Origin of the sequence: Lachnospira rogosae (ex Hitch et al. 2025) (assembly GCF_040096455.1) — a bacterium.
In the GTDB taxonomy this organism is placed as follows: Bacteria; Bacillota; Clostridia; order Lachnospirales; family Lachnospiraceae; genus Lachnospira; species Lachnospira rogosae.
In genome coordinates this window covers 57,672-113,679 of sequence record NZ_JBBMER010000008.1, presented here as the reverse complement: position 1 = coordinate 113,679, position 56,008 = coordinate 57,672, and the positions used below count along the sequence as shown (strand labels likewise).

General features: G+C 37.0%; 58 protein-coding genes, 13 tRNA genes and 4 pseudogenes (1 of these 75 running past the window's edge). 69 read left to right on the top strand and 6 right to left on the bottom strand.

The window, feature by feature from the left end; translation table 11 throughout:
• Positions 1 to 126: 126 nt before the first annotated feature.
• The 20 genes from WMO14_RS11240 to WMO14_RS11145 all read left to right on the top strand — a co-directional run bounded on the left by WMO14_RS11240 (position 127) and on the right by WMO14_RS11145 (position 6,183).
• Positions 127 to 198, top strand: a tRNA-Glu gene (locus tag WMO14_RS11240).
• A gap of 26 nt (positions 199 to 224) precedes the next feature.
• A tRNA-Thr gene (locus tag WMO14_RS11235) sits at positions 225 to 296 on the top strand.
• Positions 297 to 300: 4 nt separating this feature from the next.
• Positions 301 to 374, top strand: a tRNA-Ile gene (locus tag WMO14_RS11230).
• A gap of 23 nt (positions 375 to 397) precedes the next feature.
• Positions 398 to 471: transfer RNA gene (locus WMO14_RS11225), tRNA-Asp, on the top strand.
• 27 nt (positions 472 to 498) lie between these two features.
• Positions 499 to 571: transfer RNA gene (locus tag WMO14_RS11220), tRNA-Val, on the top strand.
• Positions 572 to 602: 31 nt separating this feature from the next.
• Positions 603 to 689: transfer RNA gene (locus WMO14_RS11215), tRNA-Leu, on the top strand.
• Positions 690 to 706: 17 nt separating this feature from the next.
• A tRNA-Arg gene (locus tag WMO14_RS11210) sits at positions 707 to 780 on the top strand.
• Positions 781 to 1,031: 251 nt separating this feature from the next.
• Positions 1,032 to 1,268 (top strand): hypothetical protein, encoded by a 237-nt coding sequence (locus WMO14_RS11205; protein ID WP_022501616.1) that lies wholly within the window; start codon positions 1,032 to 1,034, stop codon positions 1,266 to 1,268.
• A 121-nt stretch (positions 1,269 to 1,389) separates the two neighbouring features.
• A complete protein-coding gene (locus WMO14_RS11200; protein ID WP_082421639.1) occupies positions 1,390 to 1,731 on the top strand; it encodes a rhodanese-like domain-containing protein in 342 nt (113 codons plus the stop codon).
• 204 nt (positions 1,732 to 1,935) lie between these two features.
• On the top strand, positions 1,936 to 3,084 hold the full coding sequence (locus tag WMO14_RS11195; RefSeq protein ID WP_022501618.1) for a THUMP domain-containing class I SAM-dependent RNA methyltransferase: 1,149 nt from the start codon (positions 1,936 to 1,938) through the stop codon (positions 3,082 to 3,084).
• Positions 3,085 to 3,086: 2 nt separating this feature from the next.
• Positions 3,087 to 3,704 carry an XTP/dITP diphosphatase gene (locus WMO14_RS11190; RefSeq protein WP_349153847.1) on the top strand — a complete coding sequence of 206 codons (618 nt, stop codon included), beginning with the start codon at positions 3,087 to 3,089 and terminating at the stop codon, positions 3,702 to 3,704.
• On the top strand, positions 3,679 to 4,161 hold the full coding sequence (locus WMO14_RS11185) for a metallophosphoesterase family protein (protein WP_022501620.1): 483 nt from the start codon (positions 3,679 to 3,681) through the stop codon (positions 4,159 to 4,161). Before WMO14_RS11190 ends, WMO14_RS11185 begins: the two co-directional genes overlap by 26 nt.
• A gap of 169 nt (positions 4,162 to 4,330) precedes the next feature.
• Positions 4,331 to 4,405 (top strand) — tRNA-Pro (locus WMO14_RS11180).
• A gap of 20 nt (positions 4,406 to 4,425) precedes the next feature.
• Positions 4,426 to 4,496: transfer RNA gene (locus tag WMO14_RS11175), tRNA-Gly, on the top strand.
• A 4-nt stretch (positions 4,497 to 4,500) separates the two neighbouring features.
• Positions 4,501 to 4,574, top strand: a tRNA-Arg gene (locus WMO14_RS11170).
• 99 nt (positions 4,575 to 4,673) lie between these two features.
• Positions 4,674 to 4,747 (top strand) — tRNA-His (locus WMO14_RS11165).
• Positions 4,748 to 4,757: 10 nt separating this feature from the next.
• Positions 4,758 to 4,830: transfer RNA gene (locus tag WMO14_RS11160), tRNA-Gln, on the top strand.
• 44 nt (positions 4,831 to 4,874) lie between these two features.
• Positions 4,875 to 4,947: transfer RNA gene (locus WMO14_RS11155), tRNA-Lys, on the top strand.
• A 314-nt stretch (positions 4,948 to 5,261) separates the two neighbouring features.
• Positions 5,262 to 5,645 (top strand): DUF7225 domain-containing protein, encoded by a 384-nt coding sequence (locus tag WMO14_RS11150; protein ID WP_349153846.1) that lies wholly within the window; start codon positions 5,262 to 5,264, stop codon positions 5,643 to 5,645.
• A 181-nt stretch (positions 5,646 to 5,826) separates the two neighbouring features.
• Complete coding sequence (locus WMO14_RS11145) at positions 5,827 to 6,183, top strand: DUF5688 family protein (protein ID WP_349153845.1); 357 nt, start codon at positions 5,827 to 5,829, stop codon at positions 6,181 to 6,183.
• Between the two features lie 167 nt (positions 6,184 to 6,350).
• Here the strand turns inward: WMO14_RS11145 and WMO14_RS11140 are convergent, their stop codons facing one another.
• A complete protein-coding gene (locus WMO14_RS11140; protein WP_349153844.1) occupies positions 6,351 to 7,247 on the bottom strand; it encodes a helix-turn-helix domain-containing protein in 897 nt (298 codons plus the stop codon).
• Positions 7,248 to 7,362: 115 nt separating this feature from the next.
• On the opposite strand from WMO14_RS11140, the gene WMO14_RS11135 reads away from it, so the two are divergent.
• Together WMO14_RS11135 and WMO14_RS11130 are read left to right on the top strand one after the other, a co-directional pair.
• Positions 7,363 to 8,574 carry an MFS transporter gene (locus WMO14_RS11135; RefSeq protein WP_349153843.1) on the top strand — a complete coding sequence of 404 codons (1,212 nt, stop codon included), beginning with the start codon at positions 7,363 to 7,365 and terminating at the stop codon, positions 8,572 to 8,574.
• A 42-nt stretch (positions 8,575 to 8,616) separates the two neighbouring features.
• Positions 8,617 to 9,216: a DUF1349 domain-containing protein gene (locus WMO14_RS11130; RefSeq protein WP_349153842.1), complete on the top strand. Its 600-nt coding sequence runs from the start codon at positions 8,617 to 8,619 to the stop codon at positions 9,214 to 9,216.
• Between the two features lie 117 nt (positions 9,217 to 9,333).
• On the opposite strand, the pseudogene WMO14_RS11125 reads toward WMO14_RS11130, so the two are convergent.
• A pseudogene (locus WMO14_RS11125) lies at positions 9,334 to 9,444 on the bottom strand (DUF6061 family protein); the annotation flags it as partial.
• A gap of 135 nt (positions 9,445 to 9,579) precedes the next feature.
• Here WMO14_RS11125 and WMO14_RS11120 point away from each other — a divergent pair.
• Positions 9,580 to 9,702, top strand: a complete 123-nt coding sequence (locus WMO14_RS11120) for a hypothetical protein (protein ID WP_278320356.1) — start codon at positions 9,580 to 9,582, stop codon at positions 9,700 to 9,702.
• 423 nt (positions 9,703 to 10,125) lie between these two features.
• Here WMO14_RS11120 and WMO14_RS11115 read toward each other — a convergent pair whose 3' ends face one another.
• Complete coding sequence (locus WMO14_RS11115) at positions 10,126 to 11,421, bottom strand: tyrosine-type recombinase/integrase (RefSeq protein ID WP_054703075.1); 1,296 nt, start codon at positions 11,419 to 11,421, stop codon at positions 10,126 to 10,128.
• 86 nt (positions 11,422 to 11,507) lie between these two features.
• Positions 11,508 to 12,137: a helix-turn-helix domain-containing protein gene (locus tag WMO14_RS11110; RefSeq protein WP_054703076.1), complete on the bottom strand. Its 630-nt coding sequence runs from the start codon at positions 12,135 to 12,137 to the stop codon at positions 11,508 to 11,510.
• A gap of 175 nt (positions 12,138 to 12,312) precedes the next feature.
• Here WMO14_RS11110 and WMO14_RS11105 point away from each other — a divergent pair, with 175 nt between their 5' ends.
• From WMO14_RS11105 to WMO14_RS11055, 10 genes and pseudogenes are all read left to right on the top strand, one after another.
• A complete protein-coding gene (locus WMO14_RS11105) occupies positions 12,313 to 12,543 on the top strand; it encodes a helix-turn-helix domain-containing protein (RefSeq protein WP_002578307.1) in 231 nt (76 codons plus the stop codon).
• Positions 12,544 to 12,689: 146 nt separating this feature from the next.
• Entirely contained in the window at positions 12,690 to 13,004 is a 315-nt protein-coding gene (locus WMO14_RS11100) for a hypothetical protein (RefSeq protein ID WP_055219036.1), read from the top strand.
• Positions 13,005 to 13,284: 280 nt separating this feature from the next.
• Positions 13,285 to 15,006, top strand: a complete 1,722-nt coding sequence (locus tag WMO14_RS11090) for a MobA/MobL family protein (RefSeq protein ID WP_147567930.1) — start codon at positions 13,285 to 13,287, stop codon at positions 15,004 to 15,006.
• On the top strand, positions 14,945 to 15,694 hold the full coding sequence (locus WMO14_RS11085) for a DUF6040 family protein (protein WP_242915125.1): 750 nt from the start codon (positions 14,945 to 14,947) through the stop codon (positions 15,692 to 15,694). Before WMO14_RS11090 ends, WMO14_RS11085 begins: the two co-directional genes overlap by 62 nt.
• Positions 15,695 to 16,055: 361 nt before the next feature.
• A pseudogene (locus WMO14_RS11080) lies at positions 16,056 to 16,337 on the top strand (TnpV protein); the annotation flags it as partial.
• Positions 16,336 to 16,686, top strand: a pseudogene (locus WMO14_RS11075) (MGMT family protein); the annotation flags it as partial. The pseudogenes WMO14_RS11080 and WMO14_RS11075, both read left to right, overlap by 2 nt.
• A 176-nt stretch (positions 16,687 to 16,862) precedes the next feature.
• A complete protein-coding gene (locus WMO14_RS11070) occupies positions 16,863 to 17,318 on the top strand; it encodes a MarR family winged helix-turn-helix transcriptional regulator (RefSeq protein ID WP_022046904.1) in 456 nt (151 codons plus the stop codon).
• Positions 17,308 to 18,654, top strand: coding sequence for an MATE family efflux transporter (locus WMO14_RS11065; RefSeq protein WP_349153841.1), 1,347 nt, complete (start codon positions 17,308 to 17,310; stop codon positions 18,652 to 18,654). The genes WMO14_RS11070 and WMO14_RS11065 overlap by 11 nt, the downstream gene beginning before the upstream one ends.
• Before the next feature lie 81 nt (positions 18,655 to 18,735).
• Positions 18,736 to 18,939 (top strand): annotated as a pseudogene (locus WMO14_RS11060) (cytidylate kinase-like family protein); the annotation flags it as partial.
• A gap of 177 nt (positions 18,940 to 19,116) precedes the next feature.
• The gene (locus tag WMO14_RS11055; RefSeq protein WP_242849410.1) at positions 19,117 to 19,581 is read left to right on the top strand and encodes a hypothetical protein; all 465 of its coding nucleotides are present in this window, start codon (positions 19,117 to 19,119) and stop codon (positions 19,579 to 19,581) included.
• Between the two features lie 373 nt (positions 19,582 to 19,954).
• Here the strand turns inward: WMO14_RS11055 and WMO14_RS11050 are convergent, their stop codons facing one another.
• The gene (locus WMO14_RS11050) at positions 19,955 to 20,191 is read right to left on the bottom strand and encodes a DUF6061 family protein (RefSeq protein ID WP_054703081.1); all 237 of its coding nucleotides are present in this window, start codon (positions 20,189 to 20,191) and stop codon (positions 19,955 to 19,957) included.
• Between the two features lie 444 nt (positions 20,192 to 20,635).
• On the opposite strand from WMO14_RS11050, the gene WMO14_RS11045 reads away from it, so the two are divergent.
• From WMO14_RS11045 to WMO14_RS10990, 12 genes are all read left to right on the top strand, one after another.
• The gene (locus WMO14_RS11045) at positions 20,636 to 20,995 is read left to right on the top strand and encodes a helix-turn-helix transcriptional regulator (RefSeq protein ID WP_014078281.1); all 360 of its coding nucleotides are present in this window, start codon (positions 20,636 to 20,638) and stop codon (positions 20,993 to 20,995) included.
• Between the two features lie 56 nt (positions 20,996 to 21,051).
• Positions 21,052 to 22,305 carry an erythromycin esterase family protein gene (locus tag WMO14_RS11040; protein WP_055307218.1) on the top strand — a complete coding sequence of 418 codons (1,254 nt, stop codon included), beginning with the start codon at positions 21,052 to 21,054 and terminating at the stop codon, positions 22,303 to 22,305.
• A 58-nt stretch (positions 22,306 to 22,363) separates the two neighbouring features.
• Positions 22,364 to 22,882: a ClbS/DfsB family four-helix bundle protein gene (locus WMO14_RS11035; protein WP_024729655.1), complete on the top strand. Its 519-nt coding sequence runs from the start codon at positions 22,364 to 22,366 to the stop codon at positions 22,880 to 22,882.
• 178 nt (positions 22,883 to 23,060) lie between these two features.
• Positions 23,061 to 23,207 (top strand): nucleoside triphosphate pyrophosphohydrolase family protein, encoded by a 147-nt coding sequence (locus tag WMO14_RS11030; RefSeq protein WP_242858678.1) that lies wholly within the window; start codon positions 23,061 to 23,063, stop codon positions 23,205 to 23,207.
• A gap of 242 nt (positions 23,208 to 23,449) precedes the next feature.
• The gene (locus WMO14_RS11025; RefSeq protein ID WP_022501370.1) at positions 23,450 to 24,496 is read left to right on the top strand and encodes a FecCD family ABC transporter permease; all 1,047 of its coding nucleotides are present in this window, start codon (positions 23,450 to 23,452) and stop codon (positions 24,494 to 24,496) included.
• A gap of 2 nt (positions 24,497 to 24,498) precedes the next feature.
• A complete protein-coding gene (locus WMO14_RS11020; RefSeq protein ID WP_022501369.1) occupies positions 24,499 to 25,254 on the top strand; it encodes an ABC transporter ATP-binding protein in 756 nt (251 codons plus the stop codon).
• A gap of 121 nt (positions 25,255 to 25,375) precedes the next feature.
• Positions 25,376 to 26,386, top strand: a complete 1,011-nt coding sequence (locus WMO14_RS11015) for an ABC transporter substrate-binding protein (protein WP_349153840.1) — start codon at positions 25,376 to 25,378, stop codon at positions 26,384 to 26,386.
• A 27-nt stretch (positions 26,387 to 26,413) separates the two neighbouring features.
• Positions 26,414 to 27,073, top strand: a complete 660-nt coding sequence (locus WMO14_RS11010) for an alpha/beta hydrolase-fold protein (protein ID WP_349153839.1) — start codon at positions 26,414 to 26,416, stop codon at positions 27,071 to 27,073.
• A 364-nt stretch (positions 27,074 to 27,437) separates the two neighbouring features.
• A complete protein-coding gene (locus tag WMO14_RS11005) occupies positions 27,438 to 28,829 on the top strand; it encodes an MATE family efflux transporter (protein ID WP_022501366.1) in 1,392 nt (463 codons plus the stop codon).
• A gap of 291 nt (positions 28,830 to 29,120) precedes the next feature.
• Positions 29,121 to 29,561 carry a MarR family winged helix-turn-helix transcriptional regulator gene (locus WMO14_RS11000; RefSeq protein ID WP_055176584.1) on the top strand — a complete coding sequence of 147 codons (441 nt, stop codon included), beginning with the start codon at positions 29,121 to 29,123 and terminating at the stop codon, positions 29,559 to 29,561.
• Between the two features lie 2 nt (positions 29,562 to 29,563).
• Positions 29,564 to 30,244 carry a hypothetical protein gene (locus tag WMO14_RS10995; RefSeq protein ID WP_055307216.1) on the top strand — a complete coding sequence of 227 codons (681 nt, stop codon included), beginning with the start codon at positions 29,564 to 29,566 and terminating at the stop codon, positions 30,242 to 30,244.
• A gap of 111 nt (positions 30,245 to 30,355) precedes the next feature.
• Positions 30,356 to 30,904, top strand: coding sequence for a hypothetical protein (locus tag WMO14_RS10990; protein WP_349153838.1), 549 nt, complete (start codon positions 30,356 to 30,358; stop codon positions 30,902 to 30,904).
• 162 nt (positions 30,905 to 31,066) lie between these two features.
• On the opposite strand, the gene WMO14_RS10985 is transcribed toward WMO14_RS10990, so the two are convergent.
• Complete coding sequence (locus tag WMO14_RS10985; RefSeq protein ID WP_349153837.1) at positions 31,067 to 32,149, bottom strand: NAD(P)H-dependent flavin oxidoreductase; 1,083 nt, start codon at positions 32,147 to 32,149, stop codon at positions 31,067 to 31,069.
• A gap of 194 nt (positions 32,150 to 32,343) precedes the next feature.
• On the opposite strand from WMO14_RS10985, the gene WMO14_RS12925 reads away from it, so the two are divergent.
• The 24 genes from WMO14_RS12925 to WMO14_RS10870 all read left to right on the top strand — a co-directional run.
• Positions 32,344 to 32,538 (top strand): DUF3021 family protein, encoded by a 195-nt coding sequence (locus tag WMO14_RS12925; protein WP_156333762.1) that lies wholly within the window; start codon positions 32,344 to 32,346, stop codon positions 32,536 to 32,538.
• A 197-nt stretch (positions 32,539 to 32,735) separates the two neighbouring features.
• Positions 32,736 to 34,202 carry a phospholipase D-like domain-containing protein gene (locus WMO14_RS10980; RefSeq protein ID WP_349153836.1) on the top strand — a complete coding sequence of 489 codons (1,467 nt, stop codon included), beginning with the start codon at positions 32,736 to 32,738 and terminating at the stop codon, positions 34,200 to 34,202.
• A gap of 40 nt (positions 34,203 to 34,242) precedes the next feature.
• Positions 34,243 to 34,704 carry an NUDIX hydrolase gene (locus WMO14_RS10975; protein ID WP_055176574.1) on the top strand — a complete coding sequence of 154 codons (462 nt, stop codon included), beginning with the start codon at positions 34,243 to 34,245 and terminating at the stop codon, positions 34,702 to 34,704.
• A 174-nt stretch (positions 34,705 to 34,878) separates the two neighbouring features.
• Positions 34,879 to 35,625, top strand: a complete 747-nt coding sequence (locus WMO14_RS10970) for a hypothetical protein (RefSeq protein ID WP_055176571.1) — start codon at positions 34,879 to 34,881, stop codon at positions 35,623 to 35,625.
• Between the two features lies 1 nt (position 35,626).
• Complete coding sequence (locus WMO14_RS10965; RefSeq protein WP_349153835.1) at positions 35,627 to 36,523, top strand: LysR family transcriptional regulator; 897 nt, start codon at positions 35,627 to 35,629, stop codon at positions 36,521 to 36,523.
• Positions 36,524 to 36,685: 162 nt separating this feature from the next.
• Complete coding sequence (gene nikB / locus WMO14_RS10960; RefSeq protein ID WP_022501357.1) at positions 36,686 to 37,633, top strand: nickel ABC transporter permease; 948 nt, start codon at positions 36,686 to 36,688, stop codon at positions 37,631 to 37,633.
• Complete coding sequence (nikC, locus tag WMO14_RS10955) at positions 37,623 to 38,492, top strand: nickel transporter permease (RefSeq protein WP_022501356.1); 870 nt, start codon at positions 37,623 to 37,625, stop codon at positions 38,490 to 38,492. The genes nikB and nikC overlap by 11 nt, the downstream gene beginning before the upstream one ends.
• Positions 38,470 to 39,348: an ABC transporter ATP-binding protein gene (locus WMO14_RS10950; protein WP_022501355.1), complete on the top strand. Its 879-nt coding sequence runs from the start codon at positions 38,470 to 38,472 to the stop codon at positions 39,346 to 39,348. The genes nikC and WMO14_RS10950 overlap by 23 nt, the downstream gene beginning before the upstream one ends.
• Complete coding sequence (locus WMO14_RS10945) at positions 39,326 to 40,054, top strand: ABC transporter ATP-binding protein (RefSeq protein ID WP_055307212.1); 729 nt, start codon at positions 39,326 to 39,328, stop codon at positions 40,052 to 40,054. Before WMO14_RS10950 ends, WMO14_RS10945 begins: the two co-directional genes overlap by 23 nt.
• Before the next feature lie 34 nt (positions 40,055 to 40,088).
• Positions 40,089 to 41,762 carry an ABC transporter substrate-binding protein gene (locus tag WMO14_RS10940; RefSeq protein ID WP_318255887.1) on the top strand — a complete coding sequence of 558 codons (1,674 nt, stop codon included), beginning with the start codon at positions 40,089 to 40,091 and terminating at the stop codon, positions 41,760 to 41,762.
• A gap of 45 nt (positions 41,763 to 41,807) precedes the next feature.
• Complete coding sequence (locus WMO14_RS10935; RefSeq protein ID WP_090140763.1) at positions 41,808 to 42,563, top strand: class I SAM-dependent methyltransferase; 756 nt, start codon at positions 41,808 to 41,810, stop codon at positions 42,561 to 42,563.
• Positions 42,564 to 42,759: 196 nt separating this feature from the next.
• Positions 42,760 to 43,617, top strand: coding sequence for a transporter substrate-binding domain-containing protein (locus WMO14_RS10930; protein ID WP_349153834.1), 858 nt, complete (start codon positions 42,760 to 42,762; stop codon positions 43,615 to 43,617).
• Between the two features lie 299 nt (positions 43,618 to 43,916).
• Entirely contained in the window at positions 43,917 to 44,702 is a 786-nt protein-coding gene (locus tag WMO14_RS10925; RefSeq protein WP_022501350.1) for an amino acid ABC transporter permease, read from the top strand.
• Between the two features lie 22 nt (positions 44,703 to 44,724).
• Positions 44,725 to 45,486, top strand: a complete 762-nt coding sequence (locus tag WMO14_RS10920; protein WP_349153849.1) for an amino acid ABC transporter ATP-binding protein — start codon at positions 44,725 to 44,727, stop codon at positions 45,484 to 45,486.
• Between the two features lie 112 nt (positions 45,487 to 45,598).
• A complete protein-coding gene (locus tag WMO14_RS10915; protein WP_090140766.1) occupies positions 45,599 to 46,270 on the top strand; it encodes a cytidylate kinase-like family protein in 672 nt (223 codons plus the stop codon).
• A gap of 44 nt (positions 46,271 to 46,314) precedes the next feature.
• Positions 46,315 to 47,073 carry a helix-turn-helix domain-containing protein gene (locus WMO14_RS10910; RefSeq protein WP_349153833.1) on the top strand — a complete coding sequence of 253 codons (759 nt, stop codon included), beginning with the start codon at positions 46,315 to 46,317 and terminating at the stop codon, positions 47,071 to 47,073.
• A 44-nt stretch (positions 47,074 to 47,117) separates the two neighbouring features.
• The gene (locus WMO14_RS10905) at positions 47,118 to 48,377 is read left to right on the top strand and encodes a class-III pyridoxal-phosphate-dependent aminotransferase (protein WP_349153832.1); all 1,260 of its coding nucleotides are present in this window, start codon (positions 47,118 to 47,120) and stop codon (positions 48,375 to 48,377) included.
• Between the two features lie 102 nt (positions 48,378 to 48,479).
• On the top strand, positions 48,480 to 49,544 hold the full coding sequence (locus WMO14_RS10900) for a phosphotransferase enzyme family protein (RefSeq protein ID WP_349153831.1): 1,065 nt from the start codon (positions 48,480 to 48,482) through the stop codon (positions 49,542 to 49,544).
• A gap of 115 nt (positions 49,545 to 49,659) precedes the next feature.
• Positions 49,660 to 50,586, top strand: coding sequence for an AEC family transporter (locus WMO14_RS10895; protein WP_349153830.1), 927 nt, complete (start codon positions 49,660 to 49,662; stop codon positions 50,584 to 50,586).
• A gap of 401 nt (positions 50,587 to 50,987) precedes the next feature.
• Positions 50,988 to 52,100, top strand: coding sequence for a Fic family protein (locus WMO14_RS10890; protein WP_349153829.1), 1,113 nt, complete (start codon positions 50,988 to 50,990; stop codon positions 52,098 to 52,100).
• A gap of 89 nt (positions 52,101 to 52,189) precedes the next feature.
• Positions 52,190 to 52,861 (top strand): response regulator transcription factor, encoded by a 672-nt coding sequence (locus tag WMO14_RS10885; protein WP_022501342.1) that lies wholly within the window; start codon positions 52,190 to 52,192, stop codon positions 52,859 to 52,861.
• Between the two features lie 16 nt (positions 52,862 to 52,877).
• On the top strand, positions 52,878 to 54,062 hold the full coding sequence (locus WMO14_RS10880) for a sensor histidine kinase (protein ID WP_022501341.1): 1,185 nt from the start codon (positions 52,878 to 52,880) through the stop codon (positions 54,060 to 54,062).
• Positions 54,063 to 54,209: 147 nt separating this feature from the next.
• Complete coding sequence (locus WMO14_RS10875) at positions 54,210 to 54,890, top strand: ABC transporter ATP-binding protein (RefSeq protein WP_055176547.1); 681 nt, start codon at positions 54,210 to 54,212, stop codon at positions 54,888 to 54,890.
• Positions 54,887 to 56,008: the 5' end (the start) of an FtsX-like permease family protein gene (locus tag WMO14_RS10870; protein ID WP_349153828.1), read on the top strand. The gene runs 1,728 nt beyond the window's last position; the window shows 1,122 of its 2,850 coding nt (coding positions 1-1,122); its start codon is at positions 54,887 to 54,889; its stop codon lies beyond the right edge, outside the window. The genes WMO14_RS10875 and WMO14_RS10870 overlap by 4 nt, the downstream gene beginning before the upstream one ends.

The window sequence follows — 56,008 nt, the reverse complement described above, 5'->3', positions numbered from 1 at the left end:
GATAGCTCAATGGTAGAGCACTCGGCTGTTAACCGAGTTGTTGTAGGTTCGAGCCCTACTCGGGGAGCTGTAAGAATGAATTCGTGATAGCTCACACTCATTCTTATTTTTTTTAATAGATATTTCGGCTCCATGGTCAAGCGGTTAAGACACCACCCTTTCACGGTGGTATCAGGGGTTCAAATCCCCTTGGAGTCATAAAACAGAACAAAAGGTTTTAATTTGCCGACATGGCTCAATGGCAGAGCAGCTGATTTGTAATCAGCAGGTTGTTGGTTCGACTCCGACTGTCGGCTCTTTGGACCTTTAGCTCAGTTGGTTAGAGCAACCGGCTCATAACCGGTCGGTCCTGGGTTCGAGTCCCCGAAGGTCCACTTGCTTTTGTTCTGTTTAATATGGCCTGGTGGCTCAGCTGGTTAGAGCGCCGCCCTGTCACGGCGGAGGTCGTGGGTTCGAACCCCATCCGGGTCGTTTACAATAGAATAATGTTGTATATATGGGATCTTAGCTCAGCTGGGAGAGCATCTGCCTTACAAGCAGAGGGTCACAGGTTCGAGCCCTGTAGGTCCCATCATTTATTGAATAAACTGCTTATTTATCAGGCCGGTGTGGCGGAACTGGCAGACGCACAGGACTTAAAATCCTGCGGGACTTATACTCCCATACGGGTTCGATTCCCGTTGCCGGCATTTGGTTTATCCAATAAGTACGTGTAGCTCAGCTGGATAGAGCGTCTGGCTACGGACCAGAAGGCCGCGAGTTCGAATCTTGTCACGTACATCTTATCAACCCTGTATTATCTGTGCATACAGATGATGCAGGGCTTTTTGTTTATTATTTTATAATAGTGTTTGTTACATATTTTTAAATATAAAAGTATTAATCAAATTTCAAATGCCAGTATGCTTTGAAAACTGAAACATTATTTGCAATAAGAAATCTTATTTGGAAATTAGAACTTTAAAACTGTGAATAAAACCATTAATAATAGACATACTAAACAGTGAACTAAATTAAAGGAGGACACAGGTATGTCATATAATTCATCTAAAAACGAATCTAACAGCTATAACGAATCAAATAGTTATAATGAGTCAAACAGCTATAATGAAGCTGGAAAGAACGCATATAACAAGAGCTCATCAAAGAATTCATCAAAAAATACTTCTAATTCTTCAAAGAACTCATCAAAAGGTTCTTCTAACTCATCAAAGAATTCGTCAAAGAATTCATATAACAAGTCTACAGACAGCTCAGACTGCTATTAAAAAGCATTTCTTATAAAGATGGTTGTTTGCAATGAAAGGCTGTGCAAACAGCCTGATACATAGGAATTTAGGTTATAGTTATGAAAATCGAGCATAAAATATATTAAAATAAATATAAGAAATGCGTAATATGAATTGTGAATTAATAGGACCTAGAAAGTTAGAATATTATATAAATAATCCTTATTCTTATATTATTGACATAAGGAGTAAAGAAATGTATGACAGTGGTCATATAAAAGGAGCAGAAAATTATCCATATGACTATCTGAGCTCGTATGAGGGCATTAGAGCCTTTAAAAGCCAATACAGGGATAAAAGTGCCATATATATATTATATTGCGAAACTGGAACAAATAGTCTGCTTGTATGTAATAAGCTTGCATTATATGGGTATATTGTGAAATCACTGGCTGGTGGAATAAGAGGATATAACGGAAGATATTTACAGTTAAAGCCATAATATCTGAAGGTATGAAATTTTAGTGAAGAGAAAATGTGATTTAACTATTTTACTTGATTATTTATGGTAAGCATTTTAATATTGATATATATTGTTCGATATTAAGAATAAAATGGTTTAATATTGCTAGTCAGGCATTACTGCCAGATAGAACAATTATTATAAAATCTATAAAAGAATGTATGAATGGAGAAATGCAGGCATATGAAGAATACGTATGAATTGATTGCACCGTGTCATTTTGGATTAGAGTCAGTGTTAAAGCGTGAAATATACGATTTAGGCTATGATATATCCAAAGTGGAAGATGGAAAGGTTACATTTATAGGAGATGCGGATGCGATTGCAAGAGCTAACATTTTCTTAAGAACAGCAGAGCGTGTGCTGCTTAAGGTTGGTGAATTCAAGGCAACAACATTTACTGAACTGTTTGATAATACTAAAGAACTGGAATGGGAAGAATTCATTCCTAAGAATGGCAAGTTCTGGGTTACTAAAGCTAATTCTATCAATAGTAAGCTCTTTAGCTCATCAGATATACAGTCAATTGTAAAAAAGGCAATTGTAGAGCGTTTAAAGGTCAAATACGCCGTTAATTGGTTCGAGGAGGACGGAAACAGCTATCCTATAAGAGTAAGCCTTATGAAGGACGTTGTGACTATTTCGCTTGATACATCAGGGGATTCATTACATAAAAGAGGTTACAGACCAGCGGCAGGAAAAGCACCAATATCAGAGACATTAGCGGCTGCACTTATAATGCTTACACCTTGGAAATCAGACCGTATACTTATAGATCCATTTTGCGGAAGCGGAACATTTCCAATTGAGGCAGCAATGATAGCAGCCAATATTGCACCAGGAATGAATAGACGCTTTACATCTTTACGCTGGACTAATATAATAAATAATGAACTGTGGGATAACGCAGTAGAAGAAGCGGAAGACTTAATTAATTTAAGTATAGACACGGATATTCAGGGATTTGATATTGATGAAAATGTAATTAAAATAGCAAGAAGCAACGCTGCCAATGCAGGTGTTGAGGATTTGATACATTTTCAGGCAAGAAGTGTCAGCGAATTAAGTCATCACAAAAAATATGGCTTCATAATAACTAATCCGCCATATGGTGAACGTCTTGAAGACAAAGAGACGCTTCCAGCTATATATTCAGCATTTGGAAAGCAGTTTGCAAAGCTGGATTCGTGGTCAGCATATATGATTACATCATATGAAGATGCAGTTAAATATTTTGGACGTAAGGCAGATAAGAACCGTAAAATATACAATGGAATGCTTAAGACATATTTTTATTCATTTATGGGTCCTAAGCCACCAAAGAGAGGTTAATTATGAAGAGTATTATTTTGGCATCTAATAACAAGGATAAAGTTAAGGAAGTTAAAGAAATCCTGAAGGGGTACGACATTATTTCTATGAAAGAAGCTGGAATTGATGTTGATATTGAAGAGAACGGAACGACATTTGAAGAAAATGCTTTGATAAAAGCAAGAGCAATTATGAAGCTTACAGGCCAAATAACAATGGCAGATGACTCAGGGCTTGAGATAGATTATCTTAATAAAGCTCCTGGCGTGTATTCTGCACGATTTATGGGACACGATACTTCTTATGATATAAAGAATAAAGCTCTTATACAGAAGCTTGAGGGCGTTAAGGGAAGTGACAGAAGCGGACGCTTCGTATGTGCAATTGCAGTCTGTTTTCCAGATGGACGTGAAATAGTTAAAAGAGGAACAATGGAAGGGCTTATTGCCGAAGAGATAAAGGGAGATAATGGCTTTGGGTATGACCCGATTGTATATCTTCCAGAATATGGCAAGACGTCTGGCGAACTTGCACCTGAGGAGAAGAATAAGATAAGCCACAGGGGCAAGGCATTGGCTCTGATTAAAGAAGAGTTAGACAAATCGGAGGAATTATATGCAGAGGATAATGATAGTAAGTGATACGCACAGACGACACGGTAATCTGGCAGAGGCTATATATAACGAGGGACATCTGGATATGCTTATACATCTTGGTGATGTTGAAGGCGAAGAAGAGGTAATAAAAAGCATAGCCGGCTGTGAAACTATATTTATAGCTGGAAATAATGATTTCTTTTCACCGCTTGACCGCGAGAAAGAAATTGAACTTGGCGGTAAGAAAATATGGCTGACACACGGACATAATTATTATGTATCTTTGGATTTGAAAGTTATTGAGCAGGAAGCTGTTGCCAGAGGAATGGATATAGTTATGTTTGGACATACACACAGGCCGGTTATTATCGTGGAGGATAATATAACACTTATTAATCCTGGCAGCATATCGTATCCAAGACAGGCTGATGGTATACCAACTTACATAATTTTAGAGATTAATGACAATAATGAGTTTAATTTTGAATTAAAAAATGTATAGGAAACCCAGTAAAATAGGGCGTTTGGAGTATATGCTTCAAAAAAATTAAAAAAATTCAAAAAAAGTTTCAAAAAAGTGTTGACATATGGCGAATCATAGCATATAATCTATCTTGTTGTTGCGGTACACGAGTTAAGAACTTAAGAAACAACAACAAGATAAAACCTTTCGGGGTGTGGCTCAGCTTGGCTAGAGCGCTTGATTTGGGATCAAGAGGTCGCAGGTTCGAATCCTGTCACCCCGACTTACAATTTAATATATTATGCGGGTGTAGTTCAATGGTAGAACACTAGCCTTCCAAGCTAGATACGTGGGTTCGATTCCCATCACCCGCTTTGTGTGTCCGTAGCTCAGCTGGATAGAGCAACGGCCTTCTAAGCCGTGGGTCGAGGGTTCGAATCCCCCCGGGCACACTTTTTTTTAACCATATTGGTTAAGCACTTAAAAAGTGTGATACAAGTTGTTAATTAACTTGTAAGAGAGTTCTAAGAGAACTCTTATTTTATGTTATGGTGGGTATAGCACAGCTGGTTAGCGCGTCAGATTGTGGCTCTGAAGGTCCAGGGTTCGAATCCCTGTATCCACCCTTTAATTAATGGGCTATCGCCAAGCGGTAAGGCACAGGGTTTTGATCCCTGCATTACGCTGGTTCGAATCCAGCTAGCCCAGCTGGGTTGGTTGATAGAACTCCCAATCATCAGTTAATAGCATAAGGGCTCATAGCTCAGTTGGTAGAGCACTAGACTTTTAATCTAGGTGTCCCGGGTTCGAACCCCGGTGGGCTCATTGCAAAGGGAATGGTTGAAATACCGTTCCCTTCTTTTTTTGCCATAGTGGACTAGGGGTCAAACAGGTGTCGTAGTCTAAGAATGGGGAAAGTGTGATTTTAATATAAAAAGTATAAAAAGTCTGCAAAGCCGCATAAATACTGGGAGAATCGTTGGTGGTGAAGTTGGGCACTTTTTGGGCACTTGGTGTCAAGAGCTGTATAATGTTTGAGGGTGAAATAGTGAGTGTAGTAAGTGAAAAATGTCATAAAATAGATGCGAGAGTATGACGATTTGGTATATAATAAAATAAATAGATTTGGAGGTATAATTATGGGAATGGGTGGAAATGTACTAGAAAATGATAAAAGAAAAATTGCAGATTTTATAAATGATTATGTAAAGAAAAATGGTTATAATGTAGTTCTTAGTAATAAGGAATTAAATGCATTATATGAGGAGAATGGTGTTGCCCCAGAGAGTGTTTATTACCTTAATTCTGATTATTGTTATAATAGGACTAATAAGGGTATGGTTGAAAATTTTAAAAATGATTTACATATATTTGAATATGTTAAAAGGGGATATTATAGGTTATTGGGTGAGAATTATGAGTATACTGGTGATATAATGCATAAGCCTTCAAAAGAAGAAGAGTATGTTGCAGGACATTGGAAAGATGGAGTACTAGTTGAATGGAATCCAAGAATAAATTAAACACTAGAAAGATTTATGGTGTCTTATAGGATAGTATAAAAAAGAGTTTATAAACTTATAACAAGCGTAAAAAACCAACCTGTAAATATATATAATAAATTTGATACAAGAAACAGAGCAAGTACTAAGGTAGCGAAAACCTTTCAGTACTTGCTCTTATTTTATTTACAGGAGGTTTGCTATGGATGACAAGATAGGTGCTGTTGTTGGTAAGTTACAGCAAAGACTTGGCGATGATTACGAGGTGAGAATTGTTGATGTAACAAAGAACAATGATACTGTGAAGAAAGGTATTTCTGTTAGGAAGAATGGAGAGAAAATCGGAAGAATATATTACTGGAATGGAGAAGCATTAGAAGCATTTTTGGATGATGTAGAAAGCAGTCCTCTTCCTGATATAGACTTTGAAATGAGCCTTAAGAAACAGAAGGACAACATAGTTGCTATTCTAATCAATGCTGAAGCGAATAAGGAACGGCTAAAATCTATGACAGAAACACTTAATGATATGATGAAAGAGTCTCAGGATATTGTATAAGATATTCCTGAGACTCTTTTTATATTGTCAAATGAAACGAGGCAGTTTGGAGCAATATGTATGCTATATCCAGAAGTCTTAAAGAAGTTCTGTGTGGAAAAGATGATTGATAATATAACGAAAAACAACATCATCTCCAAATATTGTATGATTACAGAAAGTAGAAATTAAGAAATTTCCTCTGTTTTCTTCTTTCTGTATTCATTTGGACTTATATGATAATATTGTCTAAACTTCCGGCAGAAATAGCCGGAACTTGTAAATCCGTTTTCTTCTGCAATAGAAAAAACCGATTTTTGAGTGGTACAAAGTTGTTCGGCAGCCTGTGCTAGTCGATATTGAATCAGATATGCTACCGGAGAACAGTGGATGCCAGTCTGAAAAATGTGTAAAGCTCCACTTTTGCTGATAGATGCCGATGCCGCAATCGTCTTCAATGTAATCTCTTCCATGTAGTGATCATGAATATACTGCATCATAGCTTGTAATCTTGCTTGTTTGTGATTTAATCGATGAATACTGTTAGAATCAGAAGTCCAGTCCATATTTTTTTGCAATATGTTCCAAAGCTGAAATAAAAGTTGTATAGTACATAATTCATTATCCGGCTTAGTTTCCTGAATAGTACAAATTTGCGACAAAAGTTGTAGCACCTGTTTTCCAAATGTGTTGGATGGACTGAAAACTTGATATGGAACAGACGAGCTTATCACAGGAAGAATATATTTTTCGTAAATGAGGCTGTTTTCGGGTGCTAATAGGGTTGGCGAAAAAACAATATTAGGTGTAAATGTACTGCTTTGTGCTTCAAAACGATGCAGGACACCGCTATTGATAAATATGCCGCAACCTTTATGTAGTTCTATTTTACTTGTACCTATAAGGCAGAGCGCAGTACCTTCAGCAGTATAAAGAAATTCTAATTCATGATGCCAATGCCAGTCAATGCGATGGAAGTCAAATTTCCAAATATTATCAGGATAGTATGCAAATGGATAATGATTGTTGCCATGCTGGATGGTTTCTCGTAGTGTTTCATCTGTAGTTATCTTAAAAGTCTCCATGCTATATTTCCTCATAAATAATAAAATTTGTTATATTGTACCATAAATATATGATTTTATACAATGACTAGATATAAAGTTTACGATATAATCACATTTATTAGAGGAGAACAAAATGAAAAGCCAATATAATAAGACAATTACAGCCTGTTTTGTAGGTTATATTGTACAAGCTATCGTTAATAATTTTACACCACTGCTTTTTATGTTTTTTCAGAAATGCTATCATATTCCAATTTCCCAAATTACATTGTTAGTGACTTTTAATTTTGGGATACAACTACTGGTTGATTTTCTTTCTGTCAGATTTGTTGATAAAATAGGATATCGGATATCAATGATTATAGCTCATGTTCTAGCAGCGGCAGGATTATTCCTTCTTACAGTTTTACCAGAGATTTTACCAGTTTCCTTTATTGGAATTTTGATTGCTGTAATGATCTATGCGGTAGGTGGTGGACTTTTGGAAGTCCTAGTCAGTCCAGTTGTTGAGGCTTGCCCATCCGACAATAAGGAAAAAGCAATGAGCCTGTTGCATTCTTTTTATTGCTGGGGACACGCCGGAGTTGTACTCATATCAACAGTGTTCTTTTATGTAGTCGGTATAGATAACTGGAAAATATTAGCCATTATTTGGGCGGTTATTCCAATTGGAAATGCTTTTGTTTTTTCAAAGGTTCCCATTGCACCATTGCTTGAGGATGGAGATACCGGACTTGGATTAAAGGAATTGTTTCGGATGAAAATTTTTTGGATTTTGTTGATTATGATGATATGTGCAGGAGCAAGTGAGCAAGCAGTAAGTCAATGGGCCTCTGCTTTTGCAGAAAAAGGTCTTGGAATTTCAAAGGCAGCCGGCGACTTAGCAGGGCCGATGGCATTTGCGGTTCTAATGGGAATATCAAGATTGTTTTATGGTAAGTATGGTGACCGTATCAATTTGGAATACTTTATGATTTATAGTAGTTTTTTATGTATTTTATCCTATTTAGGGATTTCATTATTCTCGATTCCGCTATTAAATCTGATTGCCTGCGCTGTCTGTGGGCTTTCAGTGGGAATCATGTGGCCTGGAACTTTCAGCAAGGCATCAGCAGCTTTGCCCAAAGGGGGAACAGCCATGTTTGCATTGCTGGCATTAGGTGGAGATATAGGTTGTTCAGGAGGTCCTACATTGGTTGGAATGGTATCAGGAGCTTTTGGGGATAACCTAAAGATGGGAATTTTGGCAGGAATTATTTTTCCAGTGTTGCTACTTATAGGAGTCATTCTTTGCAGAAGACAAAAGAAAATTACTAATTATAATACAGTGAAAAGTAGGCACTAAATATAGCTGCTTATTAAAATAAAAAAGAAAGTGAGAAAAAAGATGGAATTTTTGAAAAACAATCCTAAATGGATACGTCAACCAAAGCAGGTACAAATTAGTGAGGATAAAGTTGTAATTCTTACAGAAAGGGGTACCGACTTATGGGCACGCACTTATTATGGTTTTCAAAATGATAATGCTCCAGTATTTCAAGTTGAAACAACGGACAAGTACTTTTCTTTTATTGTTAAAACAGAATTCGAGAGTACCTGTCGTTTTGACCAGTGTGGTGTGGCTATGTATTTGAATAGTGATAATTGGTTTAAGGCATCTATAGAATATGAGAATAAAAAAATACAGCGATTGGGAAGCGTTGTAACCAATCATGGATATTCTGACTGGGCAACAACAGACATATCCTCTGATATTAATAGTATGTGGTATCGTTTTTCACGAAGGGACAGTGACTACTGTATTGAATGCAGTGAGGATGGCATAAATTTCAGACAAATGCGTATTTTCCATATGTGTGAAGGTGCAGAAAAAATTACTTATGGAATATATGCATGCAGCCCGATAGAAGGCTCATATAAGGCAACATTTTCAAATATGCAGATTACGGAATGTAAATGGGAATCAGATGCAGACTGGCGTGATTGATGATATGATTTCTAAAGATAAATCTCATATGAGAATCATTATCAGTTAAATTGAATAATAAATATAAGCCCAAAATAATCCCCGAAAAATTTTAGAATTTTTGGGGATTATTTAACATTATAAATAAAGAGTGTTCTCTGCATCAACCCATATTTGTATCGTTCCATCAAGATATAATTTTGCATATTCGACAGGTTTATCAATGGCAAGTGCATTTAATGCACAATCATAAGAAATGATAGATAATTTTTATATTATCATATTCAAAAGCATGTGAAAATAGTGGACATAATGTTTTGGACGATTTTGCTGAGGTCAGCAAAACCGTAGAAGCTGGTGCAACACATAAATCTACAAAGGATTATGAATTATCAAGATATGCTTGCTATTTTTCAAAATGCAGGTTATATGGGACTTTATGGAGGTCTTGATGTTGAAAAACCGTTTTCTTTTTTTGCCATAGTGGATAGTGAATATGGAATGTGAATATATAAGGGGAGTGATGGTTTGAATAACAGTTCAGAAATCTAAATCAACAATAAGTGAACATATTAGCAATATATATAAATAGGGAGAATTAAAAAGAGAGGATACAAGGAGAAATCCGGAAATTCCGAAATTCCGAAATTTCTACAAAACCTGCAATAATAAACAATGATAAGCTGTGGAATACAAAAAATGATATTTTAAATATTACACAGGCTACTGACTTATATATTGATAATTATAGTTTTAACTTGGTTGAGTTTTATGTTAAAATGGGTAAAACAAATCGAAATTTGTGGAGAGATTTCCTGAACTTTCCTTATTTTTCAAGGCTTACAGCCCCTTAGATAGTGAAATGATATGTATTTTCCCTTATTTTTGCCCTTATGCGGAATCCGCAAGGGAAATAAGGGAAATTTTTAGTTAAGCATTGCTCGCTACTTTATCAAGAAGTCTTGCGGAATCCCGTTTTGCTTTTCTTGTTGAGTGAGCGTAAATATTCATTGTGGTACTGACATCAGAGTGTCCTAACAGTTCCTGTACATCTTTCGGTGCAGCTCCATTGGAAAGCAGATTGCTGGTATAAGTGTGACGCAACTGGTGAAAATGGAAATCTTCAAATCCTTCCAGCTTCTTTGCCACTGATCTGCATACAATGCTGAGTGTACTCGGCAGTTCCAAAGAGCCATCTGGTCGCAGGCAGACAAAGGAGATTTCTTTGTAATCTGTCGGGATTTCCTGTGTTCCGTCAAGATGATAGTATTCATAATATACCCTGTTTTTCACATGCACTTCTTTGTAGTAATTGCGGTGATATAATTCGCCATACTGCATCCGGTTTTTGAGCTGTTCTTTTCTGGCAGCTTTCAGTACTTCAGTCAGCGTATCTCCAAAATCAACAATCCTTACTTTTTTCCGTTTCGTTGGTCCGATAATATTTTTGTGTTTCATGCCGTCGTAGCGGATACTGCGTTTTATGGTCAGGCATTGTTCCTCAAGGTTAATGTCCTGCCATGTAAGACCACAGGTTTCCCCGATACGGAGCCCGGCATAATACGCAATTTGAATCGGCAGAATAGCAGGTGGATTTTTCTTTTCCAGATATTGGATAAGCCGTTCATAATCCTCATGTGAAATCGGCTGTGTACCTTCTTCCACTTCATCATCGGAAAAGAGGTCAACTTCCTCTGCCTGCTTTTTCAGCTTAATATACTGCATCGGATTGAAACTGATTAACTGTTTTGGAAATACTGCAAAACGGAATGACTGCTGTAACACTGCGGAAAAAGAATGGATATAATCTTTGCTGTATCCTTTTCTTACTTTCCCGTCTGGAAACTCACCACCGAATGTAAGCAGATCAAGAAATGCCTGTAAATGTTCGGCAGTAACTGTTTTCAGTTTGCGGTCTGCAATCGGGTGTTTTTTGATATAGCGGATTACACCAAGATAATTTTCTACTGTACCGTTGCTGAGTGTCCCAGTTTTTAGTTCTTCTTCTGCCCACATGTCCAGAAGTTCTCCTACGGTAAGATTATCTGCCTTTGCGACAAACTTCTTATTTTCGTAATCTTCCAGTGCCTTGCGGAGAAGCTTTTCCGTCTCACTTTTACTCTCGGTTCCGGCGTATTCTTTCTGAACCATTTTACCGCTTGCATCTTCTACATAGAAGCGATAGTACCATTTTTTTCCTTTTTTTCTAACAGATCCTTTTGCCATAATCGTATGTCTCCTTTCGATATCAGACAATCGGAACTGTTGAAATGCTTCTTGCGTGTAAGTATATCACAACTCCGGTTGTCTTACTATACCGATTCAGAATCCTCATACATAACTTCGGATAAAAGATTGGCAAGCCTTTGTTCTGCTGCTTCCGGTTTCTTTGAATAGAGCCTTATCACATCTGCCATATCGTTAAATGCGTTGACAGTATGCGTGATCTCCCTGAGAAACATAATCTCATTATATTCATCTTTCGATTCAAATCCCATTACTTTGGCAATGTCCGCATCTTTGGTACTGCCTTTGTAATTTTTGCAGGCGAACTGAAACGAATCCAGAAACAATTCATATTGCTTTAACAGTAACAGCAGTAAGTCTTTAGAAAAAGCGTCTTCTGTTTTATTGAGATCAAGAGGTAACTGTTTGAGAATGTTGCCCATCGCATCACGAATCTGCAATTCTTTCTTATCCGTAATATCAGTTTCATATTCATCGGTTTCCCCTTTGAGCCATTTGATTGATACATGAAGTGCTTCCGAGAGACCTTCCAGTACCATCTTTTTGGTATTGTCAATCGAACCGTTCTCATAACGCAGGATTGTGGAAGCGGTAACTCCCATCTTCTCTGCGACATAAGGCTGTGTCAGATTTAATTCCAGACGGCGCTGTTTTGCCCTGCTGCCGATCAGCTTGCGTAGTTCTTTATCTTTCATGCTGATGTGCCTCCTTTTTCGGTATGTCATTACTATACCACGTAACAACATATATTGCAATATGCAATTTAAAGAAAAGAAATATAATTTCATAACGCTTGACAACAAGATGCAAACACGCTATACTGACAGCACAAACGAAATTGCATAATGCAATCAATAAGGAGGTGGTCATATGACGCAAAGAAAGATCGCCTTATCTATTGAGGAAGCTGCTGATTATACGGGAATTGGCAGGAACACCCTGCGAAAGTTGGTAGAGTGGAAGAAACTTCCGGTATTGAAGGTTGGGAGAAAAGTCCTGATCAAAACAGATATGCTGGAACTCTTTATGGAAGCCAACGAGGGCAGGGACTTGAGGGATAAGGGAAATGTGAAAGCAGTCACAAGAAACGGTTCAACTTAAAAAAGCGGTTCCCGAAGAAACCGCCAAAGGTTCTATCAGACCGGAGCCATGATATACCTACACGCAAGCAGATTATACCATGTACTTCGTCTGACAGACAACAGGAAACTTATGTTTGGAAGAAAAATGAAAGGACGATGATATTTATGGCAAGATCAACAAAGAGTTATGAGGAGCGTATGCTCCAGTTGGAAAAGAAAGAACAGGAAAGCCTTGAGAAGGCAAAACAGTATGCAGCACAGAAACGGGAACTGAAGAAACGTCAGAAAGATGTGGAAACCAAAAAGCGGACACACAGGCTCTGCCAGATTGGCGGTGCGGTGGAATCGGTGCTGGGTTCTGCGATTGAGGAAGAAGATATCCCGAAGCTGATCGGCTTCTTAAAAAGGCAGGAAGCAAACGGAAAGTTTTTCTCAAAGGCAATGCAGAAAGAGCCAGTTGCAAATACGGAGGAAGTGTAATGCCGGAGGGAGTGGGTTTTCCATTCCCTTCATTGCTTTTTTATGAAGGGCGCACTTATGGACAACCAGAGGTCGTCCGTATAAGTTTGCCACAGATGGCAACCGGTCTGCGCTTACGCTTGCCGGGCTCGTTCCGTCGGCGGGGCTTTCAGCCAGACCTGCTCATGCCGCAGGAGGCACTCTTATGCAGAGGGCGTTCCGGCAGATACCATTTTCTTTTAGGGAAAAGGTTACCTGCTGGAAATCAAAGCCGGATACGGCAGAAAGGGGGAAACGGAGCATGGCGATTTTTCATTATACAGTAAAGATTGTTGGACGCAGCAAAGGAAAATCCATCATATCGGCGTCTGCTTATCTCAATGGCGATGTGATGAAAAATGAAGAAACAGGCAGGATCAGCTACTACACTTCAAAAAAAGAAGTCGTTTATACCAGCCTGATGATGTGTGAAAATGCACCACAGGAATGGCAGAATGTACCTGCTGAAACTATCAGACGGTTCCAGAAATCAGTCCGATATAAAAGAGCAGATAACAAAGAAGCTGCACTGGAAAAATTCAAACTTACTTTTCAGAAACAGCGTTTGTGGAATGAAGTTTTGAAGATTGAGAAGACCGCGGATGCACAGCTTGGCAGGTCGTTTGAGTTCTCACTACCGAAAGAATGGAACCGAAAGGAACAGATTGAATATACAACGGATTATATTCAGAAAATCTTTGTAGACAAAGGCATGTGTGCAGATTGGAGCATTCACGATAAGGGCGATGGAAACCCACATGTGCATTTACTTGTTACCATGCGTCCATTCAATCCAGACCATTCATGGGGAAACAAAGAAGTCAAAGACTGGGATTTTGTCAGAGATAATGATGGAAATATCGTGGTTGATGAGTCTCACCCGGACTGGTGGCAGGATAAAAAGAACCCTGCCCGTCATGGAATCCGAATCCCGGTATTGGACGAAAACGGTAATCCGAAAATCGGTGCAAGGAATCGTAAACAGTGGAAACGTGTATTAACCGATGCTACCGGATGGAACAATCCCAAAAATTGTGAACTATGGCGGAGCGAATGGGCAAATGTCTGTAATGCACATTTGAAAACGGAAAATCACATTGACCACCGTTCTTATGCAAGGCAGGGAAAATTTGAGATACCAACGATCCATGAGGGTGCGGATGCCAGAAAAATTGATGAGAAATTTCAAAACGGACAGACATCCTCCGCTTCATGGAAAGTGGAGGAAAACCAGATCATAAAAAGACAAAATGCACTGCTGGGTAAAATAAAGATTTCTTTTGGAAAAGTATCTGGTGCATTGACACAATGGAAGGAGCGATTGGATGACATTAGAAGAAAGCCGGGAAGTCATTCCCATGATGGAGACAATGATAAACCAGATCGAGGAACAGCAGAATCTTATGGCAGAGATGATACAGGAATTACAGGAACGGGACAGGCAGCTTCTGTTTTTTCAGGAGCAGAACCAGAGTTTAAAAAACTTAAACAGCGAATTATCCGGGCTGCTGAATCTTTTGCCAGATACAGAAGAACTGCTCTCACAGATCGAGCAACAGAAAACCAGAATCGAACAGTTGGAAACCGAGAATCAGCAATGGCAGGAATTAACGCAGAAGCTGAACAGCGAGAACAGCTTATTGCAGAAACAGAACACCGAATTGCTGACCTTAAACAGCAGATAGAGAAAGTGAGGGAGCTTGATGAACGGATGCAAAGACTTAGAGAACGTCGGGCAGGTGGAAGAACTTTTGCTGATGACAGAACAGATGCAGGACGAACTGGATCAGAAAGACCAGACAATTTTGGAACTGAACAAGCAGCTAAGCGAATCGCTGACCTTGAACGAGAAATTGAACAGCGAAAACAGAGTCGAGAATATCGAAGCATTGCGGACAAGATTAAGGCAAACAGAGGAGCGATTGACCAACGAGACAGACAGAAGGAAAAGAGCCGACGCAGAAGTCGTGGCATGGAAATTTAAGTATGAAAAAGCAGAACAGGAGAAACTTTATGCACAGACACACCAAAAGACGGTAGAGGTAGCTGTTGAGAAAAAAGTGCCTTATGAGAAATGTGAAAAATGTGACCGCACTGCTTACCAGAAAGCAAAAGAAAAATGCGATAACCGCAAAAGTCAGCTGGAAAAGAAATTTAAAAATATGACAACTGGTTATGAAAGTATCCTGTTCCTACTGGCATGGTACAGCATAACAATAACCCTGTTTACGGCTATTCTTTCGCCAGTTTTCCTTAACGACTGTATCACCTTTTTCGGTGTGTTAGGAAAAGGAATGGGAAGCTTGTTTCGGGAGTTTGTCATAGGTGCAGATTCTTTCGGACAGTTAAGCAGCGGAATACCTAACCGTATCCTTTCCGGGCTTATGTACTGGCTGATCGTAGCTATTGTTATGGGAATTTTATTTATAATAACCGGATTACTGATAGTTGGGATTGGCTATCAGGTTGGAAAAATCTACCGGAAATATTGCTGGGATATCCTCAGTATAATAGTGGCGATAACGAGTGCAGCTATTGTAATTTACTTTGGAGAATGGATAAAATCTGTTATTCCTGTAAATCTTATCACGCTGTTGCTACTGGTGCATGTGATTTATATTGGAATTCGATGCTATGTGAAAGACTGGCAGGAAGAACGGGGATATTATTAAGAGTAGGTCGGACAGCTAAATTTTTAAAGCTGTCCGATTTGTGCATAAAAATAAAATTTATTCGTTTGGATATTACTTTATTGGTTTTATTATAATAAAGCCAATTATAATAAGAAATAGTGTTAGTATCCATGAAATAGGAAAAGCATAATACAGAATATTTAACTGGCAATGCTGCCTGAAAATAGTATATATCCAGAGGATACGAAAACAACAGGTTCCTATGATAGTTGCAATAGCCGGGTATAAAGAGTGCCCAGTACCTCTTAATACACCTGTCGGAATCTCATAATAAAATGAACGCAGGCAGCGAAGCAACTGCGTTCATGAGCAAGTAGCGAAAGCGGATTGCGAATGTCCTATTTATATAACGTATACAAATGTAAATGGATATCTGATCCCGAATCTCACCTATAAATCCGGTGAGCAGATGGAGCAACTTGGCAAGTATGGTTTTCTTCACAGAGATTATCTGAAGAATCATCGAAATTCAACTTATCAGGTGATGCTTCTGCAGGACACCATTGGAGAGCATCTTCTGGAAGTAGACAAGGCAGCCAGAGAACGGGAAGAAGCGATTCTGAAACAGCTAGAGAAAAAAGAGCCTTTGCCGGATAAAGAGAAAGATCAGATTGTCTGGGTATGATCTGGTTACGGACAGTCCGACAAAGAGAATCTATGAAGCAGTGAAGCGTATTCCGAAAGGACATGTGGCAACTTATGGGAAGATCGCAGAGATGGCGGGAGACCACAGAATGGCAAGAGCCGTGGGCAATGCACTGCATAAGAATCCGGATCCGGAACATATTCCGTGCTTCAGAGTGGTCAATGCGAAAGGTGAACTGGCCGGGGCATTTGCGTTTGGTGGAGAGGATGTACAGGCAGAACTTCTTCGAGCGGATGGAGTTGAAGTGATAAATGGAAGGGTAGATTTGGGAAAATATGGAATATGTGTCTGCGGAAATCTGGGAAAAAATTCCGGAAGATATTAAGAAGATGATAAATTTTCAGCGGATCAGCTGTTAACAATGGAATAAAAGCTTGACAAATTTCTAAATTTTTATATAATTATCAAAGGTAATTAACTGTGATAATTACTAGAAGTGCCATGAATGCAAAAGAAAGTATAAGTGGTGATTTTACTGATAATATATAAGGAGGACAGAATATGACAAGTGAAATAATAAAAAGGATGTTCGATGCATGTTATCAGGCAAAGCGGACCCGGGAGATGCTCCCACCGTTGCCCGAAGGTGTTCGTTCATCCTTTATTCAATATCTGGATACGATACAGTCTTTGGAAGGACAGGGCGTACAGGTAAAGGTGTCGGATATCAGTGATGCAATGGAGCTTCCAAGACCGGGAGTTACAAGAACTGTCAAAGAGATGGAAGAAAAAGGATACCTTAAGAAAATGGCTTCTGAAGCAGATGGACGTGTCACATACATAGCTGTTACAAGAAAGGGAACAAATCTTTCGCAGAAATATGACGAACAATATTTTAAAAGTCTGCTCCCTTACATGGAAGAAATCTCGGACGAAGATGCAGAATGTATGATACGGACGATAGAGAAATTTTATCAGATCATGTGCGAAAGGAGAAAACATTACGATGAACGATAAGGCAGATTTTACACAAGGAAGCATACTTAAAAAACTGATTGCATTTATGATACCGGTGCTGGGATCATTGATCCTGCAGGCGGCATACGGTGCAGTGGATCTTCTGGTAGTTGGAAGATTCGGTTCTACATCCGGGCTTTCAGCGGTTTCTACGGGAAGTCAGGTAATGAATCTTGTAACTTTTGTAGTGACACAGTTTGCAATGGGTATTACGGTACTGATTGCGAGATATCTCGGTGAAAAGAGACCAGAGCAGATTGGATCGGTCATTGGCGGATCAGCAGTTGTATTTACGATGATTGCAGTCGGATTATTTATTGTTATGGTTGGATTTGCACATCCAATCTCAGTCCTGATGCAGGCTCCGAAAGAGGCGGTTGAGCTGACCTCGGTATATGTGCGTATCTGCGGAGGCGGTATTTTCTTTATTGTTGCATACAATCTTTTATCAGCAATTTTCCGTGGACTGGGGGACAGTAAATCACCGTTGCTATTTGTATTTGTTGCATGTATTGTAAATGTGATCGGAGATATAGTACTTGTGGCAGGATTTCATATGGACGCAGCAGGTGCGGCGATTGCAACTGTTACAGCGCAGGCACTCAGCGTAGTATTTGCTATTGTTATTCTGATCAAAAAGGAACTTCCATTTAAGATTACCAGAAAAGATTTCGGGTTGAATAGTCAGTGTAAGAAATTCCTAAAGATCGGACTTCCGCTTGCACTGCAGGAGTTCCTGACACAGATGTCCTTCCTGGCACTTTGTGCATTTGTGAACCGGCTTGGCCTGGAAGCTTCTTCGGGTTACGGTGTTGCATGTAAGATTGTCAACTTTGCGATGCTGGTTCCAAGTGCGCTGATGCAGTCGATGGCATCCTTTGTATCTCAGAACATCGGAGCAGGCAAGGCAAAGCGTGCGAAGAAATCCATGTTTACCGGAATCGGTGTTGGCCTGGTTGTGGGATGTATAGTATTTTTATTGGTGATGTTTGGAGGCGATATACTGGCAGGGTTCTTCACAACGGATGTAGCCGTTATCCAGAAAGGGTATGCATATCTGAAAGGATTCGCACTGGAAACAATCGTGACAGCAATTCTGTTCAGTATGGTCGGATATTTCAATGGTAATAACAAGACGGTATGGGTAATGACACAGGGATTAATCCAGACATTGCTGGTACGTCTTCCATTTGCCTATGTGATGAGTATCCAGCCGAATGCAAGCCTGACAAAGATCGGTCTTGCGGCACCAGTATCGACAATGGTGGGAATCGTGCTAAATGTTGGATTTTATATTTATCTTGACCGTGCAGAGAAAAAAAGTAACGCTTTATAAATCATTATATGTTTAAAAAAGGGAGCGGGAGAGACACTGCAGGTAATTGCTTGAGACCAAGGGAATGCTTCTGGATGATGCATACAGCGTATCAGCTGGTTATATAATGTCAGTGACCAGAAAGCAGCAAAGCTGATAGAGGATACAGATAAAAGGCGTATGACAAATTATAACTTTTATACCGGGCAGAAGTGGGGAAAGGCCAGCAATTACACGTTGTGTCTGAACAGTTCACAGCTTGGATATGGCAGATGTGAAGCGGTTATTATGGAGTGCGCGAAATAAAAAATCCGGTTATAGTAAAATCCCATCTTTGGCAGTTGGAAAGAAAAAATGGCTGCATACCAAGCAAAATCAAGGTGTGCAAAAAAAATCTCAAATAATTAGCACTCACCTCTTGATCAAGCAACTTTTTAGGCAATAGACTTTACTCTTTGGCTTGCAGAAGAGGACAATCTTGCGTTGCTGGCGGATGCCGTTGGCTTGGAGATAACCTTTGATGAAACTGAGTCCAGCGTTGGAGATTTTAATGTAGACATTTATGCAACTGAAACAGGAACGGACAGAAAAACCATTATTGAAAATCAGCTTGAAGATACAGACCATGATTACCTTGGTAAATTGATTACATATGCCTCCGGCAAATCTGCCGATATTGTAATTTGGGTTGTCAAGAGAGCCAGAGAAGAACATCGCTCTGCAATTGAGTGGCTGAATAATCACACCGATGAGAATATTGCGCTCTTCTTGGTAGAAATCAAACTATACCAAATAGGCAGTTCGGATATCGCCGTTAAATTTGAAGTGGTAGAAAAGCCTAATGACTGGACAAGAAAGCCAACAGAATCCTTATATCTTATTCGGCAAATTTTTAAAATAAGGATAAGTGGTCTGAACAGTTCGATTGGGCGATGGACGTTGCCCTGAAGATGAAAAATACCTTCAAGAAATACTTATAAATAATAATCGCATTTGGTATACTTCCTGAAATGATTTTGAGACGTATACCATATCAGATTGCAATCCGACCATTTCAAACACCATATTTCAGAGAAATTGCATTGGCGATGAAAGATCGGACCAAAATTACTCCAGCAGTTAAAAAGTTCACAGAATATTTAAAATATAGGAACATTGATTAAATACTGAATCAAAACTAAAAAGTTTTCATTTGAAATTAATATGCAAATGGCTCAGTATTATTCAAACAAGGTATATTAAGAAACTTGCTTACCATCAATTATAGTAATTTTGATTAAGTAGCCTGTATGTGAAATAAAGAATACAGGCTACTTGTATTTTATAATTCTAATGAATCTTCCGCATCTACCCACATCTGCAAATTTCCATCAAGATATAATCTTGCATATTCAAGAGGTTCATCAATGGCGAGTGCGTTTAATGCACAGTCTGATCCTGGTGTGGTTTTTAAGTCCTTTTCTGCTTCCCAACAGTCAATGCGAAGCATATAGCCTGCACTGGTATAAACATCAATGCTGTTTCGTCCGGGATTATATTCTGCAAATATTGTTCTCATCGTATCTTATCTCCTTATCGATCAATAAATCATCTGTTACAAAAATCAGAAGCATTTCAATCAGTTCACCATGTCACTTTTATTTTGTGTTATACTGTTTTATATAATTTTTTTGCCCTTGTATTTTCCCTTATCAGTGTTCGTAAACACTGGTAGGACGATATAACACAAGGGAAACAATAAGGGAAAGCTCACCTGCGACAAATCCAGTGTTTTCAAGGAATTGCGGAGAATTTAATAACAAAATATAACAGTTATTAAATCTCTTAAAACAGGTGAAATCTCAATCGGAATTTGTCGTTTTATTAATTTACATATATGCCTTTTACATTAAAAAGTGTTATTTTAGTTCCGCAACCGTTCGCAACCAAAGAAATATCGTGATAGTTGGTGGTAGCAACCATGAAATTTCGCTATCATGAAGTCACGAAAGGAGGTAATTAAGTGAAATATGATTTTTTAGGAGTTATTGTTTTTGGTATTGTACTGCTAATCGGGGTGGCGGTGATAGCGGCATTTATCACTGTGGGAATTTTCCTCATAAGAGCATTGAGTAGATATGTTAAATCAGGCAATGTCAGAAAAGAAAAGTCCAGCATCAAGAAATCTCTCGGTGAGGTTTTGAAGCAGCATCGTGAAGAGTGTAAGATGACGCAGGAGTTTGTTGCAGAATCTATCGGCGTAAGCAGGCAGGCTGTCTCTAAATGGGAGACCGGAGCATCTGACCCAAGCACTTCCAATCTGCTTACACTTGCAAAATTGTTCAACACTACGGCAGAAGAACTATTACGTGAAGTACAATAAGCGTGTAAAACGGATGTAAGACAACTGATTCACTATAAAGGAAAGGTCTATCAGATATGAAGAATAAAAAGACAAGAAGATTTAAGATAAGATATATCGTTTTTGGATTATTAGGTGTTATGGCTTTAGCGGCACTTGTATTTATGCGTTTTGGAGGTTTTGGCACAGGAGAAAATGTGAATCCAGAAGAGTTTTTAGCTTATGCTGAACCCGTTGAAAATATAACTGTGCCTGAAAGTGCAAAAATAATTGCATTGGGAGAAGCTACTCACGGAAATGCAGAATTTCAGCAGTTGAAGCTGGAAGTGTTCAAGCTGATGGTAAAAAATAATGGTGTTAGGGCGTTTGCCCTTGAAGGTGACTACGGCGGTTGCGAGCAGGTAAACCGATATATACACGGCGGTGAGGGGACAGCACAGGAAGCAGCCGCAGCGATTGGATTTTCCATTTATAGAACGGAAGAGATGGCAGAACTTATCTCCTATATGCGCCAGTACAATGAAAGTGCATTGGAAGGCGAAGACCTTCGCTTTTACGGTTTTGATATGCAGAGGCTTTCTTACAGCATGAGGTTTTTGAAAGAATCCTGCAAAGAACTGGAAGTGGACACAACAAACTTGCAGAAACTTGTGGAAGGTGAAAACTGGAGCAGTGAATGCGATTTATCTACTCGAACTGAAACCCTTACACAAGTGAAGAAAGAATTGGAAAGCAAGAACGGTTCGGAAAATGCAATTCACTTTGTAGATATTTTAATGCAGCATTCCGAGCTTCAAACTCTGACAAATGATGATGGTGCTACATTAAGAGATCAATCTATGGCAGAAAATGTACAGTGGATTTTACAGCAGGAGCAGCGAAATGGGCATGAAAAAATCTTTGTGACAGGTCACAACAGCCATGTCGCAAAATGGGGCAGTTTTGACTCGATGGGTAAACTTCTTTCCAAGGACGCAGCAAACGGTTACTATGTCATTGGTACCGATTTTTATAAAACCCATTGCAATATGCCGACCAGTTCGCCTGAAAAGCGTACAATTCAGGTGTTTTATTCCCATGACCCTTTAGCAAAGGCGGCAAAACTGGCGGGATTTGATATTTGTTGGTTGGATTTTACTAAAGTCCCGGAAAATTCTGAACTGGGTAGGCAGGCTTCTGAATACACCTATATGGGAACACTTGGAGAAAGCTACTCAATCATTATGCGACTTCTTCCTCCAAGTTATCGAATGTTTCAACCTCCTGCGGAGCTTTATGATAGTATGATATTTGTAACGGATGCGAACCCTACAAAAATATTAGAAGAATAACGTATGCAAAACTTCCTGTTTTTGAAACTGGAAAATCGGAAGCTGAGGAGATAGACTATTGAGAACATATGAGAATAAAGACGAACTTAAAAACGAGATAAATAAAAGCTTTGCAAAATATATTTCAGAATTTAATGATATTCCGGAGCATTTAAAAGATAAGAGAATTGATGAGATCGATCGAACTCCGGCAGAAAATCTTGCTTATCAGGTTGGCTGGACAACTCTTGTTATTAAATGGGAATCAGACGAAAGAAAGGGTATTCCTGTCAAAACTCCTTCGGATAATTTTAAGTGGAATCAGCTTGGCGAATTATATCAATGGTTCACAGATACATATGCTCAGCTGTCACTGCAAGAATTGAAAGACAGATTGAATGAGAATATCAACTCTATTTATGCAATGATTGATTCTCTGAGTGATGAAGAATTATTTAAACCACATATGAGAAAATGGGCTGACGAAGCAACTAAAACAGCTGTCTGGGAAGTATACAAATTCATACATGTTAATACAGTTGCTCCGTTCGGAACCTTTAGAACCAAGATTAGAAAATGGAAAAAGATTGCACTATAACTTCCAGTTTGTACATTATGGAGAATATTGGTGTGAAAAATAAGCTCGATAGCTTATTTTATCACACGACTATTTGTTTATGAGCAGAATAAATAGCCATTGATGGCAGAGGAAAATTGCCTGTGCAAATTATTCTTCGCCTCTTCGCAACAAAAGTTGCTCAGAAATGGAAATTAGAATGAAGATTAATGAATATCAGAAATTGGCAATGACGACTTTAAATCCTGAACTAAGTAAAAGAAATGTATTAATAAATAGTGTAATGGGATTATGTGGCGAATCAGGAGAAGCCATTGATATAGTAAAAAAATGGATGGCTCAATGACATGAATTGGACAAGGAACATTTTACAAAATACCTGTAAATCATCAACATACAACTATATATAATAATTTTGATATAAAGAAACAGAGCAAGTACTAAGGAAACAAAACCTTTCTGGTACCTGCTCTTATTTTATTTAGTGAAATTATTAGAAAAAATTTTCATTGACAAAATTAGAAAGGTATGTTTTAATCTATTAAAGTTAGTCAAGGGTAACTATAATTAGTCTTAGAGGACAAGAGGTTGAAAAAAGTAAATGATATCTCCAAATCTAAAACATTATATGTGGTTGTAATAATTTTCCTGATGGCAGCACTTGTGATTACAGTTATTACTGCGGTATCACTTGGACAGGTAAATATAAAAGTATCAGACACATATAAAATTATTTTTGGAAAGCTTACACATCATGATGAAATATTTAATTCTTCCAGCAAAGCAATGATTGCAATAGTCTGGAATATGAGATTGCCAAGAGTTCTTCTTGGCTTGTTGGCCGGTGCCGGACTTGCATTATGTGGATGTGTGATGCAGGCAACAGTTAATAATCCAATATCTGAGCCATATATTCTTGGTGTGTCATCAGGCGCTACATTTGGTGCAACCCTGCTTATAGTTATGGGACTGGGAGCGTTTGTTTCCGGTGGTGCATTTGTGGGAGCAGTTATAGCAACAGTTATGGTTCTTGGAATTGCTTCCGGACATGGGAAAATGACTACGACAAGGCTTATTCTTGCAGGAACTGTTGTTAATGCCTTGTTTACAGCATTTTCTAACTTTATTATCTCAGTTGGAGCCAATGCTGACAGCATAATGACAATCAAGTTCTGGACTATGGGTTCACTTGCTAATGCAGGCTGGAAAAGTATTATACTTCCTGCAGTTGTTGTAATAGCTGTTACATTATTTTTCTGTACGCAGTATCGCATACTTAATACGATGATGTTAGGTGATGAAACGGCAGTTACACTTGGAATAAATTTAAGCCTGTACAGAAAAGTTTATATGACATTAATAGCAGTAGTAACAGGTGTGCTTGTTTCAAGCTGTGGAATAATTGGTTTTGTAGGACTTATAATACCACATATATCAAGGGCATTTGCAGGAACGAATCATAAGAGATTAGTGCCAGTGGTGATACTTCTTGGAGCGATATTTCTTATATGGGCTGATGTTCTTGCAAGAGTACTGGTTAAGAATGCAGAGCTTCCTATAGGAATATTTACAGCTCTGGTTGGTGCTCCATTTTTTATATACATTGTAACTAAGAAGAATTATGGCAGGGAGTAGTTATGGAACTTAGATGTGATAATATACAGTACAGTATAGAGGGCAGCAGAATATTAAATGGCATATCGCTTGGTGTTAGTAATAATGAGTTCCATACAATACTAGGACCAAATGGTTGTGGTAAAACCACGTTTTTAAAGACGGTTTACAGAATAACAAAACCGGATCTTGGAGCGATATATCTGGATGGAAAACCTCTGGATAATATAAGTATAAGAAAAAGTGCACAGAATATGGCAGTTGTTGCACAGTTCAATAATCTTAATTTTGACTGTTCTGTGCTTGATGTAGTTATGCTTGGCCGTACTCCTCATCTAAAGATGATGGAGCAGGAGAAAAAAGAAGATTATAAGATTGCATATAATGCATTAAAAAGCGTTGGTATGTATGAAAAAAGAAATCGTTCATATTTGTCATTGTCAGGCGGTGAAAAACAAAGAGTGGTGCTGGCAAGGGCGATTACACAGCAGCCTACACTTTTGCTGCTTGATGAACCGACTAATCATCTGGATATTAAATATCAGCTTGAAATATTAAAAATTGTAAAAAAATTAAATGTAAATGTTCTGGCAGTTTTGCATGATATACAGCTGGCATGTAGATTTTCAGATTATATATATCTTATAAAGGATGGGAGAATAAGATATAAAGGAAAACCAGAAGAGGTTATTACAAAAGATAATATGCGAGAAATATATGATGTAGAATGTGAAGTTATCAATCGTGGCAGCAATCAGATATTAATTCAATACACATGATTTATGACAGGCAGACAAAGAAGAACAGCAGGATTCAGATTTTGATACATCGTGAGTGGAAGAATTACTTTTTACACTCATATCATAAAATATAAATGTATAATAAAGGAGACTTGAAGCAATGAGAAAATTCAAATCACTAATAACAGTTTTAGCAATAACAGTTACATCAGCAGCATTATTTACCGGTTGTGGGAATACAGGTTCCAATGATAGTAACAGCAGTTCGCAGTTACAGGATGAATCGAAGCAGACACAGTATCCTGTAACAATAACAACATATGATGCATCTGGTAATGAAGTTAATCAGACATTTGATAAAGCACCGGAAAGAATTGTAACGAACAATTTGTCAGCAACAGAAACACTTATTGAACTGGGGCTTGGTGATAAAATAGTCGGAATGATGAATCCGGACAATGAAGTCACCTCAATATATAAGGACAGTATTGCAAATATAAATAAGCTGGGTGATAAGAAAACTATATCTAAAGAAATAGTCTTATCTGCGATGCCGGATATAATCGTGGGCAGAGCAGCTATGTTTTCTGATAAATCTCTGGGAGAATACACAGAATGGAATGCAAATGGCGTTGAAGTTTATGCACAGGCTGCAAGTGTAACAAAGGGAGAGACTAAGATTGAAAGTGTTATACAGGATGTTAAGAATCTTGGGGTTATATTTAATGTTCAGGACAAGGCAGACTCATACGCAGATGAACTTCAGAAGAAATATGATTCAGTCATGACATCATTAGGAAATACAGGAACAGACAAGAAGAATGCACTTGTAATGTGTGCATTTGATGGAAATACATTTGGCACATATAAATCATCTTTACAGGAGAATATGTTGAATAAGTTAGGATATACAAATGTATCAACAGGTACATCTGGTCTTTCATTAGAGACACTTGTAACAATGAATCCTGAGCTTATAGTATATGTAACAAGTGACCGCAATGCTAAGAATGATGCAGATGCAGTTAATAAATTGCTTTCATCTGATGCAGTATCTGATGTTGAAGCCATAAAGAATAAGAAAATAGTTACAATAGGATATGATGAATTTATGGATTATGGACCGGCTGTATTCGATGCATTATCAAAGATTGCAGATAGTGTTAAATAATATGTGAATAAGAGAAGTGAATTAAAAATGATAGAATATATTGAAATATCAGGTATTAAAACTATTGTGCGGCTCCCGGACAATTATTTATGCGGCAGAAAATATAAAGTGATATTTATAAATGATGGAGAAATAGTAAATAATATTGAACAGCCTGATAATCAGATATACGTTGGACTTATTCCAAAAAACAGACTGGCTGCATATACACCATGGCCATATAAAGCGATAAGAGAAGGGGCTGAAGACTTTGGTGGTGAGTGCAGGGAATATCACAACCAGCTTGTTGGGGAAATAGTTCCATACATCAGCAAGCATTATAATGTATATGCAGAATCAATGGCATATGGAGGGTATTCACTGGGCGGTCTTGCTGCTATATATAGCCTGTATTTTGATGAAACATTTTCTACAATATTTTCAGTCTGCGGTTCGTTCTGGTATCCGGGTTTTGCAGACTATGTAGTTAATAATAATGTAAAAAACAGAAATGCAGCTGTTTATTTTCTTAATGGTGAACAGGAGGGGGTAAATCACGGGAATCTGCTTGAACAGGCACCTGTAAAGGCACATATGGTTCATGAGCATCTTATGTCGGTTATGAATGTTACAAGTATATTTGATGAATATGGACATCACGAAAATAAGTCAGAAAGAATTAATAGAATTATATCCGGTATCCTATAAAAAGGGTTGCCGGATATATTTTTTGTTTAATTATGTTTATGTACTATTATATGATGTAACAAACAAATATATTATATGAAGAGAATGGTGTTGCCCAAGAAAGTGTTTATTACCGTAATTCTGATTATTGTAAAGAAAATTCCATTTGCTTTTTTATAAACATTAGTTAGACACTTTTTCTGTACTCCATGCCATAAATCGCTAGAAAATGTAATTCAATTACAGTATTATTATAAATAACAGATACAGACAGATTATTCTATGATAGGAGTATAGTGTGAAAAATAAGATTTTTCACACGCAAGATTTGTGCTTCGCACAAACTTGAGATGCGCTTAGAAGCAGCGCAAGAATGGAGATTACTATGGCAGATTCACAAAAAGGAAAGATTGATATGACTACAGGTCATATAATGAAAAATATTATACTGTTTGCGATACCGATTATTATTGGAAATGTTTTGCAGCAGTTATATACTACGGTTGATGCACTTGTAATAGGCAAATATTGTGGAGATACATCTTTAGCTGCGGTAGGAACGAGTTCACAGCCGGTTGAAGTATTATTATGTGTTTTTTTAGGAATAGGAACAGGTGTGTCTATTCTTATTTCACAATATACCGGAGCAAGGGAATCGGGAAAGGTTGTTTCAGTATGTGGAACTTCAATAACACTTATATATATTGTAGGTATTCCGATTGGAATTCTTGGATGGTTTGCAGCACCATATATTCTGGAATTCATGAAAGTGCCGCAGGATGTGTGGAATGCCGCATTAATATATACGAGGGTTGTGTTCTTAGGTACACTTGGTAATCTGGGTTATAATATGAATGCTGGTATTTTAAGAGGACTTGGAGACAGCAAGGCTTCATTATGGTTTCTGGTTGTGTCCTGTGTTTCTAATATAGTATTTGATTTATTGTTTGTTGCAGGGTTTGGAATGGATGTAGCCGGAGCAGCACTTTCTACAAGTATTGCTATGTTCATTTCATGGATTGTAAGTATTGTTTATATAAGAAAGAAGTTTCCGGAGATACAGTTTACATATTTGCCTAGAAGATTTTCTGGAACAATGATGAAAGCTATTCTGGCTATTGGTTTGCCCGTTGGACTTAACAATTCTCTTTATTCATTAGGACATGTTGCATTACAGACATTTAATAACTCGCAGGGTGCTATATTTATGGCTGGAGGTGCAGTAGCAGGAAGAATTACAGGATGCGCTAACATAGCAATTACAGGATTATCTTCGGCGGCCACTACATTTTCAGGACAGAATTATGGTGCTAAGAAATATTCAAGAATTAAAGAGGGACACTGGAGAATTCCATTGTGTTCAGGTCTGATTACATTAAGTTTTGGATTGCTTTTTATAATGATACATAAACCTATAATCCGTTTCTTCTCGTCAGATGAAATGGTATTGATGTATGCTAGCAGACATGTTGTTGTCATGTTACTTTCACAGTGGTTTTATGCTATCTTTAACTGTATAATATCTATTGTAAACGGAACTGGAAAGGTGCGTTATACTACAATTGTCAACATTCTTATGCTTTGGGCAGTCAGAATTCCAAGTGCCTATATTATTAGCAGATACTTTGATGGAACATGGGTAATGTTGTGCTTCCCAATCTCTTTCAGCTTTGGAATGTTTGCAATGATAGGTTATTATCTGTTCTCACCGGCATGGAAGGAAGTTATGAGAATGGCGGAAAAGAAACAAAATGAAGGTGAGAAGAATCTGGCGTAAGTAATATTGCAGGCTTGCGAAAAGAGTGCAATAAGATTGATAAAAAATTAAAGAACAGCAAATCATCAACATACAACTATATATAATAACTTTGATATAAAGAAGCAGAGCAAGTGCTAAGGCAACGAAAACCTTTCAGTACTTGCTCTTATTTTATCACTAATGCTTACATAAAAATCATTACACAAAATAGAGTAAAGATTTTGTGAGTTGAATAAGAAAAAATGATTGACATAACAGAATAATCTGTCTATAAACGTTCTAAAAAGAACGATAGTAAAGGAGGTCAGGATGTATTTCTGGGATAAGCATAAAACAATCACAAGCTATTATGAATTACTTTCAGGAGAAGTGTGCGACAGGTATGAATTAACACAGATGGAATATGATATACTTATGTTCCTTCATAATAATCCTCAGCATAATACAGCAGCAGACATAGTAAAGATTAGAAAATCAACAAAATCCCACGTTTCAACATCACTAAAGAATCTTGAAAATAAAGGTCTTGTTGAACGAATACAAAGTAAGGATAATAAAAAGCATATTGAGATTGTTTTATTAGATAAGGCGGAGGTAATTGTAAAAGCAGGAATAAACGCACAGAAACAGTTTGCTAAGGATGTTTTAAGTGGCTTAACAGAAGAAGAAAAGCATATGTGTATAGATGTGTTTGATAAGATCTGCAATAATGCAGAAAAATATTTAAAAGAGTATAGGGAGCAGAACTAGTAATGAAGCAGAACAATTATAAACCACAGCTTCCAGATGTTATGGAAGCAATATTTGATGCAGCATATCTTATATTTGATCTTGTTGCTGCAATATTATTTTTTATATATTCAAATGGGGATATGTTATTTATTCTTTATGGAATATTAACATTAACACTTTGCGGAGGAGATGCATTTCATCTTGTGCCAAGAATTATCAGAGCAGTATGTGGAAGTAGTGATAAGATAAAGAAACAGCTAGGAATTGGATTGCAGATATCTTCTATTACAATGACAGCTTTTTATATTATTTTGATGTATATCTGGAAATTTACATTTCCAGGGTTTACAATACCAGTAATAATTGAGGTTATAATATGGATATCAGCAATTGTTAGAATTGTAATATGTATGTTCCCACAGAATAATTGGTGTACAGATGAGGGAAATATGAAATTATCCGTTATCAGAAATTCAGTCTTTGCAGTTACAGGTATAGGAGTAATTATTCTATATTTGATTTCAGGAAATGCTTATGGATATCATCTGACAAGGATGGTAGCAGCAATTATTATTTCATTTGGATGCTATATACCAGTAACCTTATTCAGCAAAACTAAACCAAAGGTTGGACTTTTAATGATTCCGAAAACTTGTGCATATATGTGGATTATAGCTATGGGACTTAAGCTTTTGTTTTAGAATTATGTGGAGCAGCTCTGAGGCATCACTAAGCGGTAGAATTTACGTTCATTGTTCATATTATTACAATTATAAATATAACAAAATATTATCATATGGAGGCATAACATTATGATGGAAATTAAAAAGTTTGTAGAGCTTATGACTGGAGAATTTGATAACAAAGAACAGTTTATGGAAATGAAGGAGGCTGGTAAAAGCTTTCCGTATGCACAACATATAAACACAGTCTGCAATGATAAAATAAAAAATATTCCAGAGGATTTTAACGGAATATTTGTTGTAGAGGAAAGTTATTATGAAACAGATGGAAAGCGTCATGCATCACCACATTTATTTCTGATTACAGATAGTAACGCTGGAATTATACTTTCTTCTTATGAAATTCCTGCAGGAGAAGACAAGAATACATTTTCTTATAGTTCAATGAAGAGTGTAGATTATAGTGAACTTAAAAAATCTGAGAAGTTTACGCCAGCATTATATAAGGAAAATAATGGAAGCTGGGAGGGAGGAAGCGTAAGCCAGTTTACACCAGTTATGATATTCAGATTATGGGAGCGTTTTTCAGAAGCTTGTCTTGAGGTATCAGAAAGCATGGAGGTGAATGGAAAGAGAACCTTCGGATATGATGTTCCTATTATTTATAAGAGAGTATAGAACAATTGGACTGCCAGCCAGGATATAAAGCACAGTATTTAATATTACCAGTGGGATAGTTTATTTGTATGATTGGAATTTAAGAAGCACTATAAGGCACAGTATTTAGTATTGCCAGCCGGATAATCCGGCTGGCAAGTAACTGGCAGTAGTGCAAGGTAGTTATTCTGTAAGTTCCTTCATAAGTGAATGTACAGTTGTAATCTCATTTATCCGGCCAACATTGGCGCCGCAGAAGATTAAGCCATTATCCACATCTCCCTTTACAGCATTTATAAGAGCTTTTGTAATACAATATGGAACCTTTGCAGGGTTACATTTTTCAAGACAATTGTAGCATTTGGAAATAGGAATTCTTGAATTGTCAAGTCGTTTGATAAATGCATTACGAAGTGCTCTTCCAGGCATTCCGACAGGACTTTGGATAATCTGAACATCTTCTTGTCTGGCATTGATATAAGCCTGTTTATAAGCAGGTGATGCATCACATTCTTTAGTAGCAACGAATCTGCTTGCTATCTGCACTCCATCAGCTCCAAGATTAATTGCATGAATAATATCCTGTTTATCGAATATTCCACCTGCAACAATAACAGGTATTTTTTTGGAGTATTTATCTTCATATTCTTTTTTACATTCTATAATATTAGTTATTTCATTATCGAAATCAAGTGAAGCTGTATTGTTCAGCTGTTCATTAGAAAATCCGAGGTGTCCGCCAGCCTTTGGTCCTTCTATTACGATAAAATCAGCGGTTCGGTCATACTTATGCGACCACATTTTTAATATAAGCTGTGCAGCTCTTTTTGATGATACGATAGGAGCTATCTTAGTCTGACAGGCTTTGTCTACAAGTGCTGGTAAATCAATCGGAAGACCGGCACCGCTGATAATTACATCGGCACCTGCGGCAACAGCTGCTTTTACATGTTCTTTATAGTGTTTAAGTGCAACCATAATATTTACGCCAACAAGTCCATTACCACCGGCAATTTCTTTAGCTTTACGGATATGTTTCTTTATTGCTGCTAAATTGCAGCCGGCCTGATCATATTCAAATGCATCATCATCATAACCAATCTGGGCAGTTGAAATAATTCCGACTCCCCCCTCCTTTGCTACTGCACCTGCAAGACTGCTTAAGCTGACACCAACACCCATGCCGCCTTGAATAATTGGAATCCTTGCTGTTTTATTACCAATATGTAATTCAGGAAGCTTACATTTATTTGCACTAAGATTCATATTAAACCAATCCTCATTTCTATGTATATATTGTTGGAGTATACAAGAATTATTGAACCATTATTACAATGCTTTGATACTCAAACTATTGTGATAATAATACATCGTGGCAGAGATGTCAAGATTTTATTATTAACAATACTTCTTGATATAGTATTTAAAACTATGAAGATTAATAAAATTCACTATAAAGTATCAAAAATACCATTCAACTCCAAAATCCAACCGAATACCGAAGGATTATATATCTTTTAAATGGCTGGATTCCGATAGATAAAATACTCGCATTTACGATTATTTTTGTTGCTTTTTTTGTTATAATATGGTTATGTATCTATATACCAATAAGAATGAAAATAGCCAGGTCTAATAAAATATTTAGTAAGTAATGTATACACAGATATAAAATGCCTGGCACATAATAGAAGAAAGGAAGCCTGTTACAATTACATTATTATAATATATTTAGATATGTTGGATATATTAGATATGCGGATATATTGATATGTTGTATACATTAAAAGTGTTAGATATATTTGCTCGATTATATTAGTGATAATTAATAAGACAGGCTGTATAAAAGACTATGGACAAAGTTAAGAAGCATACAATACGTGTCAGGTATGTAATATTATCTGTGATAGGTTTTGTTCTTGCTGTGATAATAGGAATAGTTACGATTGCACTTGTAAGCTACAAAAAGCAGCCGAAGCTTACAGATGGTGAGAAACAGGAATTAGATAACACGGATCTTTTAAAACGCCAGACTAGTCTTGAGAGAGCCAAGATAATAGAGGATAATAATGATGCGTTAAAAGAACGTATAAGAATGATTAGCCAGGCAAAGGAAGAAATAATACTTTCAACCTTTGATTTCAGGTCTGATGATAGTGGAAAGCTTATATTAGGTGCACTTATTGATGCGGCAGACAGGGGAGTATCGGTTAATGTTATAGTTGATGGAGTGTCAGGTTTTCTTAGAATGAGGGGCAATGCGTATTTTGAGGCACTTGCGGCTATGCCAGAGGCAACAGTTAAGATATATAACAAGGTCAATCCGTTAAAGTCTTATAAGTCAATGGGAAGACTGCACGACAAATATATAGTTATAGACAGGCAGAATTATATTCTTGGTGGACGTAATACATTTAATTATTTCCTTGGAGATAATGAGGGACATAAGAATTATGACAGAGATGTGTTAGTATATTGTGCCAAGACAGATGAGAACAGTTCGGTCAACCAGCTTATAGACTATTATGACAGCGTGTGGAACTATAAGGAGAGCAAGACTCTTTTATCAAGCAGTAAGACTTCTTATAAAGAAAAGATAGCTGCAAAGGACAAGGTTAAGACAGCAAAAGATGAGCTTTTAGCAGGTTATGAGGCATATTGTGCTGATAATCAGGAGTTCGTAGACAATACAGATTATGCCAGTGAGACAGTGGAGGTCAACAGCATAGCACTTCTTAGCAATCCGATAGATTACAAGGTAAAGAAGCCGGTTGTGTGGTATCAGCTTGTAAGGCTTATGAAATCGGCAGATGCTAAGGTGAAGATACATACACCTTATATAATATGTAACGATTATATGTATGAAGGACTTACTGAGGTATGTGATAAGGTAGAAAATGTATCTTTGATGACTAATTCTATTGGTAATAATGGTAATCCATTTGGCTCGGCAGATTATTATGTTAATAAAGATAAAATACTTAATACCGGGCTTGAAGTATGGGAGTACGAGGGCGGATATTCTTATCATGGAAAGTCAATACTTATAGATGATAATATATCGGTCATTGGCTCATTTAATGTGGATATGCGAAGCGTCTATCTGGATACGGAGCTTATGCTTGTAATTGACAGCAGGGAGATTAACAGCCAGTTAAATGAAGCTATGGAGTCATATGAGCATATAGCAAGAAATGCTGATGCAGATGGAAGTTACGACAATCCATATGATGTAGAACCTGTGGAGCTTACGCCATACAGGGAAAAGAGAATGAAGCTTATCAAGAACTTTATATTGTGGACGAGATATCTATTTTAAAATACAGACATATTTATAATGCAAGATATGGAGATTAACTATGAAGATGACAACTCTGTGTTATATTGAGAAAGATAACAACTATCTGATGTTACATAGAACCAAGAAAGAAAATGATATCAATAAGGGTAAGTGGATTGGTGTTGGAGGTCACGCAGAGGGCTGTGAGACACCAGAGGAATGTCTTTTAAGGGAAGCGAAGGAAGAGACAGGACTTACACTTACAGCATATCGTTTCAGGGGGCTTATAACATTTATAAGTGATGAATGTGAGCCTGAGCTTATGTGTCTGTTTACCGCGAATGACTATGACGGTGAGGTAAGCATATGTGATGAAGGCGACCTTTGCTGGGTTAGTAAAGATAAAATATTAGAGCTTCCAACGTGGGAGGGTGATGCTGTATTTTTAAAGCTTCTGCTTAGTGATGAACAGAGATTTTTTACAATAAAGTTAAGATATGAGGGTGATAAGCTCATTGAAAAAAATGTACAGTTTTATTAAGAAAATGTATACATATGCCGATATACATTAAGCTACGGAGAGCACATTTATTCAATGGATTGATTGCTGTTGGATAAGTGTGTTTTTTTATGCAGATTTATTTTACTTACCACTTGGACCGTACAGGAAAGTGGAGCGGCTGTGACTGACTGAACAGCGGCAGAAAGGAGAAAAATGGATATTAGTACACAGACATTCAGAGAAAGCTATACTGATTATTACAATCAGAAGATACTTGCTAATGAAAATGCTGATGAGAATGACTGGCGCAGTATGTCTGATAAGCAGTGGGACAAAATGCTTGACGGAATAGACGACTACGTTGATGATTTCAAGGAGAACTTAAAGAGGCTTAAGGAGATGCAGGATAAGGCGGCAGATAGAGCGGCGGCTGGTGCAAGGTCAGATATGAGGGCTAATGCGGCGGCAAGTGCGGCACTTAGGACAGCGGCATATGGTTTTGTGTCACAGACAGTAGCAGGTGATGATACATCTGATAAGGCTGATTATGAGCTTACAGATGGACTTTTTCCAAGTGACCCTGAAGAAACTAAGGCTGTGAATATGTCTAAGACACAGGAAGCACTTCTTACAGGTAATACAAGTGCGGGAATATCTGGTACAGAGAGTACAAGGGAAACTGCAAGCACAAGTGATGATGATGAAAATGTAACGTGGTATATAACAGTATTTTCAGAGCAGGGCATTTCCTGTGCTTCATTTGATAAAGACGGCAATAAGACAGAACTTTGGGATATTCCGTATAATAACAGCAGTGATTATAAGAAGGTATTAGATTTCTTAGACAGATTTGAGAAGGATGCTAACCTGAAATTTTCCAGTGATAAGCAGTTCTGGGTAGATTTTCTTGCTGGAAATATTGATGTGGACAAGATAGTTAAAGAATACAGCGGTGATTAATATGCTTGAGGTAAAGGAATTACAATATTTTGTCGTGTGTGCAGATCTTTCGTCTTTCAGCAGAGCGTCAGAAGTATTGTATACAACACAGCCCAATGTCAGTAAGGTTATAAGAAGTCTTGAGGAGAAGCTTGGCTTTGAAGTATTTGAAAGGGATAACAGGGGCATTAAACTTACAAGGCGTGGCAGACAGGCGTATGAATATGCTGGAAAGATATTAGAACAGGAACGCCAGCTTGCACAGATATATAAGATTGATGACAGGGAAGAATTCAGCATATCAAGCAATCCCAGTTCGTGGGTGGCACGGTGCTTTACAGATTATTACATCAAATATTCTGATGAGAATGTCAGATATAATATAATGGAGGGAAGTGTCAACAGCGTTATTAAGCGTGTTGGAACAGGGCTTGATGAATTAGGTTTTATATTCTTTATGGATAACCAGTTACAGCAGATTGAGTATAAGCTTAAAAAGCATAATCTTCAATTTGTTAAGCTTAAAGATAATGAGGCTTATTTATATTATGGCAATAATGAAGCACCTAAGGATAAAGATGTTGAGAGTTATCTTAAAGATAAAATGCTTGTTCAGTGCTACGAAGATGAGTTTGCACTTAATCATTATTGGGATAATATAAGAAAAGATGATGAGGAATTTAACAAACACGTTGCTGTTATTACTAATAGTGATTATGTTATGAATTATATGCTGAAATATTCCAAGCTGTGTAATATAAGCAGCAGCCATTTCAGCAAACAGCCTAATTTTGATGGTATTCCATTATATGATGACACAAGGAAAGTGTTATTTGGATATATCAAAAAATGTGACGAAGCAGTAAGTAGGATTGGCGAGCAATTCTTAGCATTTGTAAGGGAGGAATTAAAGAAATAAATATCTGATAGTGAAGCTGTAATATATACAGCGTGATTATTTAAGTGGCTTTAATTAATATAGGTATAACAGAATGGAATGACACGATTGAAAAATAATTGTGCCATTCCATTTTTATTGTTATACTAATCAGACAATATAAGACTATTAGAAAAGGTATTTATGAAGAAGTTTATAATAAAGCGTCTGGTACAGCTTATTCCTATTATTATAGGCATTACACTGCTGTCTTTTCTGCTTGTAAATGTAAGCAATACAGATGCAATAGATATGTTAGAGGCTAACAGGGGAACTGCTATATCAGAAGAACAGAAGAATGAATTAAGAGAAGAACTGGGGCTTGACCAGCCTGTCATTGTCAGATATGTTGTGTGGCTTAAGGGCGTTATTACAGGCAATATGGGTAATTCCTATATATCAGGAAAGCCCGTGTTTGCAACATTTATATCAAAGCTTCCAGCGACTATATATTTATGTGTGGTTTCAATATTATTGACACTTATAATATCATTGCCACTTGGAATTATTGCGGCAGTTAATAAGAACCGGTGTATCGATTATATTATCAGGTTATTAAGTTTCTTAGGCAATTCAATGCCTAATTTTTTTGCCGCCATAATGCTTATATACATATTTGCACTGAAGCTTAATTTACTGCCGGTTATGGGAATGAATGCAGGAATTAAAAGCGTGATACTGCCAGCAGTTACCCTCGCAATAGCAATGTCGTCAAGATATATAAGACAGATAAGGACGGCTGTGATTAATGAATTACAGAAGGATTATGTGCAGGGTGCTATAGCAAGAGGTGTTGGCAGATTAAAGATAATTACAGGAAGTGTACTTAAATCAAGCCTGCTCACAATCATAACACTGCTCGCATTATCAATAGGTTCACTGCTTGGTGGAACAGCTATTGTTGAGAGCATATTTATGTGGGACGGAGTAGGGAAAATGGCGATAGATGCAATTACGATGAGAGATTATCCGGTTATACAGGCATATGTGATATGGATGGCAATTATATATGTAGTTATTAATCTTATAACAGATATAGTATACCATTATCTCAATCCAAGGATACGTCTGGGAGATTGTTATGAAGATTAAGAAAAGAACAGAAAATGTCAATAATAACAGACAGCGGTTGATATTCAGAGGGAAAATTAATAAAAGCAATACAAGCTTAATTATATGGCTTATATTTGCATTATTAATAGTGCTTATAGCGGTATTGGCAGATGTGATTGTTCCATATGATCCTTATGAGCAGGATTTGTCAGCCGCACTTATGCCGCCAGATAGTCATCATCTGTTAGGAACTGACCAGTATGGGCGTGATATGTTATCACGCGTCATTAAAGGAGCAGGAATATCGTTGTCATCATCATTTGCACTTGTTGTGATTATAACGTTAACAGGCTGTATTGCCGGAATAATAAGTGGTTATTACGGTGGAATTATAGACAGCATTATAATGAGGCTGTCAGATATATTTCTTGCATTTCCGGGGCTGGTATTTGCAATTGCGGTTGCAAGCGTAATGTCAGGAGGGTTAGTAAGTGCTGTTATTGCACTTGCACTAATATCGTGGCCCAAGTATGCAAGAATAGCAAGGGCAGAGGTGCTTGCCATAAAGAATGAGCCATATATACAGGTGGCAAGGATGTCAGGACTTAATACCATAAGAATATTAATAAAGCATATTATACCTAATATTGCAGATATGATTATAGTAACAGCGGTTCTTGATATTGGAAATATGATGATGGAGATTGCTGGGTTGTCATTCTTAGGGCTTGGAGCAGAACCTCCGCTTGCAGAGTGGGGACTTATGGTAAGTCAAGGCAGGAGCTTTATGCAGACAGCACCATGGGTTGTTATAGCACCGGGTCTGGCAATATTTATTACTGTACTTGTGTTTAATATGTTAGGAGATACTTTAAGTGATATTACAGGCAGACAATAAGGAAAAATTGAATAAAAAGGACATAGATAGTGTTAACAGCACTCAGTTAAATATCAGTGGTTTATCTGTAAGCTATTCTGACAGCACAGTATTGGAAAATGTAACGTTACAGCTTAAAAAAGGTGAGATATTAGGGATTGCAGGTGAATCAGGAAGCGGAAAAAGCACACTTATTAAAGCCATAATAGGACTTCTTCCTAAGGAGGGGCATATAGACGGTGGTGTAATAGAATATAACGGAGTGGATATAACTGGTAATGAAAAGTGTCTGAAAAGTTTAAGAGGCAGTAACATAGGTATGATATTTCAGAATACCGAGAGAGCAATGTGTCCGGTAAGAACAATAAAGAGCCAGCTTTATGAGAGCATTTTCAGTAATGAAGCCGTAAAAGATAAAAGAAAGGCAAAGCGTATAATTGATGAGAAAGCAGTTCATATGCTTGAACAGATGAATATTAAAAATGCTATCAAGGTTCTTAACAGTTATCCGTTTGAGTTATCAGGTGGAATGAACCAGAGAGTTGGAATTATGATGGCTATGCTTATGAAGCCTGATTTGCTGCTTGCAGATGAGCCGACAAGTGCATTGGATGTTATAGCACAGAGGCAGGTTGTGGATATCTTTAAAGACATAAAATGCAGTGGAGATACTTCAATGATTATCGTGTCGCACAATATAAATGTTGTTAGGGAGCTTGCTGATAAAATAATTGTTATGAAATCTGGCAGGATTGTAGAATACGAAGATACAGAGATAATTATGAATTATCCAAAGCAAGAATATACGAAACAGCTTATATCGGCTGTTCCAGTGTTAAGACGGGAGTGTGCTGATGAGTACAATATTAGAGCTTAATAATATTAAAAAGGCGTATGATGTGAAAATGGCTGTAGATATAGACAAGCTGGTTATAGAAGAGGGCGACTGTGTAGGACTTGTTGGGGAAAGCGGTTGCGGAAAAAGCACGCTTGCTGGAATTATAACGAATACAGTTAAGTTATACAGTGGTTCAGTAATCTTTAAAGGTGAAGATATAAGTAGATTCAATGCCCGTAAAATGAGGGATATTTATAAGAATATGCAGATGATTTATCAGTCACCTGTGGCTTCATTTGATCCTGAATATACATTAGGAAAAAGTGTTGCCGAAGCATTAAGAAATAATAAGAGTGATAATCTTGTGTCGGAATTGTTTATAAGTGTTGGACTTTCAGCGGAATATGTTAATAAATATCCAGGACAGGTGAGCGGTGGCGAGTGCCAGAGAGCGGCAATAGCGAGGGCATTGGCTGTGAAGCCGGAGTTTCTTATATGTGATGAAGCTACAAGTGCACTTGATGTTACAGTGCAGAGCCAGATAATTGCACTTATTAAGCAGTTGCAGCAAAGCAGGAAAATGACAGTATTATTCATAAGCCACGATATTGCACTGGTAAGCCAGATATGCAATAAGACAGCTGTTATGAAGGACGGGAAAATAATAGAGTATTCAGACACAGATAATATTATCAACAGGCCGGAAAAGGAATATACAAGGCTTCTTATAAAGTCGGTACTTTAAATATAAGAAATATATAAGATGAGGTATATAAATTATGAACAGATTAAAGATAAATAAAATGAAGAACAACAGGGTATGCATATATAAATTAAAAGAAATTATAATGAAGAATAACAGAACCAGAATAGATAAATTAGGTGAAAGCAGAATGAATATAGATAGATTAAAGCAGAATATAATAAAATTAGCAGGAATTATACTTGTAATAGCAGCTGTATCAGGTATTGCAGGCTGTGGGAAAAGTACAGCTTCCACAGAGAAAGTATTCTACTATGGAGATACAACCTTTAACGCAGAAAATGATGAGACAGATGTCAACCCACATAACGGATATTCAGGCTGGGCGTGCATAAGATATGGCGTTGGAGAGACTCTTTTTAAATATTCGGATACAATGGAATTAGAGCCATGGCTTGCTGAAAGCTATGAGAATGTAGATGAGCTTACTTGGAAGATTAATTTAAAAGATGGAATTACATTTACAAGTGGAAGAAAGCTTGATGGTGAGGCTGTTAAAGAATGTATAGAACATCTTGTTGCGGTGCATAAAAGAGCAGCAGGGGATTTGAATATAGAGAGGGTTGAGGCAGAAGCTGATACAGTCATAATAACAACAGCCAAGCCGGTGCCAGCACTTATTAATTATCTTTCTGACCCTTATGGCTGTATTATTGATATGCAGGCAGGAATTACTGATGAGGGTAATGTATCAGCGACAGGACCTTATATAGCCGAGGAGATTGTGACAGACTCAGGACTTACACTTGTTAAGAATCAGAATTACTGGAATGGAGAGCCTAGGCTTGATAAAATAATTGTTAAGACGATAAGTGATGGTGATACTCTTACAATGGCATTGCAGTCAGGTGAACTTAATGCGGCTTATGGTCTGCCATATTCAAGTCTTTCGCTGTTTAATAACAGCAATTATACAATATCATCAAGCGAAACTTCACGTTCATTTTTTGCACAGATGAATTATGCTAATGTCAATTTACAGGACAGCAATGTAAGAGCTGCAATTGCTATGGCAATTAATAAGAAAGATTTTACTAATGTATTATTAAAAGGCAATGGAACGTTGGCAGAAGGACCATTTCCGAAAGATTATACATTTGGTGACAGCTATGTTAAAGCTGCGGAGTATAATATTGATAATGCCAGAAATTTATTAGCACAGTCGGGCTGGAAGGATACAGATGGTGATGGATATGTTGATAAAAATGGAGAAAAGCTTACATTAAGGTGGCTTACATATCCAAGCAGACAGGAGCTTCCTTTGCTTGCAGAAAATGTTCAGGCATCATTAAAGCAGATAGGAATAGAGGTTAAGATTAACTGTACGGCTAATCATCTTGATTATGTTAAAAAAGGTGAGTGGGATATATATGCAAGTGCCTTTGTGTGTGCACCAACAGGTGATCCTGAATATTTCTTTACAACACACTGTCTTAAGAATTCGTCAAAGAACCGTGGTGGTTATTATAATGAACAGCTTGAACAGCTTGAAGAACAGCTCAGTACTACATTTGATACAGAAGGCAGGGAACAGCTTGGAATAAAGATGACACAGACAATACTGGACGACAATGCTTTTATATTTGCATCGCATCTTAAAATGTCAATTGTTTCAGGGAAAGGTGTGAGCGGTTTAACTGCACACCCATCAGATTATTATGAGATAACGGCAGAGCTGGATATGCAGTAATATGCCTATAAGAAATATGTAACGGATTATGAAAGAAAATAGATTATGATACAGGATAAAAATAATATAGAAGAAAAAGTTGTAGACTACTGGACTAAGCGTGTGGCAGATTTTTCAGATGTCAGGGAGAATGAGCTTGACAGTGAGTTAAGCCGTGAATGGGTTGATAACATTATGCAATATATAAGTCCGCTTATAGATAATGGACAGAATGTAAGGGTGCTTGATGTTGGAACAGGTGTTGGATATTTTGCGATACTTCTTTATGGCAAAGGACTTCAGGTTACGGGAATAGATTTAACACCGGATATGATAGAAAGGGCTGAAGTTCTGGCTGACAGATATGGGGCAGATGTTAATTTCAAGGTTATGGATGCTATGAATCTGGAATATGAAGACGAAAGCTTCGATGTTGTTATAACAAGGAATCTTACATGGACACTTCCAGATGTGGATAAAGCCTATAAGGAATGGCACAGAGTGTTAAAAAAAGGCGGCGTGCTGTTAAATTATGATGCGAATTATGCCAATATGAAGAATCTGGATGCAACGCTTATTGATGATGATAAGAAAGAAGAACCATACGGACACCAGGGAATGACCTATGCACTTGAAGCAGAAAATGCGTATATCACGAAAGCAATGGATATAGGAAGACACCAAAGACCTGAGTATGATATAGCTTTATTAGAAAAATATGGATTTAGTAATTGCAGTGCAGACAAAGCCATAGGTAAGAAATTATTGAAAGAAAAGGACATCAAAGAAGCACCAATGTTTCTTATAACTGCATATAGATAAATTATCTATTGCAATCTGCATAAGAACGTGGTATATAATTCATAAGTGAAATTTTTACAATTATTATATTAATATATCTGCTATGTTAATAGCGTCAACAGAATACAAGATTGACAAAGGCGTCTAATTCCAATGAATTAGGCGCCTTTTCTGTATGTATTTTTTACTATGGCAATGGTGAAAGGAGAGAAAAGTTATGAAGAAGAAGTTATTATCGTTAATGGTTGTAATGTCACTTGTGGTTTCAATGACATTAGGAGTTACAGGTTGTGGAAGTAAGAGTTCCGATTCAGACAAGAAAGTATTGAAGGTAGCATTTGAATGTGCATATGCACCTTACAATTGGACACAGGAATCACCAGAGGTTGGTAATGGCAAGCAGGCAGTAAAGATTAAAAATGCAGATGGATATGCATATGGATATGAAGTTGAGCTTGCACAAAGAATTGCAGACGAACTTGGCTATGAATTAGAGGTATACAAGGTTGAATGGAGTTCAATACTTATGGGACTTCAGGATGGATCATATGATGCAGTAATGACTGGTGTATGCTACAGTCCTGAAAGAGATGAGACATATGATTTTTCAACACCTTATTATAAAAGACAGATTGTTGGTGTTGTAAGAGCAGATAGTGAATATGCTAATTATACTAAGCTTTCACAGTTTGCGGGTAAGAATACTAAGTTAACAACACAGATTGCAACTAACTATGTACCTTACAAGGACGAAGTACCTGGCGGTGTAATTGCAACAGACTATGAAACATCATCAGAATGTTTTCTTGCAGTACAGAATAAGACAGCCGATATGGTTATACTTGATTACACAACATCAATATCAGCACTTTCAACTATGAATAATTTAAAGATGCTCAATCTTGATTTCACAGAGCCAGAGGGTGCATCGAATGACTGCTGTATAGTATTCAGGGAAGGTGATCCAATGAGAGATACAGTTCAGGAAGCACTTGATAAGCTTAACTGGAATGACAAGGCTGAATTTGATAAGTTAATGGATGAAATGGTTAAGTTACAGCCATCATCTAACTAAATAAGACTAAAGTAATAGTTGATAATTAATCTGACAAAGTACTACATAATAGTTTAACCTTATAAAAATAATAAAAGTCCACAGACTTTCCTGTCAAAGGCGGCAGGACCTTACAGGGGAAGTCTGTGGCTTTTTTATGTAACAGGAAATTCCGATAGAATCCCCTATTATATAAAATGCACTATGTGCCTATAATGCACACTCGCACGAAGATATAGTTTGACGCAAATGACCGTGCCCGGTGCGGGAATGTGCTTTGCACATTCCTTTTTATAATTAAATGTATGGGAGGTAAAGGTATGTATAGTTCAATAGTGGCATTAGCGGCCAATACGCCAGGTGCTGATGGAACACTGTTCCAATGGAGCTGGTTTATATTTAATAAATACTCAACACTATTTTTAAAAGCTACCTGGGTAACACTTTATGTGTCACTTATAGGTACAATATTAGGATTTATTCTTGGTTTTGCAGTAGGAATAATCAATACAGTACAGATACATAAAGAAGACAATATAGTAAAGAAGATCCTGATAAGAATATTAAAGATAATTGTAGTTGTATATGTTGAAATATTCAGGGATACCCCAATGATTGTTCAGGGAATGGTTATTTACTATGGCTTAAGACAGAATGACATAATGATAACTTCAATTATTGCAGGTATTCTTGTTACAACACTTAATACCGGAGCTTATATGGGTGAAACAGTAAGAGCAGGTATTAAGTCAGTAGATGCAGGACAGGAGGAAGGAGCACTCGCTATGGGAATGTCACATTTCAAGGCAATGCTTTACATAATTGTTCCACAGGCATTAAAGAATGTAATACCTGAGATGTGTAATACATTTGTTAATAATTTGAAGATGACATCAGTATTAAACGTTATCGGTGTATCAGAGCTGTTCCTTATGGCAAAGACAGCAGGTGGTGCATATTACAAATATTTTGAATCATATATTGTAATTTCAATCATTTATTTTGTTTTATGTTTTGTATTTAACAGAATATTTGCAGTTGTTGAAAAGAAGTTACAGGGACGAAGCGATTATGAGCTTGCAACTGAATTCCTTGATAATGAGTGATAAGCAGGCAGGAATGGAGGTTATTATGGCAGAGTCAATTATTAAAGTAGAAAATCTCGTAAAGTCATTTGGTGACCACGAAGTATTAAAAAAAATAGATTTTGAAATATCAAAGGGTGAAGTCGTATGTATTATAGGTTCTTCAGGTTCAGGCAAATCAACATTGCTACGTTGTATTAACCACCTTGAAACACCTACAGGCGGCAAAATATTATTTCATGGGGAAGAGGTTAAGAATACACAAAGCTCACTTTCCAAATACCGGTCACAGGTTGGAATGGTGTTCCAGTCATTTAACCTGTTTAATAATATGACGGTATTAAAGAACTGTATGTTTGGTGTACAGAAGATACTTCATCTTAGCAAGGAAGAAGCTAAACTTAGGGCTATAAAGCATTTAAGAGAGGTTGGAATGGCAGCATATATCAATGCCAAGCCGGCACAGTTATCAGGTGGACAGAAACAGAGAGTTGCCATTGCAAGAGGTCTTTGTATGAATCCGGAGGTACTTTTATTTGATGAACCTACCTCAGCACTTGACCCAGAGATGGTAGGAGAAGTCCTTAATGTTATGAAAGAGTTAGCAGATGAGGGACTTACAATGATAATTGTAACCCACGAGATGGAATTTGCGAAAAATGTATCAACAAGAACAATATTTATGGATAACGGATATGTTGTTGAGGACGAAAGTCCGGATATATTATTTACTAATCCTAAGAATGAACGAACAAGAACATTCTTAACAAGATATATGGAAAGCGGCGTAAAGAAGGGTGCTTAATAATGGTAATTTAAGTAACAGCGAAATATAAGTAATAGTGGAATATATGTAACAAAGTGAGCAGGCACTAACTTGACTTGCACAGGAAACGCGTGCAGAAAAGAGGATTATTATGGATAATTTGGTTATTACAGTAGCAAGAGGCTTTGGCAGCTGTGGAAAAAGAATTGCCAAGCAGATAGCAGATGATTTGGGAATACATTGTTATGAGAACAGAATACTTATGCTTGCCTCTCAGATGAGCGGACTTGATGAGGAAGTATTTGCAGAGGTTAATGAGAAATTGAGAAGCCAGAATGTATTTTCGGCATTTCTTAAAGGACTTCCAATGCAGCGTTCTCCTAAAGTAGAGGACAGGAAGTTTGTATCAGATGAGAAGTTATTTGAGTACCAGAAACAGATTATAGAACAGCTTGCCGATACAGAAAGTTGTGTGATTGTCGGAAAATGTGCTGACTGGATATTAAAGGACAGACCTAATGTTATAAGCCTTTATATTGAAGCACCACGAAGATTTACACTTAAAGAGATTATGAACAGAATGGGTGTTAATGAAGCCACAGCGGCAAGGTCAATTACACAGACAGATAAATACCGTGCAGAATATTATGAACATTATACAGGAGGCAACTACTGGACTAACCCAGTGAACTATGATCTTACTATAAATACGGAAAGAGTGGGATTTGAGGGTGCTGTAAAGCTTGTTGAAGATTATATAAAGATAAAATATCCAGATTTTAATATAAAATGCACTAATACAGGAAGCACACAGGAAGCTTAATAAAAAGCCTGAAGTTAAGTGCACATAAGAAAGAAGGTGTTACTATGCAGGTTAAGACTTATCTTATATCAGAAGGTGTTAAATATACAGAGACCATAATACAAGATGGTTATATTAATAAGATATATAAAGTTGATAATTGCAGGAAAGATATATATGCAATTCCTGATGCCTGCATAGACATACAGTTTATATATGAAAAGGGCAGATATGTTCCATATGCGTGCGGAACACATACTAAGGTCAGCCCTGCATATATAAGTGGAAGCAAGAAAACTTTTGCAGTTAAATTTGAACCAGGTGTAATTCCAGATTTTATGAAAGAGTATATTTCGGACATAGTATGTGACAGAAAATGCCTTGCTTATATAGATGATATACAGAATATATCATCTATGCTTCAAAATGAAGATGATTTTGAAAAAATGGTGGATATTTTTATGGATAATTTCCGGTATGACAGGCATTTTGCAGATAAGAAAAATATTATTGCAAGCATAGCAGGCATTATTCATAAGGGTAAGGGCAATATAAATATTGCAAAGATAGCCGAAGAGGTAGGCTACAACCAGAGATATCTTGATCGTGTGTTTAAGGAAGCTGTTGGCGTTTCTATGAAAAAATATGCGGAAATAATAAGAATACAGAAGGCAATATATTATTTGCAGAACAGTCTTACTTATGAGATATACGAAAGGCTTGGATATTATGACCAGGCACATTTTATAAAGGATTTCAAGAAAAATACTTCACTTACACCGAGCAGGTTTGAGAGGGCCAACAGCCAGTATAAGATAGTATAGTTAATGGCAGCAGTAACATAAGTGTTATAGAAAAGAGGTAGTCTATGAGTTATATTAATAATCCAGATATCACTAAGGAAGATATATTAAAGAAAAGTTTGGCACATTGGAATGTTGGAAAGACACAGGAATGGATTGACAGGGATATGGCTATCGTTATGGGCAAAAGAGAGGGCTATTATTTCTGGGATATGGATGGCAGAAAGTTCTTAGATATACATATTAATGGTGGTACCTACAACTTAGGACATAGAAATAAAGAGATTATAGGTGCTTTAACAGATGCTATGACAGAGCTGGATATAGGTAATCATCATTTTACAGGAATAACCAAGGCACTGCTTGCGGAGCAGTTGACAAGCCTTTGTCCTGACGGACTTGATTATGCATGCTTTTCAACCTGTGGTGGTGAAGCAGTTGACCTTGCAATAAAGAGTGCAAGATATGCTACACAAAGAAAGAGAGTTGTATCAATTCAGGGCTGTTATCATGGACATACAGGTCTTTCAGTATCGACAGGAGATGCAAGATTTAAAGATCCATTTCTTTGTCAGGGAGCACCTGGAGAATTCGTACAAGTTCCCCTTAATGATCTTGATGCAATGGAGGCAGAGCTTAAGAAAGAAGATGTAGCGTGTGTAATTATAGAATCACTTCTTGCAACTTATGGCTTCCCAATTCCAGATAAGGGCTATCTTGCAGGTGTTAAGAAGCTTTGCGAGAAATATGGAACATTGTATATAGCAGATGAAACACAGACAGGTCTTATGAGAACCGGAAAAATGTGGTGCTTTGAACACGAGGGCTTCGTTCCGGATATGATTACAACAGCTAAAGGCTTTGGAGGTGGAATATATCCAATATCAGCAACGGTTATGAACAAAAAAGCGGCAAGCTGGATGTTTGATATAGGAAGAATGCACGGTTCTACCTGTGGTAATTCAGAATTAGGCTGTGTTGTTGCGATGAAGGTTCTTGAAATATCAACAAGAAAAGAAACAGTTGATAATATTAATAAGAATACCAAGCTTCTTACAGAAAGAGTTAATGCACTTATTGATAAATATGATGGATTTATTACAGGTTATACACAGCGTGGTGTAATTATGGGTATTAATTTTGACTGTAAAGATGCAAGCAAGACAGTATGTAAGCCATTATTTGATAATGGCGTATGGTCACACAATTCAAGACTCCACCCTAATACATTGCAGTTAAAGTTAGGACTTTTGTGTGATGATGCATTTATGGACGAATTATTTGAAAAAATGGATAAGGGTCTTGCACAGGCACTTTCAAAGTAGGTTAGAAGTAAAGATTAGTTAAAGCAGGATATTTTAAGATACTCATTGTGATTTTTCAGGAAAGTTCTAAGTGAATTATGTATGTGCGGAAAAGAGGGCTATATGAATGATACACGACAGGCATTAGAAAAAGATGTAAGAGATAATTTATTATTGCTGTATGATTTTGATAAAGATTATGATGTAAAGTTATTGAAATATTCAGAAAATGTTATATTCAAAATTACATTTAAAGAAGCTTTTCCTGTAGTTTTCCGCATACACAGACCGGGGTATCACAATATAGAAGAACTGGAAGGCGAAATATTATGGATGGACGAAATCCACCGTGATACAGATGTGGAACTTCCAGTCGTATATCGTGGCAGGGATGGCAGATTTCTTCAAAAAATGACTACATTTTCTGGTGAAGAAGTATATGTTTCAGTTATATCATTTCTTGAAGGAAGCCCACTTGGTGAGCTTAAAGATGACGAACTTATAAAAGGACTTGAAAGCCTTGGAGAAATAACAGCGAAGCTTCATATGCAGTCAATTAACAGAGATAAGAGCGTTGTTATTAAGAGATTTTACTGGGATATCAACAATCTTTTTGGCGACAATAACGGTGGAATATGGGGCTCGTGGCGTGATTATAAGGCTTTAACTAAAGAGCAGTACAGGATACTTGAAAAATGTACATCTGTAATGAAGGACAAACTTAATTATTATGGCAGAAGCAATGAAAAATTCGGACTTATCCACGCAGATTTACATTTTTATAATGTGATTAATAATAATGGTGTCAACCAGATAATAGATTTTGATGACAGCGGTTATGGATTTTATATGTATGATATGGGCTGTGCACTTGTTACTTATTCGAGAAATCTGACAAAGCTTGAAGGAGCGTGGGTAAGAGGCTATGAGAAAGTAAGAAAATTATCAGACGAAGACAAGAAGTTTATACCGATGTTCGTATTATTAAGGCGTATTACAAGACTTGCGTGGCTTGCGACTCATAGTGACAGTGACACAGCCAAGACTGTAGATGATGAATATCTTGATGTCACTATTGATATGGCTAAGGAGTGGTTAAAAGCCAATACCAGGGTAGCTGTTATTACGGGTGCGGCTGGCGGAATAGGCTATGGAATTGCAAAAAAATTCTTAGAGTCTTGCAAGTGATGATGCAGAGTATGTTACAGGCACAGCCAATATAATAGATGGTGGTAACATAATTCCTGAGACTGGGGTTATGGGTACAGAGTAAATAATATATTTGTGTAGGAGCTGGTGAAGTATGGTAAATGTTGTTATGACTGCACTTGTGTATCTGCTGACTATGGTGATGTCGTATATTTTAAAAAGAGTAGGGCTGTTTCATAAAGAAGACAAAAAGGTGTTGTCAAACCTGATATTTTATATTACTCTGCCAGCTTCTTTAATAAGCAGCTTCGCTGGGGCAGAAGTAAATGTATACTATGTAATAGCGATACTGCTGGGATTTCTGGTTAATACGGTTATGGTGATATCAGGACAGATAGTTTCGGCTGATAAAAGTCCTGAATTAAAGGCAATATATTCAGTTAATGCTTCGGGATTTAATATGGCCTGTATTGCAATTCCATTCTTATCAACCTTTTATCCAGCAGGTGTGCCTTATCTATGTATGTTTGATGTCGGAGATTCTTTTTATACATTGGGAACAACCTATGCAATAGGCAAAATGAGACTTAATGGAGGCAGTAAAGATAAAAATGATAATTATGTATTAACAATTTTAAAAGGATTGTTAACATCAGTTCCATTTGATACATATATGATTATGACAATACTGTCATTTCTTAATTGCAGGCTTCCGGATTTTATAACGATGGCAGCAGATTTCTGTGGAAAAGGAAACGGATTTATTACAATGATAATGATAGGTGTGTCATTAGAACTTCATATGAGCAGAGAGTCTGCAAAAGAAGTGATAACACTGCTTTCAATGCGTTATGTTATTGGTATTATTGCAGCTGTGCTTATATATTGCGTACTTCCGGCACCGCTAGTTATGAGACAGATATTAGCGGCGGCAATGTTCGCATCATCAGCGGCTGTGTCAATAATATATAGCGAGAGGCTGGGTGTATCTACCGATATAGCGGCGGCGTTAAATCCGATATCTACGATACTTATGATTCCTATTATGTCGCTGGTGGTGATGGGGACTATGGGGAGGTAGGTAAATATAAGACCAGACGGACGTTGTGCGAGGGTGTTATATTACCGCTGGGCACGCTCTCGCTGCTTGTAGCCGTAGCGGACACGTAAGCGGCTAAAGGACAGCCGCTAAGTGCCGACGGCTGCAAAAGCACCCAGCTTGTAATATAACAGCCTCGCACAACTGTGCGTTGGCGATATTTAGGTGATGTGTAGTGGTCACGGGGATATTTCTCTTAGAAAATATCCCCGTGATTTTTTTATGCTCAATTTTTGGGATAGTGTAGATGTATTGTGGGGATAATGTAATTTTAGAGGGGAATAGTGTAATTTTAGTGAAAAATAGTGTAATAATAGTGTAATTTTAGTGGAAAAAATATGAGGGGGATTGTATTATATATTTATGAGGATATATGTAAGGAGATGATGTTATTAGTGATAAAGGCTGTTTTAAATAACGATATTGTACGAATGATAACTAATATTGAACAGAATAAATTTACGCTTAATAATATAAAATTACCAGCTATTACGAGAAATAAACTTCGTAAGAATTCTAAGAAAAAGAGTTCGTATGCTTCTAATAAAATAGAGGGAAATCCGTTGACGGAAAAGCAGGTAAGCGATGTTATAGATAAAGATGAGCATAAGCATTTTTTAAAGCCAGAGCAGGAAGTTCGTAATTATTATATGGCACTGAATTATCTTGAGGAGCAGATAGCTAAGAAAGCACCATTTACAAAGGAACTTATATTAAAGGTCCAGTCAATTGTAGAAAAAGGGGCATCTAAAGAAAAAATAGGTTTAAGGGGTGCAATGCCGCCGGGATATTTATTTGCTGTGTATGATTCTGAGACACAGGAAGCAGAATATATACCACCAGAGTATAATGAGATACCTGAATTATTAGATGAACTTGTTGAGTATGTTAATACAACTGATGACCATCCACTTATTATAGCGGCAATTGTTCATTATCAGATAATTACAATACACGCATTTGAAGATGGTAATGGAAGAACAGCGAGACTGCTTTCAGGATATATATTAGATTATTATGGTTATGGATTTCAGGGTATAGGCTCATTAGAGGAATATTTTGCATATGACTCAGATGAATACTATAGTTCATTACAAATGGGTCTGCCAGCATTGTACTATATGGGGCGCGAAAATCCACCTCATCCAGAGATATGGATAACGTATTTTTTGAGAATGATGGAATTATATTCTAATAAGGTCTGCGAGTTATCAATGGAAACCAATAAGCAGAGTGAACAAGTTAATTTATCTTATCTTAATAAGAAGGATAAAGAATTATTAGCATATTTAATAGAGAATAAAATGTATGAATTTAAGCCTGTTGATGTGGCAGGAGCATTGAAAGTTACTAATAAGACCGTTATTAACAGATGTGCGAAATTATATTCTAATGGATTTGTAGTTCCTGTTATTACAGGGGTAAGAATTATGGCATATAGATTGACAGATTACACAATAAGTAATGCAGATACAATATTAAAGAACATTTTGTAAGCTGATTGCAAGCTATATATGTTAATATTAATCATATTACAATTATTACAATGTTAAGAGAATTAGTGAGAGTAAAAGAGGTGGGGTTAGTGTACAGGATAATGATTGTGGAAGATGACAGGGAATTAAGGGAGACATTAAAGGAACTGCTTATCTTAAAGAATTATGACGTTATAACGGCAGGAAGTGTTAAAGAATTTGATGAGCATACGGATATATATGATATGTATCTGCTTGATGTGAAGCTTCCTGATGGTGATGGGTTTGACATTTGTGAAAGAATAAGACATAACAGCGACGCACCGATTATATTTATTACCTCGTGCGATGATGAGGAATCTATTATAAAAGGGCTTGATATGGGCGGAGATGACTATGTGACGAAACCATTTCATAATGCGGTGCTGTTATCAAGAATAAGTGCCAATCTGCGAAGAAGAGATATGAATTCAGGTGATGTCTATAATAAAGGAAGCCTGTCAGTGCATTTTGACCAGTATAAGCTTTATCGTGACGGCAAAGAGCTTAAGCTATCATCAAATGAATGGGATATTATAAAGATATTGATTGAGAATAAAGGCAGGGTTGTAAGGCGTGATGTGTTCTTTGACAGACTGTGGGATATGCACGGCAATTATGTGGAATATAACACACTGACAGTTACAATGAGCAGATTAAAAGCAAAGCTTGGAACATTCTCAGATGAGCATATTCCATATATTGAAACAATAAGAAATGTAGGATACCGCTGGATAATATAAAAAGAGGGGGAAAGCTATGGGAATAGTTAGAATTACAGAAGAAGATGTTAAGAAAAACGTAAGAAATTATAGAATAAAACAGACATTTTTCGTGTTAGGAGTAATGGCTGTAAGTGTGATTATAATAGTGTCGTTAATTGTATATTATAATATTAAACAAAGGGCTCTTGTTGGAGCTCTTTATTTGTCAGATGAGAATTCGGCAGTACAGCTTGTTAATAACCTGATGTATCTTAATATTAATAAGTATACGTTACAGGCAGGCTCTGATGCAATGCTTGAGGCAGGATATTCAGCTAAAGGCTACACATATTTATTAAGGATAAATGGAGAGCTTGTAAGTTATATTGTAATAGCTTTAATACTTGCTGTAATTCTTATATACGGTCTTATCAGCTGTTATAAGATTGGCAAGAAAGATTATATGGGACAGATTAAGGTTATTGCAGGAAAAAATGTTTCTTTGAAGGAGGAGCTTAATAAAGAACACGAATATAACAAAATACAATATAAGAAAATGCAGGAGTTCGTTGAAAATATAGCACACCAGATTAAGACACCACTGTCTGTAATTACTATGAAGCTTGAGATGATACAGGAATTATGTGGAATTAATGAAGATATATGCAGACTGATAACAGATTGTACGAAGAATACATTTAAAATTAAGATGTTTATTAAGAAATTACTAGACATAAGCCGTATAGAGTCAGGAAAAATCACACTTTCATCAGATGAGATAGTTATTGATTATATAGTTGAGGAGAGTGTGGAGTGTTCGGTTGATGATAAGCAGAAAGTGTCGGTTAATTATGGCAATGAAGACAGACATAGAAAGATGTATGCAGATGAGGGCTGGCTTTTAGAGGCGTTGATTAATGTTATAAGTAACTGTTATGAACATATTAACCAGAAGAAGGATGGTATGGTCTATATAGATATAAGCAGTAATTCAGAGGTATGTATGATAACTATATCTGATAATGGAGATGGAATACAGGATTGTGATATAGCAGGAATATTTGACAGATTTATGAGCAGGAAAAGTCAGGACGAATTCCACGCAGGAATAGGACTTAACCTGTCGAAACTTATAATAGAAGCACACCACGGAAATATAAGGGCAGGCAATAGTGACAAGTATGGAGGGGCACAATTTAAAATAATACTGCCATTATATAAATTTAAGGGCAAATTGTAAGTTGTATGTAAGTCGTGCAATATATAATACAGTCATAGCAATAAATAATAAATGTACAACAGTTAGTAATCAGACAGGCAGCAGTACATTAAGCAGTGATGAAGTACTGCGGACAAGCCTGATAACAAAAGATAAGGAGGTGTGAAGATGGAATACATATTGAAAGCAGAGGGTATATGCAGAACCTATCATACTGGAACAGTTGAGGTACACGCATTGAAAAAATGCGACATTAATATTAAGAAAGGTGAATTTACTGCGATAGTAGGAAAGAGTGGTTCGGGTAAATCGACACTTTTAAGAATATTAGGAACGCTTGATAAGCCAGATGAGGGTAATGTATGTATAGATGGCATTAATATAGCTGAACTTAAGGACAGGCAGTTATCAAAGTTCAGACGTGAGAATATCGGATATATATATCAGGATTACAGCCTTATACCAGAATATACAGCGTATGAGAATATAGTCCTGCCATTAATTCTTGACAATAAAGACATTGACGGGGACGAAGTAAGGGAATTGATGAGTTCGTTGCAGATAGAATATTGTTATGAGAAATATCCGTATGAGATGTCAGGGGGTGAGCAGCAGAGGGTGGCAATAGCAAGGGCATTGATTAATCATCCGGCTGTTGTATATGCTGATGAACCAACTGGTAATCTTGATGCAGGAAGTTCAGAAAATGTAGCTGCAATGCTTGCATTAGCGGCAAGTAAATACCGCCAGACGATTATTATGGTAACACACGATAAGCAGATGGCTGGATATGCAGACAGGGTATTGAGTATTGTAGATGGAAATGTATCATCGGAGGTGAACGTATGAACATAGAATTGCTGGAATACTGCCTCAAAGGACTGCGTAAAAGGTGGAAAGAAGTATTAAGAACTTTGATTGTGATATTTATAGCCTTTACATTTGTAGCTGGAACACTTATATTCCAGAGCAATATGTATAAATGGCAGATACAGTCAGCTAAGAGCCGTTTTGGAAGCTGGTATGTAATGTATGAGGGCTCAGTCAAGGCTGAAAATAATGATTTGAAAAATCATCCGTATCTTGGAACTGCCGGTCTGGCACAGGTTAATAATTATGTATATAATTCGGTGGGAAAGACTGATATAAGTATTGGCACGTTGTCAGACAGATTTATTGAGATAGGTAATATAAAGCTTAATAAAGGAAGAATGCCAGCAAAGGATAATGAGATTGCAGTTGAGTGGAGTACACTTATAAAGCTTGAACAGGGCAGTGATATTGGACAGGATATAGTTATTGATACATATCTGAATGGAACTTCTGATAAATTAACTAAGACATATAAGCTTGTTGGAATACTTAACAGTTACACAGATGTGTGGCATGGCGGTGATAAGCTTCCAGGTATCATTGTAACTGAGAGTGAGGGAAAAGCCATTAACAGATATGGCGGCGGTATATTTATTTATCCTATTAATGATTACATCAAAGAGGATTATAGGGATATATACAATGGAATTGAGCAGAAGGTAAGTCCTATATATATTACATATAACAGCAGTGTATATGATTATAAGCCGTGGAAGGATAATTATGTATATAAATATATGTACATAGTTGTTATGATACTTGCCATAGCAGCAATAATATATCAGCTTATATCGTATAATAAAGCAAGAAGCAGGACACGCAGTATTGTTAAGAACATAGGTGCAGGCAATGTACAGATGGCATTTATAATTATAATTGAAAATGCTGTTATATTGATAAGTTCATTGCTGTTATGTCTGATTTTTTCAATAGTTGCAGGGAAAGCGGTATGTATATTTATTGAACACAAATGTGGTTTTGAGTTCTACTCAATAGATAATAGTGTGTATGTTAATACATTTCTGACATTTATAATAGCTGTAATTATGTGCTGTGTCATCAATATAATTCAATGGAGTAAAAGAAGCAGGGGA

Excerpts from the sequence above, each read along its gene's own strand:
- WMO14_RS10940 (WP_318255887.1), top strand. The coding sequence starts at position 40,089 with ATGAACAGATTAAAGATAAATAAAATGAAGAACAACAGGGTATGCATA.
- WMO14_RS11070 (WP_022046904.1), top strand. The coding sequence starts at position 16,863 with ATGACAAGTGAAATAATAAAAAGGATGTTCGATGCATGTTATCAGGCA.
- WMO14_RS11140 (WP_349153844.1), bottom strand. The coding sequence starts at position 7,247 with ATGGAGACTTTTAAGATAACTACAGATGAAACACTACGAGAAACCATC.
- WMO14_RS10985 (WP_349153837.1), bottom strand. The coding sequence starts at position 32,149 with ATGAATCTTAGTGCAAATAAATGTAAGCTTCCTGAATTACATATTGGT.
- WMO14_RS11115 (WP_054703075.1), bottom strand. The coding sequence starts at position 11,421 with ATGGCAAAAGGATCTGTTAGAAAAAAAGGAAAAAAATGGTACTATCGC.
- WMO14_RS11100 (WP_055219036.1), top strand. The coding sequence starts at position 12,690 with ATGGCAAGATCAACAAAGAGTTATGAGGAGCGTATGCTCCAGTTGGAA.
- WMO14_RS10980 (WP_349153836.1), top strand. The coding sequence starts at position 32,736 with ATGGACAAAGTTAAGAAGCATACAATACGTGTCAGGTATGTAATATTA.
- WMO14_RS10970 (WP_055176571.1), top strand. The coding sequence starts at position 34,879 with ATGGATATTAGTACACAGACATTCAGAGAAAGCTATACTGATTATTAC.
- nikB (WP_022501357.1), top strand. The coding sequence starts at position 36,686 with ATGAAGAAGTTTATAATAAAGCGTCTGGTACAGCTTATTCCTATTATT.
- WMO14_RS10930 (WP_349153834.1), top strand. The coding sequence starts at position 42,760 with ATGAAGAAGAAGTTATTATCGTTAATGGTTGTAATGTCACTTGTGGTT.
- WMO14_RS10945 (WP_055307212.1), top strand. The coding sequence starts at position 39,326 with ATGAGTACAATATTAGAGCTTAATAATATTAAAAAGGCGTATGATGTG.
- WMO14_RS11205 (WP_022501616.1), top strand. The coding sequence starts at position 1,032 with ATGTCATATAATTCATCTAAAAACGAATCTAACAGCTATAACGAATCA.
- WMO14_RS11090 (WP_147567930.1), top strand. The coding sequence starts at position 13,285 with ATGGCGATTTTTCATTATACAGTAAAGATTGTTGGACGCAGCAAAGGA.
- WMO14_RS11190 (WP_349153847.1), top strand. The coding sequence starts at position 3,087 with ATGAAGAGTATTATTTTGGCATCTAATAACAAGGATAAAGTTAAGGAA.
- WMO14_RS11105 (WP_002578307.1), top strand. The coding sequence starts at position 12,313 with ATGACGCAAAGAAAGATCGCCTTATCTATTGAGGAAGCTGCTGATTAT.
- WMO14_RS10895 (WP_349153830.1), top strand. The coding sequence starts at position 49,660 with ATGGTAAATGTTGTTATGACTGCACTTGTGTATCTGCTGACTATGGTG.
- WMO14_RS10975 (WP_055176574.1), top strand. The coding sequence starts at position 34,243 with ATGAAGATGACAACTCTGTGTTATATTGAGAAAGATAACAACTATCTG.
- WMO14_RS11065 (WP_349153841.1), top strand. The coding sequence starts at position 17,308 with ATGAACGATAAGGCAGATTTTACACAAGGAAGCATACTTAAAAAACTG.
- WMO14_RS10965 (WP_349153835.1), top strand. The coding sequence starts at position 35,627 with ATGCTTGAGGTAAAGGAATTACAATATTTTGTCGTGTGTGCAGATCTT.
- WMO14_RS11020 (WP_022501369.1), top strand. The coding sequence starts at position 24,499 with ATGGAACTTAGATGTGATAATATACAGTACAGTATAGAGGGCAGCAGA.
- WMO14_RS10900 (WP_349153831.1), top strand. The coding sequence starts at position 48,480 with ATGAATGATACACGACAGGCATTAGAAAAAGATGTAAGAGATAATTTA.
- WMO14_RS11010 (WP_349153839.1), top strand. The coding sequence starts at position 26,414 with ATGATAGAATATATTGAAATATCAGGTATTAAAACTATTGTGCGGCTC.
- WMO14_RS10995 (WP_055307216.1), top strand. The coding sequence starts at position 29,564 with ATGAAGCAGAACAATTATAAACCACAGCTTCCAGATGTTATGGAAGCA.
- WMO14_RS11150 (WP_349153846.1), top strand. The coding sequence starts at position 5,262 with ATGGGAATGGGTGGAAATGTACTAGAAAATGATAAAAGAAAAATTGCA.
- WMO14_RS11200 (WP_082421639.1), top strand. The coding sequence starts at position 1,390 with ATGCGTAATATGAATTGTGAATTAATAGGACCTAGAAAGTTAGAATAT.
- WMO14_RS11000 (WP_055176584.1), top strand. The coding sequence starts at position 29,121 with ATGTATTTCTGGGATAAGCATAAAACAATCACAAGCTATTATGAATTA.
- WMO14_RS10915 (WP_090140766.1), top strand. The coding sequence starts at position 45,599 with ATGGATAATTTGGTTATTACAGTAGCAAGAGGCTTTGGCAGCTGTGGA.
- WMO14_RS11050 (WP_054703081.1), bottom strand. The coding sequence starts at position 20,191 with ATGAGAACAATATTTGCAGAATATAATCCCGGACGAAACAGCATTGAT.
- WMO14_RS10875 (WP_055176547.1), top strand. The coding sequence starts at position 54,210 with ATGGAATACATATTGAAAGCAGAGGGTATATGCAGAACCTATCATACT.
- WMO14_RS11005 (WP_022501366.1), top strand. The coding sequence starts at position 27,438 with ATGGCAGATTCACAAAAAGGAAAGATTGATATGACTACAGGTCATATA.
- WMO14_RS10925 (WP_022501350.1), top strand. The coding sequence starts at position 43,917 with ATGTATAGTTCAATAGTGGCATTAGCGGCCAATACGCCAGGTGCTGAT.
- WMO14_RS10990 (WP_349153838.1), top strand. The coding sequence starts at position 30,356 with ATGATGGAAATTAAAAAGTTTGTAGAGCTTATGACTGGAGAATTTGAT.
- WMO14_RS11040 (WP_055307218.1), top strand. The coding sequence starts at position 21,052 with ATGAAGAATAAAAAGACAAGAAGATTTAAGATAAGATATATCGTTTTT.
- WMO14_RS11015 (WP_349153840.1), top strand. The coding sequence starts at position 25,376 with ATGAGAAAATTCAAATCACTAATAACAGTTTTAGCAATAACAGTTACA.
- WMO14_RS11145 (WP_349153845.1), top strand. The coding sequence starts at position 5,827 with ATGGATGACAAGATAGGTGCTGTTGTTGGTAAGTTACAGCAAAGACTT.
- WMO14_RS10890 (WP_349153829.1), top strand. The coding sequence starts at position 50,988 with ATGATGTTATTAGTGATAAAGGCTGTTTTAAATAACGATATTGTACGA.
- WMO14_RS11185 (WP_022501620.1), top strand. The coding sequence starts at position 3,679 with ATGCAGAGGATAATGATAGTAAGTGATACGCACAGACGACACGGTAAT.
- WMO14_RS11030 (WP_242858678.1), top strand. The coding sequence starts at position 23,061 with ATGAAGATTAATGAATATCAGAAATTGGCAATGACGACTTTAAATCCT.
- WMO14_RS11130 (WP_349153842.1), top strand. The coding sequence starts at position 8,617 with ATGGAATTTTTGAAAAACAATCCTAAATGGATACGTCAACCAAAGCAG.
- nikC (WP_022501356.1), top strand. The coding sequence starts at position 37,623 with ATGAAGATTAAGAAAAGAACAGAAAATGTCAATAATAACAGACAGCGG.
- WMO14_RS11110 (WP_054703076.1), bottom strand. The coding sequence starts at position 12,137 with ATGAAAGATAAAGAACTACGCAAGCTGATCGGCAGCAGGGCAAAACAG.
- WMO14_RS10880 (WP_022501341.1), top strand. The coding sequence starts at position 52,878 with ATGGGAATAGTTAGAATTACAGAAGAAGATGTTAAGAAAAACGTAAGA.
- WMO14_RS11135 (WP_349153843.1), top strand. The coding sequence starts at position 7,363 with ATGAAAAGCCAATATAATAAGACAATTACAGCCTGTTTTGTAGGTTAT.
- WMO14_RS11195 (WP_022501618.1), top strand. The coding sequence starts at position 1,936 with ATGAAGAATACGTATGAATTGATTGCACCGTGTCATTTTGGATTAGAG.
- WMO14_RS10935 (WP_090140763.1), top strand. The coding sequence starts at position 41,808 with ATGATACAGGATAAAAATAATATAGAAGAAAAAGTTGTAGACTACTGG.
- WMO14_RS10910 (WP_349153833.1), top strand. The coding sequence starts at position 46,315 with ATGCAGGTTAAGACTTATCTTATATCAGAAGGTGTTAAATATACAGAG.
- WMO14_RS10905 (WP_349153832.1), top strand. The coding sequence starts at position 47,118 with ATGAGTTATATTAATAATCCAGATATCACTAAGGAAGATATATTAAAG.
- WMO14_RS11120 (WP_278320356.1), top strand. The coding sequence starts at position 9,580 with ATGAATTATCAAGATATGCTTGCTATTTTTCAAAATGCAGGTTATATG.